A 57,671-nucleotide genomic window follows, 5' to 3' on the forward strand; every position below is an offset into this window, starting at 1 on the left:
GTTTTCTATTAGTTTTAGCGCTTTTGGCAGGTTTTGGCGGAGGTAAGCAGAAGCAGGAATCTTCTAGTTCGGCAAAAGAAAACGAAAAGAATAACGAAAGTACATCAGATTTTAAAGTCACTCTCCTTGGGACTGGCTCTCCAGTCATTTCGATGGAACGTTTCAGTAATTCAACTTTAGTGGAAGTAGGGGGAGAACGTTTCCTGTTTGATGCAGGAAGAGGCGCAGCTCAGCGTTTAAATCAATTGGATATTTCACCTGGGATGATTGATAAATTGTTTGTTACCCATCTACACCATGATCATGTCATGGACTTCGATGATATTTTAATCACTGCTGCAGTACCTGATCCTCGAGGAGGCAGGGAAAACAATATGCAGGTTTGGGGTCCTAAGGGTACAAAAGACTGGGTGAAAAACACACTTAAAGCTTATAAGGTTGATATCCAAGTGAGAAAAACGGTAGAAGGTGCGAGTGGCTTAGATGCCGATGTACATGAGTTTAAAGAAGGCGTTGTCTATAATGAAAACGGCATTGAAATCATCGCCTTTGAAGTGGACCATGGGCCAATGAAACCAGCAGTAGGGTATCGAATCAATTATGATGGACGTTCAGTTGTCATCTCAGGGGACACTACTTATAGTGAGAATTTAATAAAACACGCGAAAGGAACGGACTTGCTTATTCACGAAGTTGTTTCAGTGAAACACCCTGAGGAAGAATACAAATCAGAAGCTCTTAAAAATATTGAAGCCTATCACACAACACCAGAACAAGCCGGAGAGGTATTTAAACAAGTAAATCCAAAACTGGCTGCTTATACACATATTGCTCTACTCATTCCGGAAGAAGAAGCAAAGCTAGTAGAAAGAGCTCAAAAGACTTATGATGGTGAAGTAGTAGTTGGAGTAGACTTAATGGCATTTGAAATTGGAGAGGAAGTAAAGGTAATCGAGCCATAGGGTAGCGAGCTCCGGTCTCAGAAGGTATGCAATGCTAGCTATAAAACAGTTTGGGAAGATTGGAATTAGAATCGTAGATTAAAAATCTCTCCCAGCTTGTTTGAGGAATTGATTTTTAAATCTACGGAATGTTTTACTATAACCCTGTAATACTAACTAAATAATCTAATGAAGACAGAGTAGCCCAAGCAGAGGGCTACTCTGTTTTTTTATGGCACATCTGTGACTCAAGTTTATTGAGGCTAGCACTGTCCTGTCTACCAGATCGCCTAAAATAAACTCATGAAACAACTGCCCTTTAAATGAATACCTCCGGTGCATCAATTGCCAGCTGCATTGCTTCCAATCACAATGCTTCATGAAAATTGCACATTTCTTCCTTTGTATACAAAACCAAAGAAGAGGCTTAATAGCCTTTGAAAAATAGGTCTAATATTTATAAAAAACCGATGATTCACTATAATTTTTAGAAAATTTTAATTTTATAGATAATTAAGTTGTTCCTCTTGTATACAGTGTGCTAATATTCTAAATAAACAAACTATTTATCTAAAAGGAGGATTTCATGGAAACAGAACAGTTTAGTGGGTTTGGAGAATCCATTGGTGCAAGTGGAAAACCTGCGATCATCGTCGTGGATTTCATCAAAGGATTTACAGATACGAACTGCCCGCTTGGGTCAGATTTAGATAAAGAGATTGACTCGACTAGACAATTGCTAGCTGCTGCTAGGCAAAAGGATGTACCTATCATCTTTACAACGGTTATTTATGAACCCCATTTTAAGGATGGGGCCTACTTTGTTGAGAAAATCCCTGCTTTAAGATGTTTGACCGAAGAGAGTGAGTGGGTGGAGGTCGATCCTCGTCTTGAACGAAGAGAACAAGAGGAACCTCTCATCGTTAAGAAATTTGCAAGCAGTTTCTTTGGGACAAGTCTTCAATCCATTCTAACGTATGAAAAGGTCGAAACGGCCATTGTTGTTGGCTGTACAACGTCTGGCTGTGTACGAGCAACGGTTGTTGATGCGATGCAACACGGCTATAAAGTGTTGGTTCCCGAAGACTGTGTGGGAGATCGTTCTAAGAAAGCCCATGAGGCCAACCTGTACGACATGAAAACCAAATATGCAGATGTTGTGCGTTTAGAAAGTGTTTTGGACTATATGAATCAATTGGAAGGGGATACAAGCCATGTATAGAGTTGCCGTTGATGTGGGCGGAACGTTTACAGATATTGTTCTGCAAAATGAAGAATCAGGTGAAATTTATGTCACAAAGACACCATCGACAACGAAGGATCAATCGATTGGTTTGATGAAGGGAATCAAAAAGGTTTGTGAAGAGTGCAATGTGGATATTTCTGAAATTCGCTCGATCCTTCATGGGACAACTGTGGCAACGAATGCGGTATTAGAAGAAAAAGGAGCAAAGGTTGGCTTGATTACAACGGAAGGGTTTGAGCAAATCCTCCATGTAGCACGTTCCTGGACACCTGCCCCAATCAGCGCCTGGATGGGATTCCATAAACCAAATCCACTTGCAGACCTGATTTACACACGGGGAGCAAAAGAAAGAATGACCGCAAAGGGAGATGTATATCTCGAGCTGGATGAAACGGATATTCGTCATAAAATCATCGAACTATATGAAGCGGGTGTCGAAAGCTTAACCATCAGTCTATTAAACTCTTATGCGAATTCAAGTCATGAAGAACGGATCAAAGAGATCGCTGAATCCATCAATCCGGACATTCCTGTCACGATTTCAAACGACATCCTTCCTGAATTCAGAGAGTACGAGCGCACATTGACAACGGTCATGAATGCCTATGTACGGCCTCCAATGCAACGTTATTTAACGAACATCGAGAAGAAATTACTAGATGAAAAGATTGATAGTCGGATTAGTATTGTCCGTTCCGACGGGGGGTTAATGAGTATTCCTGCGGCTTCATCTCGACCTGTACATACGATGCTTTCCGGTCCATCCGGTGGAGTGACCGCTTCTGCGATGATCGGAATTCAAACAGGCTTTCGCAACGTGATTTCCTTTGACATGGGCGGGACTTCTACGGATGTATCCTTAACATATGATGGAAGTCCTCGTGTTTCAAGGGAAACAAAAGTTGGGGTCTTCCCGGTAAAATCTCCTTCCTTGGAAGTGGTAAGTATTGGAGCAGGTGGCGGTTCGATTGCACACGTGCCACTCACAGGGGCTTTACGCGTAGGTCCACAAAGTGCCGGCTCTGAGCCGGGTCCAGCTAGTTATGACCGAGGCGGCGAAGAACCAGCTGTTACGGATGCCAATGTTGTTTTAGGCTATTTACCTCCTAGTCTCGTAGGCGGTGAAATGAAGCTCAATGTCGATAAAGCCAAAGACGCGGTTCGGAAGGTAGCCGATAAGCTTGAGATTGACATCTACAAGGCAGCAAAAGGAATTTACGATATCGTCAATGAAAATATGTATGGAGCGACCAGAGTCGTCTCAGTTGAAAAAGGGTATGACCCTCGTGAATTTTCGTTGTTAGCTTTAGGGGGAGCAGGACCACTACATGCCAATGCGCTTGGAAAATTATCAGGAAGCTTCCCGGTGATTATTCCGCCAACGGCTGGCGTTCTCTCGGCTCTTGGATTTTTACAATCTGTAATTCGAAATGAATATTCAAAGACCTTTATTTATACATTAAGTCAGTTAGACGTTTCAACTGTCGTTTCTGAGCTTAAGGGCCTTGGCGAGGAATGCGATCACTGGCTCAACCAGGAAGCTGTTCCTGAAGAGCAGCGCACAGTTAAATATGAAGTGGATGTGCGTTACTATCGTCAAGGTCACGAAATCCCAATTGAAGTTCAGCTTTCTAAAATTGAAGAAAATGGCTTAGAGCTGATTAGCAATCAGTTTGGCGATATTCATGAACAAACTTATGGTTTTAAAATGGATGCGGAAGTCGAGATTGTCAATATTCGCGCGGTTGCGGTCGGAAAAGTGAATTCTCCAGAAATTCCAGTGAACGAAGCAGGAACAGAGGATGCCTCACATGCCATTATGGATCCAGACCATCAAGCTTATTTTGAAGAGCGGTTCGTGAAAACCCCAATCTATGATCGAGCATTATTACAGCCTGCCAACAAAGTAATAGGGCCTGCTATCATTAGTCAAAAAGATAGTACAACACTTGTGTTACCGGGGTATTTTGCTGAAGTCGATCAGCATATGAATCTGTTAATTCAAGAGGAGGTATAAGCTTATGGTGAAAATTGATTCAATCACAGTCGATATTATTGAAAACGCACTCAAGAATATAAAAGAAGAAATGGATGTGACTTTATTCCGTTCCGCCATGTCTCCGGTCATTCGGGAACAACATGACTGTTTTCCGATGATCACCGACCCAGAAGGCAAAATGGTGGTTGGAAACTTTGGCTCCCATGTACCAGAAGTTGTCAATCAATTTGAGGAAGGAATCCATGAGGGCGATGTGATTTTCGTCAGTGACCCTTATAGTACAGGTGGTTCGATTTCTCATATCAATGACTGGATGATCATTCTGCCGATTTTTCATCAGAATGAAATTGTTGGCTATTCCTCGATGTTTGGTCATGTGATGGATGTCGGCGGACCGGTGCCTTCCAGTATGCCGGTTACGGCCACAACAATCTTTGGAGAAGGAGTCCGCTTTCCACCAGTAAAGCTATACGATAAAGGGGTTTTGAATGAATCCATCATTAAAATCATGAAAGCAAACACAAGAACTCCATTAGAAAACTATAGTGATTTAATGGCTCTCGTCGCTTCCTGCCGAACAGCTGAAAAGCGTGTGAAAGAATTATGTGAACGCTTTGGAACCGAGAAATATTTGAGTGCTTTAAATGCATTACTAGAACGGACCAATGTCATGATGCGTCAGTTAATCCAGAACTTCTTGCCAACGGAACCTGTATCCTTTGAGGACTATATTGATGATGACGGTTTAGGAAATGGTCCATTTAAAATGAAGCTGACGGTTTGGCGCGAAGGAGATAATGCGTATTTTGACTGGGGTGGAACCGATAAGCAAGCGCCAGGACCCATCAACTACTATTTGAGTGAGCCGATGTTTAAGATGTTCATTGGATCGTTCTTGATTTCCGTTTTTGACCCAGCGATTAACTTTAATGATGGTTTCTATGAAGTGCTTCATATTAAAACACCAGAAGGCTCGCTAATGCGACCGAAAGCACCGGCCGCATTAGGTTGCCGTACGCATGCCTTGAGTCGACTATTTGATGTATTGAGCGGGGCGCTCTCGATCAATACACCGGAAAATAGTCCAGCAGCAGGGTATGGAACGAGCCCGTATTTTATCTATTCTGGGTATGACGATGAAGGGCGTTATTTTAACTTAATGGAAGTCATGTACGGAGGATTGCCTGGTCGACCGATTGGCGACGGGATTGACGGACATTCCTGGTGGCCAGCGTTTGTCAATATCCCGACAGAGTACTTAGAAACGTATTATCCATTATTAGTAAATTCGTATAAAACAGGGACCGATTCTGGTGGAGCTGGCTTGAATCGTGGCGGGAATTGCAATGAGAAATTATATACCATTCTGGCAGAAGGAACCGTTTCCATTCACGATGACCGCTCGATTATCCAACCATGGGGCATTAACGGTGGAGAACCAGGTTCTTCCTCATCTAAAATGTTGATTAAAAAGGATGGAACACGTATTCCGCTTCCATCAAAAGTTGATAACGTAGAGGTAGAAAAAGGAGACCAAATTCTCTTTATCACAGGAGGAAGTGGGGGATGGGGCGATCCACTTGAAAGAGAGGTAGAAAGAGTACGCTTAGATGTGGCTCGTGGACTTGTGAGCGTCGAGAAAGCCGCACAATCTTATGGCGTTCTTTTTACCGATCATCTTGAAGTAGATCAAGCCAAGACCGAAGAAACTCGAGCAAAAATGAAGCTTGAGCGAGGAAAGCTAGAGTCCTTTAACTTTGGAAACCGTGAAAAAGTAGTTCAGTAAATAAAAAGAAAAATAGGCACTCATGGTTATATGAACCATGGGTGTCTATTTTTCTGTTGATTGATTTCATACGCTGATTTGTACATTTAGCTTTTTATGTTTAGGCAGTATAGAACCAACCTCCTTCCCGCATGATGTAAAGTACAGTTTTTACTTTAAGCAATTTGCACGAGGAACACGAAGAAATAAAGTCTGCATGACGTTTTGGGTTTTTGATTTCGGCAAATAAATGATGATCCAGTAATTCGCGAAAACGAAAACGTCCATGATTACGTGTAACAAGCTGTGGAACAAGAATAAGGGGGGCGCACCGTTTCCAATTGGGGTAGCCCTGTGGACTTTTAGGTATGATGGATATTCAAATCCAATTGTCATAGATAATATAGTTGTGGTCAAAATACTACTAGTGAATTTAACCGTGAAGAAAGAATGTGGATGAGCGTTTTGCGACTATAAAGGTGTTAGAACAGGTGTACATAAGAAGGGGAATGAGCGGAAATATAGAGGGGATTTTTTGAGTAGAGATGATTGGGATGATTCCTGATGATGAGTTTGTGGACTTGCTAAATATCTGGATGAACCGGTAATAAGATTTCGCCAGATTACCAAAGATCATATCCAAACTGTCGGGTCGATTGTGACTGCAGTAGCCATCTTTCACATAGGGATGGCTTAAGGATTATGGTTTGCCAAAGCACAAACGGTACAAAAATAAATAGAAGTAAGATAGAGAATACGTTCAACGTTGAACCAAATACCGCTGCCAAACATGATTTATAAAATCGAAGCGCAATGACATGACTGTTAGAGAAATTAGTGAAGGAGTAAACAAAAGATACGTTGATTAAATAGTTTATATATTTGATTAAACTACCAGATTGGATTGGAGAAAGGAAACGACCATGCATAAGGGTGACAAAGTATTAATTACAAAAGCCGGAAAATATTATCATTACATGGATGATGATTGTCCAACAACATCAAGGATTTTATCAGGGAGAACTGCTGCAACGAAGATTCTAGAAACAGAAGCCAAAAGAAGAGGGTACACACTTTGTCGGCACTGTGCAAAAGAATATGCAGAAGATTTGGCTGAAAGGAAAGGGTGCGGTACAGCTGCAATATTATTCCTAACTGCAGGAATCAGCGCGTTTAGCGCATGGGTTTTTTATTAGGGTTGATTGGAAATGCAAATCGTATATGAAAGATCATTAGTTTATTTGGCATAATCAATTTTGTCTCTGGTTAAGCCAGCTTTCTAAATTATAAATATGATCATTTTAGTAAGAGATTAAAATAGACCTGATTGGGAATAGTGACTGTCTGTCCAACATTGGATTATTAGGTTCCTGTTCTCATTACTTAGTATAGAGTTTACAAAAAAATAATTGATAAATTTGGTCATAAGAAGTTAGGTGACACGAGAACAACAACCATGAAGTACAAGGTTCGTCCCTATGCTTCCACAGCTGATCTTGATACACCCATTTATCGTTCCAAATTATGGTATAATTGTATGGTGAAATATCGTACACATAATGAAATGGTAAAAGAAGTTTCACGCAAAAAAATAGAGTGGATTTCTTCTGGTGCTGTCATTAAACGATTAACGAATATTGAAATTGATAGGGAGTTATAAAGATGAACATATATGTGGATGCCGATGCCTGTCCTGTTAAAGATATTATTATTTCAGAAGCTGCAAATGTAGGAATTCCAGTCATTCTTGTGACCAGTTTCTCTCACTATTCCAATGCGGAACAACCATCAGGAGTAGAAACAATCTATGTGGATTCCGGAGCAGAAGCAGCTGACTATCGGATTATGGGCTTAGCAAAAACAGGCGATTTACTTGTGACGCAAGATTATGGCCTTGCTTCACTAGCGTTAGCGAGAGGTTGCATCGTACTCCATCATAAAGGCTATCGCTACACGAATGAGAACATAGATGAATTGTTACAGTCACGATATTTAAGTGCGATGGCTCGCAAAAGTGGAAAACGGACAAAAGGACCCAAGCCCTTTACAGAAGAGGATCGAGAAAAGTTTAGAGAACTCTTTAGAATGACGATTTCACATTGATACATAAGGAGTGAAAATCAAATGAAATTAGTTCTTAGTAGAAAAGGATTTGATTCTGGCAGTGGTGGATGTTTTTCTCCATATGATCACGATTCAGGGAAATACATATGGATTCCAATACCGGAAAAGGTAAGAAGTTATTCCAATCATATCAGGTATTCGGACATCAAACTTAGAAACGAATACATTAGTGGTCTAAAAGGATCCAACCTAAGTGAGGTCTATAAAAATGTAAAAGGGTCCCATTACGTAAATTTACGGAAAAAGGAGTACGCTGCCATCGATGATCATGAATTATTTGCTCACTTTGATCCAATGTTAGGGATTCCACCTTGGATGGTAGAAAGTCAAAACTGTAAAGTAGGCAAAGGTTTTGGTCAGTATAATGCTTCACCTATACTCGGAAACCACAATGTACATGAAGGATCTATCTTTTTATTTTTTGGAGGATTTCAGTCAACATCGAATAAAAAAATATCTGGGCATTATATTTACGGTTGGTTAAAAGTTAAGAAGAGAATAGAAACGTATAAGGAATGTACAGAAATACTTGAACAATATGACCTACATCATCATCCCCACATCACCGAAGCCGCATTTAATAGAAACCAGAAGAATTATATTTTCTTACCTGACGAATGGTTATTTGAGGATTTAGGGGTCCCAGGCTGTGGTTATTTTACTACATTAAATAACAATTTATTACTCTCAAATAATAAAACATCTAATAAAGCCACTTGGAAACTGCCAATCTTTTTTTATCAAAATCTTTCACAAGTTCACCAAAAGACATGGAATAACACACACGATGGCTACTGTACAGTAAAAACAGGGATTGGGCAGGAGTTCGTTACAGAGCTGTCGGAAAAAGTAGAAGAATGGTTACGGGAGCTATTCTTGAAAAACGAAAAGAATATTTACCGTCATGTAACGCCTGATAAAGATAGGCGGGTGAAAGGTTTGGACTTTCGAGAATATTTAACACAGAAGCATATTCTGAGAAAGGGGGAAAAGGAATTACAGCCTGTTTCCGTTCAGCAATATGTCAATAGACTAAAAAGCATGCGTCGCCGCGGCATATATAAAGAAGAAAATCGGATTGATCCATCATTGATGGGGAAAATCCAAGCACAGTATAAGGATTGGAAAACATATGTGAAGACCATTGAGCACTACTTAAATTATCAACGATACATCAATCGTTGAATCATACAATAAGGGAGCGTGGGGATGTACGTTGTGCTTCTTTTTATGTTAATTGTCATTTCATTTTCCGTGGTGTGAATTGCTAGGGGTTTTTCATGATTAGAGAGACAATAGAAAGTCGAGCGAATCACGAAAGGACGTTATGGCTTAAGTGCATGCCTGGTGTTTCTTTAAATTCCATGATTACCTACTGTAAAGGGACGGTGAGTACAATAATGAAATTTAAACGGAAGAAGATGGTAAGTCCCTAGACTTCGGGAAGAAGCAACATTTTTTGGAGTTAAGATGACAAAAGATACGTTTGCTAAAGGAGTCTCCAAAGTAATTCCTATTGCGAGCAGTTGTATCTGCTAGTTAAACATTTCGTCAATGAGGAGAATGGGAAACCATTTTAGAAATACATTGTATGAGGGTATTTTCTTTTAAAATTTACAACTTGTGGAATATAGAAATGTATAGACTCTCTTATCTATGATTATCGAATGTATTCAATTAAGAAATAATAGAGGTCTGTCACTCAGTCAGTCAGGTATCTTTCCTGCACCGAGGACAGGCTCTTTTTGGGCAGGTGGAACACAAATCTTAAGCCAAAAGGGCTCTAGAATCATAATCTCAATCCAAATTCCCTAATCTCTTTTTTCAAATGTTAATGACAACGCTACAAACGCCTTTATTCAACAGATTCGAAGAAGGCTATCTATTTTGGAAAGACCATTGACCACCGCCTGTGGCGATGGAAAAAGTTATATCTATTCAAAATTCAATCCAAAGTATGCTCAGATGGCGATCACTATCCTTCGAACGTATTACAATTTATGTTTCCCTTTTAAATCAAACGGAACAAGGGAGACTCCGGCGCAACGATTGGGGATAACAGATAAAATTTTTGATTTGAAAGAAATAATCTATCTAAGGTAGATCGCTAATAATTAGCGATGTTTTTTTTGAATGAATACCTTGCATTATTATGTATTACATTTTATAGTATGGTTAGGAGGCGGTTTATTTGGAAATAAACAAAGAGGTTTTAAAAGGTCATATTGATACCATCATTCTCTCCATGTTAAGGGATGAGGATATGTACGGATATGAAATTGCCAAGTTTGTTCGAGAAAAGAGCGAAGAACAATTCGAATTGAAAGAAGGAACACTTTATTTATCATTAAAGCGCCTAGAGAAAAATATGTGGATAGAGTCCTATTGGGGAGATGAGCAAGGACCAGGAGGAAGGCGGAAATATTATCGATTAACTCCATCGGGTGAAGAGGGATTTGAACAAAAGCGCAAAGAATGGGAATTTGTAAAAAATATGATTGATTCGTTTCTTGAAAGGGGAGAAAATAATTGAGACAAGTGGAAGAGTACGTAAACAAGGTTTATCGGAGTGCGAAAGGCAACAAAGATGAAATCCAAGATTTAAAAAGTGAAATGAAAAGTCATTTACTCGAATCTGTTCACGAATTAGTATCCGAGGGAAAAACTGAAGAGGAAGCTATTGAAATCGCTATTGAAAGATTTGGTAAAGAGAATGAACTCCGATCACTGATAAATCAGGTATTTCACACACAAAAAACATTTGGAAAAAGACTATTAAATGCTGGATTAGGTATTTTTGTTCTTTCTTTAATCATCTTTATTATTACAATAATCCCAATCAATGATATTCACAAAGAACAAACGGCTATTGTTAACGATATTTTTGAAATTATTCCGACAGATGGACAGTTGTCTGAAGCAAATAAAATTGAGATAGAAGGAATTTTGGAGGATGCGAAATTTTCTGTTGGGACTGTAGTAGTTAAAAACTATTCAAATGGAGATGAGATCATATATGAATACACAACGTACGATAACCCTCTTATGAGTAAATTATACAGTTCTTATTTCACAGGTTCAGGACTGCATGGTGTATTTATTGAATCTAAGGATTATTCATTTTTAGGATTATTGGTGTTGTTAGTCGGTGGAACAACCTTTGCGCTGTTTGCTATGTTATGGGCAATAATTAAAGCATACAATAGACAAAAAACTAAGCTACTTAACTAAACACGTTAAATATGGATTTAAATATTTCATCAAAAACGCTCAGATTTTTCTCTGAGCATTTTTGCTTGCTATTTAATATGCTGATTCATTGCTGAATTCCATGCTAATAAGTTTGCGAATTCTATGTTATTAGCATTTATCTCCTCACCAACCGAACCCGTTAGTATATTACCCATGTCTCTTTTTGTTTTTTCTAAATCTCATCTGGTGAAATGATTCTAAATTTTAATTCTGAATTCGAATCTAAAACACCGATTACAACTTGATTATCTTCGGTCAATGTTATGTATCTAAAATACTCACCACCAGAAAGCAAAACATCAGAGTCATTTGCCGCTTTTTCCAATTTCGCAAAGACATCTTCTGTGTACTCAAGGCGAAAACCATAGTCCAATCCTTCGAATGAACTTCCTATCCAGGATAATAATAATTTTTTCAGTGAGAGTTTTTCAATTTCTGTTAAATGTTTCTTAAAGCGTAACTTATCTACTGTAACGGTTTTCATCTTCCATCACTCCTCCATGAGTATCAATTGTATACATTGTAGTCTGGACCATCAATATTATTCCCGTGTCAATTTATTTACATTTTAGTTACTTTACTTGAGATTTGATTTTAAAAATTGGCAATTTACAAACGGGTGCGATGCTTCAATAAAGAAGGATCACTTTTCTTATTAGAGTAACTGGCAGTTTAATTTAATTCGTGTTTATCTACTTATATGATTAGTACTAAGTTATAGAAGTAAGTGACACCAGGTCGAGTTTTGAAAATAAGTGTTGCATTAGATATTATCGAACGTGAAAGTGAAGGAGCTACTTATGAAGATCTTCAGGATATGATAAGTGGTCAATCAAATTGCAGATCTATCTATGATGGAAAACTTTTGAAGCAGGTATTGCATGGGGAGGACAAGTAATGGGTCTTATCAATGATATTCCAACGGTTCAGGAGTTAATTGATAAAATGATTCATTCAGTTGAAAAAGGATTGAGTCGTGTCGATAATTTTATTGGAGAACGAATACATAGATAATTGTAAACAATAATGATTCATATTATCTAAAAGGCGAACAGTGACAGGCACTGTTCGCTATGTTGTCACTGTAAATCATACTAATAAAAAAAGTATTTTACACTGGATTATATCGTATGGTTTAATTATGTTATTCCGAATATTAAAATAAATAGGAGAGTCTCTTTATTAACATCGGAATAAATATTGAATCCTTGTTAGATGAAATCCTTAAAGTAGGATAAAAAGTGGTTGAATATAAAGAGAATCGATTTAAGAAAAAAATGCATCTTCTTTTGATTCTATATTTGAGAAGTGATATTAAATTATCACATAAGGAAAGTTACTAGATTTAGAAAAAAGTTTAAAGAATACTATCAAATTTACAATACGATGATAAAGATCCTGTTGGTTCCAGTGAATGTATTGGAGAGAACCATTTTAATTGGATGGGAGGATAAATAATGAATAAGGTAGTAAACCCTCAAAAAGTAGCACAGGGAATTTATCAGATAGAGATACCGACTCCATTTCCTGTTGGACCAGTAAACGTCTATCTTCTTGAAGGAGATTGCCTAACACTTGTTGATGTGGGACCGCTCACAGAGGAGGCATGGCAAACATTGTCTCAGGGACTTAAGGAAATCGGATATGAGATCACCGATATACAGCAAATTGTGTTGACTCATCATCACGTCGATCATTTCGGGTTGTTGGAACGTGTTCGAAAGGTTTCCGGAGCTCGAACGTATGCTCATCCGATGGCGGTTCCTTATGTAGAATTAAACGGGAAATTCTTGTCTTATCATTCTCGTTTTTTCTTTGAGCTTTATACCGAATGTGGTGTTCCAGAGGAGTCTCTAACAGTGATTGATAAATTCCATAATAGGACGATGACGAAATTTTGTGAGAAAAGCCAAATAGATGAATGCTTAAAGCATGAACAAACCCTTCCGAATATGCCTGAATGGCAAATACTCTATACACCTGGGCACGCACAAAGCCAAATTTCTTTATACAGAGAGAGTGATCGTGTGATGATTGCGGGGGACCATATCATCGAGCATATCTCATCAAATGCGTTTATTGAACCTCCTCAGAACCAGTCCGGAAGTCGTCCGCTTACCCTTATTCAGTATCGTACCGCTTTGGAAATGTGCGCGGACAAAGAGATTGAGATCATTTTTTCAGGTCACGGTGTCCCTGTAACCAACCATCGTGAGAAGATTTTGGAGAGACTCCAGAAAAATTGGCTTAGGACAGACAAGCTGCGAAGCTTTTTGAAAGATGGGGAAAAGACAGCTTACGAACTGACGACATTACTATTTCCCAACGCCTATAAAAAAGAGCTTGCGCTTACTTTGTCAGAGACATTGGGGCACATTGATTTGCTGCGAATTCTTCATCAAATTGAAGTTAAGAGAAGGAATGGAGTTTTGTATTATTCCTTGTAATTTTTAATCTAGATTGCTCGAAACGAATGAATCTCAATCGTCTGATATTAGAATAAAAATTTTCCCAAAAAGATAGCCAAACATCGCATATGGATGATTGGCTTTTTTTGTGTGGACCCAGGGAGCTAGTTAAGTAAAGGTATAGCGGAATATGTTCCAACCGTTGTAGTATTCCTTCATTCCAAATTTATGGTACTTCATTGCTATTCTTTAGTTATTTGGAACAGATAATAAAAATGGGTGAAACAATAGTGTTTCATCCTTTTTTAATGAAAAAAAAACTAAGTTAAGAGTTTTAAAACAAAAATAGTTTGAATATTCATAAAATGATGAATAAAAAACGTACAACCTCATAGTCTAAGTAAAAAGCATATCACATAATATCTCAATTTAAAGATTAATTTATGGATTGGAGAGAGTTCATTTGAATCAATTCGAAGAGAAATCAATGAATCATTATATTGATGAGCTAGTCAATCGAAAGGAAAAGGCAAAGCTAGGAGGAGGAGAAGATAAAATTTCGCGTCAGCACGAAAGCGGATATTTAACAGGTAGGGAACGGATCAATAAACTTGTTGACGCAGATTCGTTTATTGAGTTTGGTTTGCTCGCCCATTCAGATCAGCCTGGAGCTGAGGAAAAAAGTGCGGGTGATGGAATCATTACTGGTTTAGCAAAGGTCGATGGGAGACCTGTAGTTGTACAAGCTGCAGATAAGACTGTTTTTGCTGGGACGGAAGGGATGGTCTATTTTCGTAAAACTAGAGCCCTTCATGATTATGCGTTAAAACGTGGATTGCCTATGCTCAACTTAAAAGAAGGTGGAGGTCTGCGAATGCCAGATGGGATGGGTGCAGATAAATTCAGCCAAATGCTGTTTTGGGACGAGCTTCTTTTACATAATCGGCGAGTGCCTATGATCACGTCCATTCTAGGGGATAGTTTTGGAGGTCCAACATGGGTAGCGGCAACCTCGGATTTTGTGAACCAATTAAAAGGGACAACCATGGCTGTTGCCGGACCAAGGATGTTAGAAGTTGCAACCGGAGAAAGAGTGAGCAATGAAGAACTTGGTGGTTGGAAAATACATGCTAATTATACTGGGCAAGTAGACAGTTTCACAGAAAGTGAAGATGAAAGTATTAAGGAGTTAAAACAGTTCTTAGGATATATGCCTTCAAATGCAAATGAGCTCCCTCCTTATAAGGAAACGGATGACAACCCATATCGAAGATTAGATAGAATCGTAGATATTGTACCGACTAGAAGAACTCGTGCCTATAATATGAAAAAAGTCATTCAGGAAATCGTTGATGATGGTCTATTTATGGAACTAAAAGCCCTATATGGGGAAGCACTTATTACTGCATTAGCTAGGATAAATGGAAGAGTAGTGGGGATTATCGCAAATCAGCCAATGAAATTTGCTGGGGCTGCGGGAGCAAAGGAATGTGAGAAGGCAACAGATTTTATTTGTTTATGTGACTCCTACAATATCCCATTAATCTTTTTACATGATATACCAGGATTCAGAGTTTCTTCAGAAGCTGAAAAAGTAAAAATGCCCACTAAAATTATGATGTGGAATCAGGCCTTAGCCCAGTCAACTGTACCGAAAATCTCCGTTGTTATTCGAAAAAGTATTGGTGCAGCATATGCGAATATGGGAGGCCCTACAATGGGGGCAGATTTTGTTGTTGCTTGGCCAACAGCTGAAATAAACTTTACAGGGCCAGAGGTTGGAGTCAATGTGGTTTACGGTCGGCAATTACAACATTCGAAGAATCCAAAAGAGGATCGCAGAAAACTATTGGAGTTATGGGGCTTTGATAGTTCACCTTATGTAGCAGCGGGTAAACATTTAATCGACGATGTGATTGACCCACGAGATACCAGAAAGTTTCTTTCACAAACTTTAGAATTCTCTTGTGGAAACGGAGTCATTGGTGAACACAGACTTTCTAATTGGCCGACAGGGTTTTAATACCTATTTTAAAATACTAGGACTTAGCCAAAGGAGGTGATAGAATGCTATCTTTCGAGAAAAATAAATGGGAAGCCTATGTGGGCTTTTCCCAAAACGAAGCACTGAAGGTATTGGAAAAAGCCTTGGATGAAAATGGCGTTGAATATAACCTTACAAAAGGGAAACCAAATGTAATGTACGACTCAAAAAATGACCAATTCATCATAAAAACAGATGATATGTGTATTGCGCTAATTTACGTTTCCGCCGACCCGATTACGAGATTGTTTGCAAATTTAATCGGGACAGGGGATAGGTTAGGTGGTATCACATTAATCTCTATTAAATATGCAAATAAAACCCAATTAATACCAATATTGAATTCGTTTGTTAAACATTCAACCAACCATCCATGGAAAATAAATGCTCACCCGCGGTTCCAATTTGCAGTCTTATTGCAATTAATAAATAAATTCAAATGGAAAAAAGTTACTATGGATTGAGAAAAAATGATATAAGCTACTAATTATTAATGGGAGGTAAAAATGCAAGAGAATAATTGGTTTCCATTACCACGGCGGGATGGTCTATTTATCTTAGGGTTGCTTTTGTATACAGTCATTTTCTTTTCTCCTTGGACCTATAATGTCATGATTTTGAATATCTCGTTGCTAGCCTGGGGTGCTTATTTGCTTTGTATACTCGCCCCATTAACCGGAATCATGCTCGCTTTAAAAGATAAGGAAGCAAATCTAGAGACGAATATAGAGGGAGGAGAGTCTTAAATATGCGAATAACTGAAACAGTTATTATGATTATATATTTGTTGTTCTGTATCCTCCTTGGTGTTTTGTCTCAGAGACGAATTTCGTCATCAAATCAAGGAATAGATGAATATTACGCTGCCGGTAGGAATATCGGGACAGGAATGAACTCTTTAGCTATGTTGGCTGCACTAGGTAGTGGCGGGTCTTTTATGGCTATTGTTGGAACTGCATGGAATTTAGGCATTCCTTTCATTGGCTGGATGGTAGTAGGATCATGTGTTGGCTTCCCTCTAGCTAGTATTCTAGTAGCAAGGCAATTAAGAAACTCTAAAAAAATAACTGTCTCAGAATTTATTGAGGATCGTTACAAAGGTAGCAATTTCCTCAAGATTGCTGTACCCATTATTATCATTATAGGTTCCGGAATGTATCTGATGTCCCAAATGAAGGCAGGAGGTTTAATGACCTCTTATGTAACGGGGCTGAATTACGAGTGGGGTTTAGTCATTATTAGTATCGTTTTCTTCCTGTATGTTTCAATGGGTGGGATGTTAGCGGTTACATGGACAAATATTCTCCAAGGTCTATTACTATCGCTTCTTACAATTTTACTTGTAGTTGCAGGGATCATTAACTTGCCGATTGGCTGGGGTGAATTCTTAAAGAGCGCAACCGAGCAAAATGCTGCATTAGGTATTGCAGGTGGAACGGTTCCTATCGCAGGCTATATTGGTGCATTTTTAACTTGGGCAACAGCGGTATGTGTAACACCACATTTAATTATGCGAGTATTTACTGCCTCCACAATTAAATCAGCTAAATTGTCTCTTAATATTAGTATGTTGATTTTTGGGCTTCTAATGGCATCAACAATCTTTGTTATCGTTCCTTATGTACCTACTTTAGGTGAGACGGTACTTCAAAGTAATCCTTCTGATATGTGGATGTTATTGATTGCCGAAAACTTTTTCGGTCCATTACTAATGGGAATCATTGCAGCTGGCGTGCTAGCAGCAGTTATGTCCTCAACAGATGCTTTGCTTTTAGCGATAAGCAGTTCTGTGGCCTATGATTTATACAAAGGAGTTGTAAAACCAGATGCAACTCGCACCCAAATTCTGAAAGTTTCTGGAATAGCTACATGGATTATAGGTATTTTTGTCATGATCCTTACCCTTAATCCTCCTCCGTTTCTAATTGTTCTATATACAGCAGCTGTTGGCTTTATGGTTTCCTCATTCTTTAGCCCAATCGTGTTAGGGATTTGGTGGAAACGGACAAATAATATTGGGGCAATCGCTGGTTTAATCTCAGGCTCCGTTTCTTTCATGATCGCCTTTTTGTTTTTCGACTTACCATATAACTCCGAAATCCTTATCGGACTTCCAATCTCTTTACTTGTTACGATTGTTGTTTCGTCGTTGACAGAAAAGCCTTCTAAGGAAGTTATTTCTAGAATGGAATCTTATCATCGGTAAGGAATCCATCAATACAACAATGTATTATTTTGGAGAAGTTATTATCACGTTCTAATAGAAGGGAGTAGGATTATGAAAGAAAAAGATTATCTAAATCAGCTTAATAGCTTATGGAATAAAAATTGGCCAGCTAATCTACCTAAAGAAGCTAATTATCCCTTTGGAGAAAAATTGATTACCGAGTATTTAAGTGAATGGGCAGAAATTCATCCAAATAAAACCTGTTTAATATGGTATGGACATGAAATAACGTACAAACAATTAGATGATTTAAGTAGTAAATTTGCTTCGTATTTAGCTGAAAAAGGACTACAAAAGGGAGATCGAGTCGCTGTATTTCTTCCGACTAGTCCTCAATTTCATATAGTATTTTGTGGAATTTTAAAATTAGGATGTATACATGTCCCTGTAAACCCGATGTTTAAAGAGCAGGAATTATTATATGAACTAAATGATACGAGTGCCAAATTGATTGTTACAACGGTGGATTTATATCCGTTGGTTGAAAAGGTGAGGAAGAAAACTAGTTTACAAGAAGTCATTTCAACTAGGATTGAAGACTTTCTTCCAGACAATCCTACAATACCGGTTCATCCATCACTACTCACTAAAAATGAAAAAATTTTAGAAGTACCGGATTTAATGAAGATTTTGGATCAACAAAGTACAATTTATCCTAAATATGAAATAAGCCTAGATGATGTTGCTGCCTTAAATTATACAGGCGGTACCACTGGAGTACCTAAGGGGTGTGAACATACACAACGTCATATGGTTTATACCTGTGCAACAGTGTCTACTTTTACAAACCAATATCAATCAGAGGATATCGTTTTAGCCTATCTACCATCCTTTTGGATTGCTGGCCAAGGTGTATGTGTGCTAATGCCAATATTCACTGGAGTAACTCATATCATCCTTGGACGTTGGGATGCAGAGGCGGTATTACAGGCAATCGAAAAATATAAAGTCACACATACTGGCGGAATACTAGATAACTTTGTAGAGTTAATGAACCGAGAAGATATTGAAGAGTATGATTTAAGTTCAATTAGAGACATTTCTGTAGCTTCCTTTGTAAAGAAAATGAACATAGATTATCGAAAAAAATGGAAAGAACTATCAGGAAGCACAATGAGAGAAATGGCCTACGGAATGACAGAAACGTGTACATTTGATACTTTTACGACTGGTTTACAAGAAAATGATCTTGATTTAAAGGGTCAGCCAGTCTTTGTTGGAATACCAATGCCAGGGACAGAAATGAAGATTGTTGATTTTGAATCTGGGAAACTGGTTCCATTAGGTAGTGAGGGAGAGATTGTCATTCGAACCCCATCTTTGCTCACCTCCTATTGGAATAAACCAGAAGAAACAGAGAAGGCTCTCCGAAATGGTTGGCTTCACACTGGAGATGTTGGTTTAATTGATGAAGATGGATTTGTTCACTTTTTAGGACGCAGAAAAGAAATGCTCAAAGTAAAAGGAATGAGTGTATCACCACCAGAAATTGAATCGATATTAAGTCGGCACCCGGCAGTAATCGGTTGTGGAGTGATTGGGAAAGAACATGAGGAAAAAGGTGAAATTCCAGTTGCCTTTGTGCAACTGAACCCAGATTACCAAAGTGCTCCAAGTAAAGATGACCTACAAAATTGGTGTAAAGAGCAAATGGCCGTGTATAAGGTTCCAGTAGTAATCATCATTGAAGAACTTCCTTTAACGGCAACTGGGAAGGTTAAAAAAGAGGAATTGAAGAAACTGTTATATAAAATGATTTAATATTAGTACCTCAAAAAAATTTGAACGCAAAGTATGAACGGGACAGGGGTATCTTTGTCCCGTTTTCTCTGTTTATTCTTATTACACTTGAATTTATGCTTAATGAAAAAAAGGGCATGTTATATATTGAATAGTTTTTAGAATCAATTACAAAAAGGGATAATCATGGGGGACAAAATGGAAGAAGAATTGCAGGTTCTAGAGGATTTTTTAATCGATATTGAATTGCTGGATCAATTAGAATCACGTATATCTGAGTTTAATGTTTTTGAAACACTTGGAATCTTTCAGACTGAGATCCGTCATAGTAACGTACTCTCTTGGTTAATTAAACCCTTGGAAAACCACGGTTTGAGCGAAACTTTTCTTAGAAAATTGATGCAACAGATTTTTATAGGCAACCGAAATTATATGAAGCAAATTGGGGTCTCTATGTTAGAGGTAACGACTATGGATCTAACTGATGTACAGGTTATGCGTGAATGGAAAAACATAGATATAACTATCGTTTCTGAAGAGAATAACATGGTTTTGGTAATTGAAAATAAGGTTCTTAGTAAGGAGTCCAAACATCAACTTAAAAAGTATTTAAATATTATAACAACGGAATATCCAAATTACCGCAAAATATTTGTCTACCTAACACCGGAAGGGGATATCCCTTCCGATCAGGAAAACTGGTTGATTTTCAGCTACCATCAAGTACTCGATATTCTTATTAAAGCAAAGGACTTGAGAAAAGACTTTATTAATGAAAGAGTCGAACAATTTCTAGACCAGTATATCGAAATCTTGAGGAGGTATTTTATGGGGGATAACGAGTTAGAAAAAATATGTCGTGAAATCTATTTTAAACATCAGAAGGCATTGGATTTAATTTTTGAATATAAACCTGATTTAGATTTAGAAATAAGTAAGTATATCGAAGATTTGATTGAGTCGAATAGAAAATTCAGCCTGGATACTAGTTCGAAAACATATGTAAGATTTATCTCGAAAAATATAGATGAACTGATTCCAAGGCAGGGTCAAGGATGGACTAAAACAAAGAGGATATTGCTTTGGGAGTTTCAAAATCGTAATGATAAATTGTCTCTTAAGTTAATCATTGGTCCTGGTGAACAAGAAATAAGAGAGAAACTCTATAAAATAAGCGAAAAACATCCATCGTTGTTTAAATCTAGAATGTCTACCCTTTCCGGTTTATATACACAGATATATTCAACGGAAATACTCCCCAAAAATTTCCTTAATGACCAGGATGACCTTGAGGTAATTAAAAATAAAATAAATCAAAAGTTGGAAAAACTCTTCGTTGGAGATCTTAAACAAATAGAAGATGTATTAGTGCAGGAATATAATAACTGATTTAAAGTTGCTTTTGATATAAATTTGTTCAATGCCTAACTTAGTACATGTTTATTTTTGCCCTCACGTGAAGCGTTCAGAAAACCTCTGAACGTTTTTTTGGGATTTAAGTATTAAGTTGTCCCTTGAGTTAATATTGCATTTCCAGTAATTAATAGTCCGTATTTGTTGTACTGACAACTTATATATATTAATATAATGTAATAGATTGGTAATTTTATAGGGATGTTAGCATAGGAGTAAGTAGCTAACATATGACAATGATCTCCAGCTGCAACGAGGGATGAACAACTTCATTCCTTATGTGCACTAATAGGGGGATCTTCTTGAAAGCGTATTATTTATCTTATAAGAGCACGCAAACAGCAGTGTACGAATGTTGCTGTACCATAAAAAATAAAACAGAGGGTGATATCTCGGATCCAAGATATCGAAGAAGAATCTTTGGGGTTAGTCCCAACCCACTCCAAAAAGCAGTAAAAACCAAAAGTAATTTTACATTTTAGAGGAATAGATGAGGTGTATAGAATGACGGCAGTTACCACCAAAACAAGTCCATGGAAATTCTCTCCGATACCGAATATCGAAGAATCCAATTTTAATAAAATCTTAGAGCGTTTCTATGGATTAGGCGTGCAAGGTTTAACAAAGGAAAACATTCAGAACTCATTGGATGGTCGGTTACCTAATAGCACGGCACCTGTGATTGTGAAAATAGAAACCGGTACGATCAATCGTAAGGACATTCCTGGCATTGATCATGTCATTGACCGAATTAAGTGTCTCGAAGGTAGGAATAGTTACACAAAGGAAACCATTGGGCATATGCTTAAAAGGGTCAATCAAGATGAAGTACGGTATATCTCGTTTGAAGATATTAATACAAAGGGATTGACCGGTGCAAAAAATGGTCAAAGTCATTCCAAAAAGGATACATGGGGAATTTATGCCTATAACAAAGGTGTCCACTTTGAAGAAAGTGACTCAAAGATCGAAACATCGCGTGGAGGCTCGCATGGTGTTGGGAAGATCGCATCAAACGCTGCATCCGATCTTCATCTGATGTATTTTGCAAACTGTGATGAGCAGGGAGATCAGCATTTAGGTGGGACGGTTCAATTAATTGAACATTTATATGAAGATCAATGCTACCGCTCAACAGGTTATTTTGCAGATTTAAAAGAAGAAAACAATACATCCAAGTTCTATCCATATGAAAATGATTTCCACTCTGTTTTTGAAAAGAAAACTAGAGGATTGAAAATCATTATTCCTTATTTGCGTTCTGAGTTTGATAGCGAAGAAGAAATCATTAAAACAGTTTGTGATAGTTTCTTCATCTCTATTTTAGATGGTCGATTAGAAGTTCAAATCAATGATCATGTCATTAATGCAGATACGATTGAAAGCTATCTTACAAACAGCCAATACTATAATCAAGAAATTTCCGAAATGAAAAAGGTGTTTACACCACTTTATGTTAAAACGTATAAAAACCAAAAGCCACGAGAAATCATCGTGTCAAATGGTGAAAGAGATTACCAATTTAAGCTTTATTTTAAATATGATGAAGCGATCGTAAAAGGTCGTGTGGCCATTGTTCGGACGATCGGGATGAAAATTGAAGATTTTGCGGTGAAATCCAATGCGACGAAACCATTTAATGCCGTTTTAATTGGCGGGTTAGAGGAAGATGGTTATTTAAAATCATTAGAGAATGAGTCACATACGAAGATTTCTGCTGAAGATATTAAAGATCCGATCTTAAAACGCCAAGCTACTCGGTTCATCAATAACCTTTCAAAGGAAATTGCTAAAATCATTGATGAAGAAATGAAGAAAAATAACCCAACAGATGGGGTAATGGATACAAAAGATCTTCTCTATATTATCGAAACAGAATTCAAGCAAGATTTATCGAATGCTTATGGCGCAGTGAAGATTAATCAAGGCAAGAAAGTAGTAAAAACAACGGACGTGACTACTAAAAAGAATACAAAGAAAAAAGGAGACAAAAAGGGCAGTGTCGAGCCAAAAAGTACAGGAATTAAACGGACACGTCGAAATAACCCAACTGGAACGGCAGATGAGTTGCAGGAATCAGGGACGGAAATCTACAGCGTCAGCCCAAATTTAGTTAAGCGTTTAATCTTAAACAATCATGAATTAATTCAATTCAACTTTAAGGATATTCCTGAAATGAAAAAGAAGACTTCTTGTCATCTTTCCTTCAACTTAATTGATGGTATGGGTGAAGAATATAAGGATGAGTTTAAATTAAAGGAAAACTATGCACATGCCTTTGATCAGCATTCCGGTTCTAGCTGCCTCATCGACGATGAAAAAATTAAAGATGTCTCGATTCGAGATGGCATTGTTAAATTAAAACTCGACTTAAAACCGAACTATAATCGTGCTTTAAAATTTGTTTACTATGTAGAGGTGTAACATGATCTATAAAAAAGATGCCAATTTTCCTTATCCTGTGTTAACCAATACATCCACTAGCTATGAAGATCCTTCATTTTTGCTGGATGTCTCTTTAGAGGAAAATACAAATGATTATCGTTTTCTCATAAATTACGAAGTGAGCTCTCCTTTTATAAATAAACTTATTGCAACTGGAGATGCGCAAGCCATTCTTATTATCCAGTCAAAGGATAATAAGTTTTATAAGCTGGATCCGAATCAAACTGCGATTGAAGTGCCGAAGAAAAGAGTTTCTTTAAATAAACGTACGTCCATTCAATTGCATATTCAGTCAAACACAGAAATCCATTTTGGTGAAAATCAAGATTTAACGAGCTTCTATGATGAATTTAAAAACGAAATTACCGTCCCAAATCATGCATTACTAGGCTACTCAAACATTGTTGTATTTGAGGGAAGCATTCAAAATCCATTGGTATTGTTTGAAAAGAAATTAGATGAACAATTAACTTCTGATATTCGAATCGAACTTGGTGTCGAAACGATTATTATTCATTATCGTAAAGAAGATTATCAATTTACTGGGGTACGTTCTAGTCAGGCCTTCAATAATCCGTATATATATGCTGGCCTTCGTACAGCCTTGCAACGCTTTATCCACGAGTATAGTGAGCAGGGGGAGGATTATGTGGATTTAACCCAAATCACACAACCTGAAAACTTACTTGACTTTAAATTATATCAATTGATGACGAAGAAAATGGTGCAAGAAGTTTCGGTTGATAACATTGATGAGGTCATCTCTTTAATCTCGGATAAGATTATTGAAAAATATGCTGGGGCAGTTAAGGAGCTTATTAATAATGGAAATTAGATTATTAAAAAAGGGCTATAAAAACAATGAACAATTTTATCAGGATTTCTTAGAAGATAAGATTAATAGCAACGAAGAGTATTTTACGAATGATATCGTCACCATTCCAGAGGCACCGGATTTCCCGATTTATATGGGACGTGGTTCTGAAGAAGAGAAGAAGCAAGCTTTTCAACAAGCATTTGAAGTGATCGCTTCTTCTTATATCCAAACAGATCGGGATCTTCATCTAGAAGAGATCTTTTGGCACTCTTTACTGGTAACGAAAAAGCGGGAATATATCCTTGAAAATTACCCAGTCGTGAAAACAGACATGAAACAATTCGAAAACATTGTGATTAAGAAGTTTGACTGGGAAAATTATATTTATAAATGTGTTCTTGCAGCTGAATACATCGAGGATTTAATAGAAGACCCTAAAGAAAAAAAGCACTATTACCAACTTGTATTGGAAAACCTAGATATCTATAACTATATTATTAAATACGCGATTTTCCGTAACGCTGAGTTTTTGGTTAAGATATTAACAATTATTGATGAGTTAAATATATCCAGTATAATGAAGGAAAAAATCAAGGATCGACCGGATTTAGGGAAAGATGAACGTTACGGCAGACGAGTTATTTTTGAACTGAACAAAAAATATCCAGTTGTCATGTCCCCCTTGTTAGATAAAGAATCATTAAAACAGGAAGTAATACAGGCATTAGGTTATTATTATGATGTTTCAACTATAATGGAGGGGGTTACCGTTTAATTTGTTATTTATTATCATTGTAAACAAAGTCAGCTCTTTCTAAACTGTTCCCTTGTAAAGGTCAATTTTTAACAAGCTAGCAGCTAGATGATTTCTGGCATTGATAGGGGGTATCTTTGTTATACGGCAGTTGCAATTAAGCAAAAAACAACTAAATCATCTGAAGTCTTAATAACAGGTTTAATTAGGATTAACAGATTCCCAAGTAAAGGAAGGAATTTATAATGATTTATACAATTGATAGAGTACAATATTCAAGGCTACAGAATAAATACTATGTATTTGAATTTTTAGAAATCCAGGAAATAAACAATCTTCTTAATCATAATGGAAGAACTGTTAAATTCCAAGATTCAATGTGGTTTAGAGGATTTTGGATTGAATTATATAAAATGGTAAAGGAACCCGTAAAGGAAAAATTAGAATTCCTACAAAATTGGGATACGAATGCAACCAGAATTTTTGTGCTTTATCAAAAAGGTATTAATACTTTTATCAAAATTGAAATTGAGCCTGGTCGATATAATTGTGACGTTGGAACTTTTAATGACTTGCAACAATGGTTTAGAGCTTTGAATAATATCGACGGTGATAGTTATTCAAAGGGATTAGGTGTTTCTAGGGATTTGAATGTAGATAAATACGTCAATGGTTTACTTTGTCAATTATACAATGATGCCCAATTTGCTGATGATAACGGTTTGGAGCTTACAAAAGCTCTTCTAAATGGGGATTCAACAAAGGCTATAGACTTTGATTTATTTCAATACATACCATCAACAAAAGAGGTTATAATTTATGAATTTTTAAAGAGAGAAAGTCCTTATATAGATAATATAAGTGCTCATCCAATGAGGTATAGTTGGACAGGGAAAATCAAAGATAATAAGCAAAAGTATATTTCTTTTTGGAAGGCCAAACAGTATCTTAACGCAAGATTGTTTTTAATAAGTTATAGTGATAATTACAATGAGAAGGTTTCCATTATGGAAGTGATGTCACTTGATGAAAATAGTGGATTCGTTGAGGAAAATAAATATGTTATGAGTCAGAATGTTTTTTTAGGATGGTTAAAAGATATGAACAATTATCAAAAAGGTCATAATGATTATTTTTCCGACTTTAAATATATAAAATATGACAATGCATTTTTTGAAAAGTATCACTCAAATAAGTTTGATTACAATAAGCAATATGGCAAGGAGTTTAGACGTTAGGGGGAATAGGATACATGCCTGGTACATGGAGTATTAGCACAACTATTAGAAATCCTGAAAGAAATGTTCCATTTTTAAAGGCTCTTTCTAAATTTGAAGGTCAAGTGTTTGATGAAAGAGTACAAAGGAATTTCTTTAAAGAACTAATTAAATTGAAAGCATATAAACCCACTGGAATTTCAAAGTATTTCAAGGACAAATATGAAGAACCAGAAGAGTTTACTTATGAGGAAGTAGAAGAAATTTTCAGCCAAGTTCATTACTCCAACGAGCAATATGACGATGATCAAGAAGAGATTTATGCAATGAGAGGAAGAACAGCAGTTGGAAATTTAAACAAAATGGGCCTCGTAATTGCAAGGAAATCAATGGGGTCTGTTGCAATATCAAATTTAGGAAAGGAAGTAATGTCTGGTAACGCGGACCTTTCAAATGTTTTCCTACGTTATTGCCTAAAGTGGCAATTACCTAATTTGGCAGAAAAAGGTTACAAGGGATTCAATATAATCCCTTTTATTGCTACATTACACGTTATTCATAAAATAAATAGAGAGTGGAAGCGGTTGGGGAAAAAGCCAGTAGGTATTTCAAAGGTGGAATTTGCCCTTTTCTTAATTACTTTGATTGATTATCGTAATATAAATAAAAAGGTTAAAGAAATTATTAAATTTCGTCTGGTTTGCCAAGCTTTAGATAAAAATGAAAGACATAAATATGTTGATATGTGTTTTGTTGAAACTGCAATAGAGGTTTTTAATTTAAGCCCTTCTAATGAGAAGGTAATTACCAAGAAGGTAAATAATCTTTTTGATTATGCGGATTCTGCCATTAGGTATTATCGCCAAACAAAAATGCTCATTTATAGAGGAAATGGCAGGTACGTTGATTTAGCTCCTACTCGTATTGTGGAAATAAGAAGTATCTTACAAAATTTTGATGGTGGGGCTATTGAATTTGATGGTATTGAAGACTATTTAGATTATGTTGCGGATATTAACCAACCTGTATTGCCTTGGGAGAATGTGGAAGATTTGCAATCTGTCTATGAAAATCTGCTTGATCAGGCTAATAACTTACAAAAGGAAATTGAAAGTCAATTTAGAGGTCAAGAATTACATCATTTTGTTTTGATTCAACAAGAATTAAATTCCATCACCGAATACAATGTTGAAATCTCTCGTCTTAGAGAAGTAATAAGAACACTTCAAAATGACCTTTCAATACTAAAAGAAAGAAGTCTTCAAAATATAGACTCCTATATCGAAAAATTAATGGAGCTTGCTAACCGAAGAAGAAGCGTTTCTGGTCAAGATCCATTGAACTTAGAATGGTATGTAGCCATGTCATTAATGGCTTTAGACGATGCTAAAGAAATAGCACCCAATTATGCGGTAGGGGATGATAATATACCACTATTTACTGCCCCTGGTGGTACAGCAGATATAGAGTGCTACTATAATGCGTTTAATATGATCTGTGAGGTTACTTTACTAAAGGGTAGAGATCAATGGTATAATGAAGGTCAACCCGTAATGCGTCATTTAAGGGATTTTGAGGAGAAAGTTCTAGACCGTTCAAATGAAAATTATTGTTTGTTCATAGCACCAAATATCCATAGGGATACGTTAAATACATTTTGGATGAGTGTTAAATTAGGTTATGAGGGGCAAATCCAGAAAATAATTCCTCTTACCATAGAACAGTACGTAAAGGTTCTCGAAGTGGTAAAAGTGCTTAATTATCAAGGGAAAAGGGTAAATCATGTTGAAATAAAACAACTATTCGATTTAATCTTTGAGAGTCACAAACAAGCAGGTAACGTTTCAACAGTTTGGCTTGAAAATATTGATGTATTGATTCAACAATGGGGCAATTCTCTGTCAGCATAAGAATTCCTATAAATAAATGTGATAAAAAGGACTGATGGTATATGTTTTATTTACCGATTCAGTCCTTTTGTTATGGAAACGCTTAGCAATATTTAAAACGGCATTATCACAAAATGCACATATTTTTTCGTGATATAAGGGTTAATCAAGTACATTCCTAATTAAAGTGATAAGTTGATTTAAAGAAAGTAAGTAAAAGAGCCTTCTTCAATAAGAGGCTCTTGTTTATTAACCGTAGTTATTTATAAATCAAGAAATGCATCTTCAATTATATCTTGAATATGCAAATGAGGGTACTTATGACTACAAAGGTTGTTGAATCTTTAATAAATGTCATCGTTAATTTTAAAGTCTTTGTTACATAGATAGATATATATATATACTTTCAACAAGTATCAAAGTAGTAGAGTATTGCGTTTAAATAATTCTTCTTATCGATTAATGTTATTAATAATAAAACGTGATTCCCCTGATTCTACAACATCCTCACCTCATATGACTAAAGGTAAATCTGAAAATACTAAGAATAGCTTAACATCAACAACAAGAAGAAAAATAACAAGATTACTAGAAACTATAAGTCCCCAATAACACAAAATGACTGAGCAATTGATAAGCCTATTAAGACCAAAGAGAAAAACTAATGGTGCTCACCACAAGATGCTCCTTTCTTTAATTACAGTTAAATGACGGGTTATTTTTGGTGAAAGCAAGAAAGTCAAACTTTCCATAAGGATGGAATATTCAATAGATGTAAATAAATGTATGGTAAAATATTACTATATTATATCTGATAAGTGGAAATTAGTTAAGGAGGATCTCTACCTATGAATTTAATTACAAATAACCAAGAACTATTAACGAATATTCAAACCTTAGAAGAGTATAAAAATTCTAATAGATATAAAGAATACTTTACAAAGTTAATAAAAAGAGGGACTTGTTTCATAACTGGAAAAACATGAGAATAATACCAGGAAAGATGGAAGAATTACAAATGAAGTATTAAATGAAATATTAGGATTTAAACCTGAATCAAATAAAAAACTTGAAGAATCTTATAAAAATACTGTATTGATTTAGGTTTTGTTCCAAATGAAAAAGGAGCCTTTGGTGTGGAGAGAAAGTTTTGGTTAATTAAGAATTAGTTCTAGCTTGTTCAAAGTCCTTGGTGAATTTTGGTACTTAATTAATAAAGGTGGAAAAAATAAAGTCGTTTGTGTGGTGTTAATTATGCATTTAACTGTAAGAATGGCTTGGCATGATAACAATTGGAATGGAAGAATATGTAAAAATACCGAAAAAATACGTATTGTGTTGGTACTCATTCTCTTTTGGCCGACCGTATCGCCACTAACCGTGATACAGAGCTTGAGCAGCAGTATCAAAATGAGCAAGTAGCTGATTTGCCACAGGGGTATTCAGTTCCGTGTTACTGGTCAATTAACGCTTTATCAAAAAGTTCATTTGATATCGCCATGCTTTTTCATCTATAAAGCACACGATAAAGGAAAAGGTGAAACCTTACTCTGTATTTACATGGCCTTTTAAACTATCATTCGTTCATAGCTGGGATAATAAACAAAGATATGGTAATTACCCACCTGATTTAGAGCAAAGAGTAGATCATTTTCTTGATAAGTTTACACCTAAACAGTCAATTCTCTTTTTCTATCCCAATTATGATAATCCTATATCTGGTGATGATATGCAATATTTGTTGTTGGGGTGTTCTGTCATTGCAGAAAGGCCAGAAAAAACATATTTCCCATTATCAGAGGACGAATTAAATGATTGGTGGTCAAAAGGATATAACATGATAGTTTGTTTGGTTAAAACAAGAGTTATTTACCTTAATTTGGTGACTGCCTCCAGTACAATTTGGGAGGCAGACACCGTTTTTCAATATTATTTCAGGGGGAAGTAACAATGATTGTTCAGGAGAATATACGTTTTGACCAACTATCTAAACATAAAGCGCCTATAAAATTTTGACAAATAACCCAGCAATACCAAGGGGAAACTACGCTAGCTAATGGATTGTATGGGTGAATTCATTTTTAGGGAGGAATTAATAGTATTCTCTACCCTCTAGAAGTAACCCCATCCAAAGTTTTTTGAATTCATAAAAAAAACACTTAATAAACACACATGAACTCTTTGTAGAGTAAATGAATCAGGCAAGAAACCCCCTGTGGCAAAACTTTGAAATTTCCTCTCGCCATTTTTTAATTTCACATTTCAGCAATATTTAAGAGAATTTGACCTTAATTAAGCCCGAAAATACTTTGTTAGGTAAAAAGTCCCCTTTAATATAGATTTCCTGGTACGCGTAAACGTACCACATTTCGACATTTTCCGACTGTTTTTGGCAAAAATTTAAAATCCTAATATTATACAAATAAAATAAAATTTGTCAATATTTAAAGGTTTGTTTTTTCATCGGAGCACCTCTTGTACCAGCCTTCATCCCCCTTCGTTCTATAGGCAGCGGCTAAGCAAGAAGATATAATGACGAAGGAGGTAGATGAAATGCTAAAAGAAAAACAAACAGGGATTTTTGAAAAGGAATACAAATTATTCGGAAATAAGGTTTTGGTCACACAGTCGGACTTTGCCTCGCTTAAATCCGTTTTTGAAATTGATTTTAACCTTCATAGAAACATTGATTCCGAACGAATCCTCATTATTCGAGATTGGATTTTAACTTCCGTAGAACAAGGTCAACCATTACAAATTCCACCTTTCTTATTTTCAGCAAGGGGAAACTGTAGAGTGGAAAATGAAAAGTGGGAGCTCAAACCTGATAGGAAACTATTCATCCTCGACGGAGAACATACCATATTAGCCATAGCTGCAGCAATCCAGTATTTCGATCGCAGGAAACTTCAAGCTGAGAAGAAATTCAAATGGAGAGAAGCGAAAAAAGTGGAGCATATGGCCCAAGCTCTAAAGACGGTTCCAATTGGGATTCAAATTTATTTAGACCTTTCTGATGAGGAAGAAAAGAAATTGATGGTGGATATTAAAACAGATAGAAGGCAGTTACAGTCAGGGGTTGTAATGCTCAATGATCAACGCAATGAATACATCATTCTAACAAGAAAGATGGCTAAAACTCTAGGACAGCACATGGAAATTGAAAGCAAACGATCCCGGTTAACAGATGACAGTTCCTCATTGACAACGCTTTCCATTATGTATAAGTGCTCTGTAGCGATGTGGGAGGGAGATTTAAATGCGACCGAAAATGTTTCTCGAAAACTAGTAAAGGCGCCTTACGTGATGGAAGGACCAACAATTGCCTTCTATCAGACTTGGCTTCAGCTTTTTCCTTCTCATGCCTATAACCGTGAGAAGTTTGTCTCTGGGTTAGCGGTGATTCAAATCGCTTTAGCTTATACGGTTTATTTATTGAACAAAGACTACCATCTTTCCCATCAAGATGCCATCAATAAGCTAAAACTTTTAAAACCAGTATGCACCTGGGAACACAATGACGATCTTTTTGGCCACCTGTATGATCACTCAACCGGTCGGATAAAAAATATTAGTAAAAAAACCACCATAAAACAAACCGCAAATCAATTTATTAAAAGGATTGTAGAGAAAGGATAGAAAAGGATGAATACACACAATAAAAACAACATGCATTCGATGACATTCATTCCAGTTCCGGAATTAACGCATTTATTTTCAGAAGGGAAAATCAAGCTAAGAGAAGTTTGTCCAGCTCATGTAAAATCGCTGAAGCATTACATTCTCAACAATCTTGAGCAACAACAAGTCTTTCTATCACCGCTAATTGCTCATGTGGATGAAGGGAACGTTCATGAATGGAAGAAGGAAAATCTATCAATGATTGATGGCTCTCACCGGATAAAGGCGATTGTTCAGCTGAATGAAATTCTAAAATTGAAATCTCAAGGTGAGGATCTCTATCAAAAAAGAGAAAGGGAAGCATTGCTAAACATTCTAGAAGACTCTGCCATACCGATTCAACTATATAGTGGATTGCCTCTTAAGAACCAGAATCAACTTTACTTGGACATCAATGCACTAGAACAACAGATTTCTTCCATAAAGAAGTCGCTTAGCGGCAAGAAGAAAAAGGGGCAAACAGATCGTTCAAACCCCTGGACCATTAGTCTGGCGAGACAGGAACCAGGAGCTTGAACAGAAGCTGGTATACCAACTTGACGTTAGTATACTCTTTTTCTCAAAGAATACAATGTCAATGAAATGGAAAAAGGAGTGGAGCACGTGAATACAGTGGACCATTATATTATCAATCAAAAGACCATTATGCTGACTGGGGAATATGACAACTTTGGAAACTTGTTTACAAAAGTGATCGAGGGAAATCATTGCCTCCTCGTAAAGCAGTCCCCATTAAAATTGATTAGTGATACGATGCATTATTACGGACATAACTTGAAAGGCGCCATTGAAGGGGCACAGTCGATTCTTGGGAAGATTCAAATGTGCCCAATTATGGTTTCAAGTGAACAGGACATATGCTTGTTTCCACATAAATCTCCCATGCATGCGGATTGTATTTGGTTCAGCTATAAACACGTGATACAAGCTCGTACGGAAGAAGGGTATACCGTTGTCGAATTAAGCAATGGCCATTTTCTGAAAATAAAAGTAAGACTCTATTCTTTTAATCATAAAAAACAAAACGCAGGGGATTTGCGAAGGATTTTACAAGATCGTTCAAAAAGTACAGTAGCTTTATACTTTAAACCGAGAAAAGAGTACCGCTTAAGCAAAGATTCGGTCATGGCTAAGTTGGGAAGCAAATAAAAAGACTGTTAGGACCTTAAATATAAATAAACAGAACAGTCGGTAGTAGAATCACTGATTGTTCTGACCCATCTAAAACTAGTTACTTCATTAAAAGGAGCAAATCATAATGGGAATTGTCAAACGAACAAAAGTAACAGAATTTACAATCCTTAATAACAAAGCATTACAGGAGTTTAAGAATTTCCGGCCAGTAGCCGTTCTAGCACAATTGATGTCCATGCCATCTGATTGGGTGATTAGTAAAACACAGCTTTATAAAATGTATGGCAGAGGACCCGTATCGAATGGAATCGCAGAATTAGAGGAGAGAGGCTACTGGGTGGAGATAATGTACCGAAATGGAAGCCAGAATCTTTCTGAATACTATGTTTCGGATATTCCTTTTACCGATGCCGAAGTAAGTGAGATGATAAGTGGAATTGTTGAAAAGGGCTATAAAATCTTTAAAATAAGTGCCCCATTCGCTCATTTAAATATTGAATCTTCTGTTAATGAGGGCAATTTTATTGAATCCTCAACAGTGGATTGCCAACAATTAGATTCTAGTAAATCTGCTAGGTTGGCACAGTTTGATCACAATACAAAAGAATGCCCAAATAAAGACCAACAATTGGATTTGGTGTGTTCAAAATCAATTGTTGAGAAGGACCAGTTGGATATGCTCAGCAGAGAATCAACAGACGAAAATCAGCAACTATTAAAGAAAAAAGAACTAAGAAAAGATAAACAAAGTAAACAAAAACAAAGTAAACAGGAACAAAGAAAATATAACAAAGGGGTAGATCATCATCAAAATAACACAGCTAATGCTCTAGAGGATCACCACGGCCAGGTGAGGATTGATGATGAGCCCACGGTTAATAATTTCCCTACCTACACTTTACCCAAAGAAGCTAAGGCGGACACAGATATCAGGTTAGACAAAGTAAGGGAGAAGTTTCTCGAACTACGAAAGCGAGGAAATCTTCTCACTCCTAAGGATCAGCAGGCGCTTGAAAATGTTGTGGAGTTTCCTGTCTCAACCGATCAGCTGCTTTCCTGGATGGACCAAATCTTTCGGGAATACGGACCAGCTTCACCACAAAAAACGATTAGCAGTATGAGTTACTATGAAGCGGCGATTCGCACGTTGATGGACAAGCAGCAAGGCAGAGGAAGGGTTCCTAAACAGGAGACACTATCTGAACGATTGGCACGTCTTGATCGCTTAGGCTTATTGGATTAAGGAGAAGCACCAATGGAAAAGCATGAATTCCTAATCTTATTACGTAAAATTGAAGCCGCCTATCCTCACAATAAAATAGGCGATGAAACAGCATTGATGTGGCGTAGAGCCTGTTTGGATATGGATTTTCATCACGTTATGGAGAAGCTGATGACTCACATTGAGAAAAATCCATATCCTCCATCAATCGCTGAAATTGCAGTATTTACTAGATCAGAAAGTCTTTTTCTACACCAAGCAAAACGTTGGGAACAAGAAGGGAAGGAGCGAATTGAACGTGATCAACAACTTGGTAGAAGAAAACCAGTACCTTCCTGGCTATCAGAACGGGCCGCAAGATGAAACCCTTTATGCGGAGAATATGATTCTTGGAGCCATTTTATTAGAGCCAAAAATTATTTTTGAACTCATTCTTGAACCGGATCATTTTTCCATGATTCGAAATCGGTTGATTTTTGGAGCGATGGTAGAGCTACGCCAGGAGTCACGGCCGATTGATCCGATTACGATTTTGGACAAGCTCGGTAGTGAAATTGAAAATGTTGGGGGCGTTAGTTATATTACGAATCTTGCTGTTAGTTGCCCTACAACCGCCAATATTGAGGAACATCAGCGGATCGTGATGGAGAATTATAAAATTCGAGAATTGAAAAAGGGAGCAGCTGTCTTTTTAAACAATGCAAGCATGGAAGAAGCGGAAAGGTTTTATCAAACCTATATCCAAATACAGGAGTTAGGACTTATTCAAAAAGAAAAAAAACAAGATTTAATCATGGAAATTTACGATGACTTGTACGAGGATAAAGGAGAATTTCAAGGCATCGATACAGGGTATCTCTCTCTTAATAAAATGACAAGTGGCTGGAATAAAGGGGATTTAATTATTCTCGCGGCTCGGCCATCTATGGGGAAAACCGCATTTGCGTTAAGCTTAGCGAGTAAGGTATGCGAAAAAGGTGGGGTAGTGGACATCTTCTCACTTGAAATGCCTAAAAAGCAGCTTGCTCTTCGAATGCTTAGTAGCATAACGAGAATTGATGGCGCAAAATGGAAAAACCCATATCGATACTTTAACGAGCAAGATCAAGGAAACGCCAATCAAGCATTGGAAATCTTCTACAAATGGAACCTTCAAATTCAGGATCAATCGAGGCAAACCTTATCGGATCTTCGTGCACAGATTCAAAAGACAAAAAGAGAATATCCAAATGAAGATTACTTGGTCGTCATTGATTATCTTCAATTAATTACAATAACCGGAAAACATGATCGCCATGATTTGGCGGTCGGTAGTATTACATCGGGGCTAAAGCAAATCGCAAGGCAATACGAAGTTCCGATTATTTTACTATCCCAATTATCCAGAGGCGTTGAACAGAGAATGGACAAGCGCCCCCGTTTGTCTGACCTAAGGGACTCTGGGAATATCGAACAGGATGCAGATGTTGTTATGATGCTTTATAGGGACGAGTACTACAATAAAGAAAATGAAGGGAACAATCTCCTAGAAGTGGACATTGTGAAACAGCGAAATGGACCGGTTGGGGTGGTTAAGTTTTTGTTTGAGAAGGAGGTTGGGAGGTTTGTAGGGATATAGAAAATTAATTTAGTCAACAAAATAAAAAATTGCTATAGGACAATCACGATTTGAACAATATCTAAGATTAACAATATAGACACAAATATATAAAAGAAACGGGTCTTCTATGTAGAAATTATTATTGTGAAAGTGAGGAGTTACTATGATATTTTTACATATGATAAAGGAATGGATTGTCATATTTTGGGATTGGTTCTGGTATTTCAGACGGGGGAAAGTTAAATATCGTGTCTTTGATTTAGGTGGAACGTTTAATGCTACAGCATCAAATGGGAAGGTTGCAGTGTGGAATTGCTATGGAAGTAGTCCAGAGGCTGCGAAAGCAATGGCGCAATATCAATTACGAATAGCTTATAAAACTGAAAAAATATAAATTTAATTTAAAGTAACTTTATATTATATGATAGTAATTAATCTGACTTAAATATGGTAACTGCCATAATAAATAGATTATATCCTTATTAAATAGGGTGATCACTGATATCCAATATAAAATATATAATCAACAGAGTATTAGGCGTTATATACTAATATTCTGCTCATAACAACCTGAAGAGGGTGAAACAATGAAATATTATAATAAAACGTTTAAATTATGTGGATAGTGGTAGGTAGTATGGTTAATTTGAAAAGAACATACTTGTATAGTATATAAAATTCAGTATTAAAGGAGAGGATCTACCTAATTGCCCATTGCCTGAGTTATAATTGTTTAATTTTTCACGTTGAAAGGTAAGGGAAAGCTGTTATTATTGTATTTCCAAATAAGTTCATATATTAATATTGAATTAAGGCAAATTAAGAATAACTCCAAAGAGAACCCTAATCCTAAATCTATTTCTTACTCAATTTCAGGTGCTCTAAAAATACTAGAATTAAAAAAGGGAAGCTGAGAAAACTAATTGAAATAAATATTTAAGATTAAGTAGAAACAATTATAATTACTTAAATTAATTTCTCAAAATGTTTAATTGTAATTTTTGGTAGAGCCAAATAAACATACCTTATTATTAATTTAAGATTAAATTAATAGATTCAACGGTTTTTATAATGTATTTCTTTTTCACAAAAATTAGCTTTTTAAATTGACATGTATAAATAAGGTGTATATCTTCTAAATATTACTATAATATCAATGTCATTACTCAATAAAAATATTTGTAATTGTAACACCTTCTATGAGGAAAGAGTTCAGTTTATAACTGAACTCTATTCTAATTTGACCAATATGAGGGAGTTTACCTGTAAAATCTAAGGTTTACTTCACTCTAATTTATAATTCTAAATTTGACCGATTTCACGCTATTCACCATATATATTTCCAACTCTACTTCCATAAAGCTCACTGTAAATTTTATCTGCGTAATTATCTGTCATTCCGGAAATATAATCTACAATAAATCTTTCCCAATTCCATGTTTCATCTTCATCGTAGCGTTCCAACCAGCCTTTGGGTAATATTTTTTTACCGCTTTCTTGATCTTTAAAGACTTCCCATAAACCTTTTATTATAATTTCACCGCGCATTTGCAACCTTTGCACACGTATATCCTTTACTAATGTAACCCATACAAGTCTCTTTAGAACTATCATTAATCTCATTAGTGAGATATCTTCTTTACCATCTTTTGTAAACGTAACTTTATACCAGTCGTTTCCGTCCACATTTACCTTTATTATTCCTACGCTATTTGCAAATTCATTTACGTAATGAGCTTTCAATTCTTGTCTTCCAATTACTTCGTTTGAACAATTAACTTTGTCTTCCCATACATTTAAATATTCGGTTAAAAGACTTATTATATCTTCTTTCATTTCATCTTTATCTAAACCATCCCATAATTCTATGTCTTTGCTATCACATATTTCCATTATTAATTCATCTATAATATGATTATAAAAGATTGAATCCCTTCTAATTTTACCAGCCTTTATCCCATCTTCAATATCATGTGTAGAATAGGCAATATCATCTGCTAAATCCATAATTTGAGCTTCGAGCGTACGACATTTATTCGGAATATTCCATTCTTCCCTAAGAGCTGATATTTGTTCCCATTCTGAATCATACAACCCCTTCTTGCCATTATCCTTCAATCTATACGGATATTTATTAATTCCAAGTAGAACAGCAGCTGTAAGATTCAAGCCAAAATGATCAGGGTAGATATTCTCTAAGTACATAAGAATTCTAAAGTTTTGAGCATTTCCCTCATAAAATTCTCCATATTGCTGTAATAATTTGTTTAAATCATGTTCCCCTTTGTGACCAAAAGGTGGATGTCCTATATCATGAGCCAATGAGGCACTTTCAACAACTAACGGATCAATAACTAGTCCCGGGTTTTTTGGTAAATTTTCCGTCTGATTTAATAAAAATGTAGAAATAACTCTTGCAATTTGTGCTACTTCTAAAGTATGAGTTAACCTGTTTCTATAATAATCACCTGAACCTGCACCAAATACTTGAGATTTACCATGTAATCTTCTAAAAGAGGGAGAGTGGATTAATCGTCCATAATCCCTTTGAAACTCATTTCTCTTTTCATTTTTTCTGGTAGAATCAACATCATGAATACGGAAATCACGCAACTTTTGTATTTTTTCAGTACTAAATTCCTGGATCTTCATACATATTTCCCCTTTTTTATCTTTCTATAATATTCCAATGAATATAATTATACAATAATATGAAAGTTCACGAAATAAATAAAACCTCTTAATTTTGTATATTCAGATTCCTCAGAGTTTACGTTTGTTTATTTATTATTTATGTCTTGATATCATAAAATTACGTTTGTATATTGACGTAATTACGTTAGTATTGTATTATATTCACATATCAATTGCGAAGGGACTAGATATAATGGAAAACTTAAAACCAATAAGAACTATTCAAGCGGGTGCAATGGTAAATGGAATACAAATGCCGGCATTGAAGTATAGAAGTGGTGGTAGGGATTGGTTGGCAATTACTGTGCAGTACAAAGCACTTGGTAAATTTATTACTACTTCCTCAGTCAAAAAGAAGAATCAAGAAATAATCAAATCCAAACTACTCAATAGGTTCTTAGATCCCAAACATAAGAATGAAATAAAAGATTATATTAAAACAGAACAAGAATTCACTTTACCCCCAATCACGTTAGTTTCATTTGAAGAACTTATTTTTCAACCTGTTATACTAAATGACATAGATAAAGAATTAAGTGTTGATCAATTAATGGAAAAATACGGGTCTATTACTGGGATGGTTTATATGCCGTTAGATTATGAATTTTTTTGTTTGGACGGTAATCACAGAACGGTAGCAATTAGTGAATTGGCTAATGAGAATCCTGAATTCATTGAGGGATCAAGTATGCTTCTTAATATAGTATATGAAAGTAGAAGCCGTAAGATAAGGCAAGATTTTGTTGATGTAAACAAAAATGCTAAGAACACAACTCCAAGTATCAACACTTTGTTTAATACAAGGGATCCGTTATCTGGTGTAGTTGCTGACTTAATGGATGAGATTAGTTATCTTGATAAGACAACAGAATTATTAGCTACAAGTATATCGAAGAATAGTAAGAATATTTATACCATTAATAACTTAAAGAATGCTGTAGTGGAACTTTCAGGTACTAAGGCCAATTCTACAGCAGCCATAAATAAAGTTAGCAAAAAAATGGATAATGATAAAGAATTTAAAGAGTTAGTAAAATATAGATCTTTATTGTTCTTTAGAATGTTAAAGGAAAATATTCATATTAAAGAGTGTCTTCTTAATGAGGCAAAAGTACCTGAAATTAGAGCTAATTCAATATTAACAAGTGGAGCGGGGTTAACTGTAATTAGTAGGGTTGCAGGAGCAGTATTCGAGTATTATCAGGATCAAGAGGAAGTTGTTAGTAAATTAAATAACCTAATTAATTGGGATTGGTCTAGAAAAAATGAATTCTTTTTAGGAGTTCTAGTTAATATTGATGGAAACATTACTCCGGGTCAAAATGTTTTTACAGCAGCCACTAATAAATTATTGCCATATTTCGTTCCAAATAATAATTTGGTTAAAAATGACGAGGAGTAAGTAATATCCTAGGGGAGCGGGATTTAAGATTACGTTAGATTTGGAAAAAATATGCAATTGACACTATTTAATCTGATAAGGACTACCACATATGTGGTAGTCTTTATACATCTATTTTTGAGGAGAGAGATTAAATAAGAATTTAAATGTTAAAGTTTTATCCATGTATGGTTGGAAGACAGTAGTTCGGTTGGAACAATTATCATATCGCTTTGTATGGCTGACCATAGTCTAATGTGGCTGTGGATTATATTTCTATACAAAAATAGGGTATAATTCAGTTTAGAAAAGACGAGTTAAGTGGAGATATTTTGTGCTCTTGAAATCACTTAGATTATGACCTTAATAGAATATGTTTATTTACATAGGTATTACTAAATTGTAGCAGTTTTATTGTTGTTGTGGAATTTTAGTGGAAGCTATATTTGAGGTTTAAACGATTTTTAGGACAGTAATCAATGATGGTTAATTTCACAAGCTAAGATTATAATAGAATAATTATTTTGAGTTACAGTATATAAGTTGCCTATTTCTTTTTTTATGTTATACTTACCTTACCTGTAAAACGGTTAAGATGCATAGTTGCGAGGTGTTTGGAGTTGAAATCTACTAAAGAGATTGAAAAAGAATATAAAGTTACCCGACAAACACTACATAATTGGATAAATGAGGGTCTTATTTCTACACCACGTAAAGACTGGCGTGGTTGGTTTGAATGGGATAATAGGAATGAATTGGAGATTAAGGATTTGATGAAAGTAAAAGAAGACCTATATAATCCTTCTGTACAGGAAATACCTGCAGAAAAACTAAAAATATTTAACAGACGTTATTTAGGTTCTAAACAAAAAATGTTAGATTTCATCTACAATACTGTAGTTAATAACACTACTGGCATTTATACTGTTGCTGATATTTTTGGCGGTACCGGGTCAGTAGCTGAGATTTTTCGATCTAAAGGAAAAAGAATTATCATAAATGATATACTTCATTCGAATTTTATATCCTACCTAACTTGGTTTGGTAGTGATGAAGTAGACTATAGTAAAATAAAAAAATATATAAACGAACTTAATTCATTAGAATCCAAAGAAGATAATTATGTATCTCTTAATTTTGGAGATAAATATTTTTCTATGGAAAATGCGCGTAAGATTGGAGTGATACGTGAACGTATAGAAGAATACACTGATTTAAATGAGCGAGAAAAAGCATTTTTAATAACTTCTTTGATTTATGCAATGGATAAAGTTGCTAATACAGTAGGGCATTATGACGCATATCGTCATAAAATGGATAGTTTGAAACCTATACAGTTGCGTGTTCCAGAATTATATCATAATTTAGATAATGAAATTTATTGCGATGATGCCAATGAGTTGGTGAGGAGAATTAAGGCAGATCTAGTTTACATTGACACCCCTTATAATTCACGTCAATATGGTGACGCTTATCACTTATTGGAAAACATTGTTGACTGGAATAAACCTGACCTAACAGGGATTGCAATGAAAATGGTTAATCGTCAGCATATTAAAAGTGACTATAGTACAAAGAAAGCTCCAACTGTGTTTGATGATTTAATTCAGCATATTGACGCCAAATATATCCTCGTTTCATATAATAATATGGCAAAAAAAGGAGATGGTAGATCTAACGCTAAAATTTCAAATGAAGAAATAATAACTTCGTTAGAAAAACGTGGGGAAGTAACAATTTTCGAAACTCCATTTCAAACATTTACTACAGGTAAAACTAATATTGAAGATCATAAGGAATTACTTTATTTGTGCAAAATTCATTCTATAAAGAGAAAAACTGGAAATATAAAAAAAACAGTATTAAAGAACAATTATATTAAATCGGCTATTAATTATACTGGTGGGAAACATAAGTTGTTACCACAACTACATCCATTATTTCCAAAGGACTATGAAAATTTCATTGATATTTTTTCTGGTGGTGCAAACGTTGGTATAAATGCAAATCCAAAAGAAAAGATTTATTTAAATGATACTGAATCTCATATTATAGAATTATATAAATTGTTGTCAACAACAGCTTACGATGAAGTTATATATAAGGTTAATGACCTAATATATAGATATAAGCTTTCAAATACAAAGAAATTTGGGTATGAATTTTATGGCCTTAACTCGGCCGACGGATTAGGGAAATATAATAAAGAAGGATTTTTAAAACTTAGAAATGATTATAATAAAGGAGTCTATGATAATGACAAATTAAAGCCTATAGTTTTCTATGTATTAATAGTATATGCATTCAATAATCAGGTCCGATTTAATAGTAAAGGAGAATATAATTTACCAGTTGGTAAACGAGATTTTAATGTGAATATGGAGAAGAAATTACATGACTTTCATAAGGCATTACAAGAAAAGGACTTTGTATTTTCTTCTAAAGATTTCAGAGAGTTTACTCAAATTGGAGAAAATGACTTTGTTTATCTGGATCCCCCATACTTAATCTCAACAGCAAGCTATAACGAAAATGGAGGGTGGACTGAAAAAGATGAACTGGAATTGTTGGGATTTTTAGATGAATTGAATAAAAAAGGAATACGTTGGGCACTATCCAATGTTTCTCTTCACAAAGGTAAAGAGAATACTTTACTATTAAACTGGTCTGAAAAATATGATACACATACATTAGATTACCATTACAATAATTCAAATTATCAATCAACTGCCAAGAACAATATTACTCAGGAAGTTTTAATAACAAATTATAAAATTGACTAATTAACAAAACAGCTACCTGTAAGGTAGCTGTTTTGTTATACTATACCTATCAAATAATGGAAATATTAGGGTGAGGAAATGATTTATACTGTAGATAGGGTACAATTCGATGTTAATGAAGAACTACTTTTTTTTGAGTTCTATAACCGCTCCAAAGATAATAATGATTTTGTAAGACGGAAATATAATGCTCTTTCCAAAATTCCAAATACTAGAACAATAGGTGTCAATTATGATGATAATGGACATGAAATTATAGTTTGGGAAGAAGGCAAAAGTACAGCTTTTTATTGGGGAGAATATACGGAATGGTTTGTTCTAAAAAATAAAGAAGCTAAGATGAATTCTCCATTTAAATCCAAAAAGCTTGGGGCTGCTACTGAGAATGTTGGTGATCCATTTGTACATGAGATATTAAATTACATACATAATGTAAACTTTTCTAGTGATGATAATGGGTTGGGAATTACAAAGAAAGCGTTAGATAATGAAGCAACCTATGGTTTTGATTTTGATTTGTTTGATGATAAAAATAAAACAATCATAGAGTTTTTAAACAATGAAACTAAGGAGAAAGGGAAAAATCCGATTGATAATATTCATGCTCACCCAATGAGATATGCATGGATATCTAATGAAGAACAGAAGAAATTTGCAGAGAAGCAAAAAATAGAGAATCCAAATTGGGAGAACCCTCGAAAGAAAGATAACAGACAAAAATATATATCATTGTGGAGTGCAAGTCAAAAGTTAAACGGAGAATTATATCTTGTAAACTATAATAAGCTCGATAAAAAAGAGGATTTATCAGTTATTGAAGTAATAGAGCTAGATGAAGAAATGGGTATAATGTATGACATTTCATATAAGATTACTTTTAAACAATTAGTTACTTGGCTAATAAAGATGAATAGTGACCCTCTTGCGGCAAAAGCTTATTTAGCAGGATTTGAAAAAGAGGTTCGTGATACTGTTTTTTGGGAAAATTATTATCAGAATCAAGCGACGTATCCTTCACCTAAAAGAAGTCATATTGGTAAGAATTACAAATAGTTTAGGAGAAAAAAATGAAAGTCAACAATAAGGAACAGGTTTTTAATTTATTTGATACAAATGGACGTAGAAAAGACATTATCAATGCTTATAATATTTATACAAATATCTTAGAGCAAGTATATGAAGAAAGTGAATCTGGAACATGGGGACGCTATCCAAATGAATCAACTCAATTGAGATTTTATGAATTAGCAATACAAAATTCACCAGAAGTTTTTAAGCTGCATCCTAAATATGATAACTTTATCAAAGCAATGGAAGATCCAAGAATAAAATTAGCGTTTGATAAAGGTGATATCAGTTATTTGAAAAAAGATAAAACGTTGAAGCAATTATATGCTGATTTGGATAGTGCAATTGAAGGAAGAGCACGCCATTACACTAGTAATTTAGTTAAAATCGGTTTGACTGACGAGCAGAGACAAATTTCCCCCGTCGGAAAGGCATGGATACATGGTAAAAAACTTAGGAGAAGTAGATTCGAAAGACTATTGCCAATTGATGATACCAATTTGATGTTCTTACGCCAATTATTGAAGCTAAGGGTATACACAAAAGAAGAGGAAAAGTTTTATTCTCCCATGATTATGGCAGTATATATTTTACTAAAATATCCAAGAGTTAGTGAAGATTTGTTTATTACAATGATACAAATGTTAAATCCGTATTTACCTAAAGAAGAGCCCTCTGATTTTATTAATGAATTTTTAGGTGGACAAGTCCAAAAATTAGAGAGAGAGTACGTTCCCTTTATAGTAAATGAGGCATTTGATGAAATAGTTAGTGAACCAACCCCTATGTCTAATGATGTTTTTGCTCGCAACTTTTCTAGTGGGAAAAGTGAGAAAACTATTAAAGTTTACCGTGAATTTTATCATTGTTTAGTTAAGTTTAATTCGGAACAAACAGAAGATAACCTTTTGAAGATAGTCGAGTTATTTTCGAATAATCAGAAAAAGTCAATGATTAATAAGGCGTTTGGTTTTGGCCGTAATGTTTTCAGCTTCGATAAAAGTGACAAAACAAATGTCAAAAAATTTTTAGAGTTAAATGAGGATCTAGATATTCTTACAAACGAAAACTTAAATGAAAAATTGTTTTTACAGTTTCTAGCATCGAAACGTCATGATCAAATACAGGAATATGGTGATGTGACTAGACGTGTAATAAAGGTAACAGGTATTATAAGTTTTAAAAATGGTGTTGTTGAGTTAGCTCAACGAGATTTATGGACGAAATTTTTCTCGGGTATTGATCTAGAAAGTTTAATATTTGGGAATACCTCTCCTGAAGCATATACTTATTATGAAAAAAGAATGGATTCGCCTTTTTTAAATCACCTTACGTTGGAGGAAATCTTTGAGCATAATGAAGAAAGTATTAACCAGCTAATTATTGATATTCAAAACGAATTGAATTTATCTAGTGATGAAGAAGTGCGTAAGACATTATTCAACAAAACAAGTAAAGCATTTATTGAACATATTGAGACAAATTATTCAAAAGAGAAAATACTAGAAATATTGCCACTTTTCTCAGATCGTAGTAATGACTCTAAAATTCAAAAAATGGTTGCTGAGAATACAGATGTTCCTACTATTTTTGAATATATTGTTGGCATTGCATGGTATCATATGAGTTCTAAAAAGTTTGATTTATTCTCTAGTTTTAATTTATCAATGAGTGCAGATTTTGAACCTGAAACTCATGCTGGTGGAGGGACAGGAGATATAGTAATTGATTACGGTGATCAAATATTTATGCTTGAAGTTACATTAATGAATAAGAATGCACAAAAGCGTGGGGAATGGGAACCTGTATTGCGTCATGCGACTAATTTAACAATTGAATCTGCTCCTAAAAAGGTGACTACCTTGTTTATTGCGGACGAACTTGATAAAAATACCATTAATATTTGGAGAGCTGTTGCAACTGTGCCGTTACAATCATCTAAAGAAATGGATAGGTTTGCAAAAACAGTAACAATAATGCCTCTTAAAAATGAGGAATTAGCTAAAATGTTAGAGAATGAAAAAAATGAAACTGAACTATATGAACGTATAGAAAAATCTTTTAACCAGCTTTCAAAGGAATTTAATATGGAATGGCGTAATGAGATAATAGAATTTATTTAAGATATGGTTGATCTATTCAAAAATTAACTTTTCACAACATAAGAAAAGGAGCCTTAAGTCAGTTTAAAACCTGGTTTTTGTGCCCCTTTTTTTTATTTATCCATATTTGAATTAAAGTTTCACAACATTAGCAGCTTGAGGTCCACGATTTCCTTCTACTATTTCAAAAGAAACTTCTTGGCCTTCTTCTAAGGATTTGTAACCTTCTGATTGGATAGCAGTAAAATGAACAAATACATCGTCTGCTCCTTCGACTTCAATAAAACCGAATCCTTTTTCGTTATTAAACCACTTTACCTTACCATTTTGCATATTTACAAAATCCTCCTTTAATAGTAAGACATATTGTATAATATATCTGTAATTAATAATATTTTGAATATACTAAATTAAAATGATTATTTCAATAGAAATTTTCTTATTAATTTTTAATTTCTACACTTTATAGTTTCTAAGATGATATAAATACTAATAACCGTTTATACAGCCTTATAGATTATCTATTCTTCTTAAATGCAGATAAGCTTCTTTATTTACATGAATATTACCATTATTATAATAAAGGTAATTTAACTGGACTAATAGCGTGTATATTCTACTAAACTGCACCTTATTCGTACTTAGAGACCTGCTTCCATATAATTTGTTATAACATCTTTCCCATTCGAAAAAAACCTCATTAATTTTTTGGGGCTTAATGTCATTAACTAAATAAAGCATTTCTAAAAATCCAAAATAATTAATAATAAAACCCTTTGAAATAAAGCGTATGTCTTTGGTTTTAATATAGTTTATTGCCCTGTTAGTTAAATGTAATTTATTATTACTCTTTATAACTAGCTCTACTTTTTCAAGTGTTGGGATTATAAGTCTTGCTGTATTATAAGATATGTTTACTAACTCAATTAGTCTTCCACATAACTCCTTAATAGATAAATTTTTATTTTGATTAATACAAATAAGGATTTCAGTTATACATCTTATTTTAGAGTTATCCAAATTGGGAAGGGATGGTATTGACCTATGTCTATTATGTGAATATTCTAGGTCAGTTTTAATTTGTTCTTTTATATCCTCCATTAAGACCCACACCTATAATCAAAATATTTATATATATTCCTAATATTAGAATAACATATTAATGGAGTCACTGGTAGAATGTAGAATCTGATTAATAATAGCATATGGTAATTGTTTCCTATAACGTTAGATTGATTTTAAACCAATTATTTATATAGGTTTGTTTAATATTTAACATCACTTAGCTAACAATATTTTCAACTCCATAACCATTTATTAAAAAAATCAAAATGATTAAACTTTAGTTTTTCTGGGGAAAATATATTAGAGGTGAGAAAATGAATAAGATTGTATGCTTTAGTGCAGGTGGTGGGCAGGCCATTAAGAATTTTAATAATACTGTACTAAATAATATAGATATTAGTAAAATTAAGGACTTTTTAGAATTTGACAATAAAGATTATAATCAGTTTTCTATATGGGGAATGAAAGATACAAATCGAAGTAAGTGCTTATGGGAAAAATTAAATGAAGGTGATATTGTTTTGTTTTATTATAGAACTAAATTTATTTCATATGGGAGAATTATTAAAACAGATATCAATTCCTACCTAGCCCAGGATATATGGGGAAATGTTATATATAAATATCTTATAATAATGGAACCTCATAAAGAAATAAATTCACATAGGGGCAAGTTTTGGGAGGCCTTTAATTATTCAAATTATGCAACAGTAAACGGGACATTGATACCCAGAATGGATTTACAAGAACGAATCATCAAGAAGTATGATGGTTTAGAAAACTTCTTGAATTATGCATTATCTTAATAAGATTGACATAGAGGTTCTATAAAATCCATAGCTTAATGATAAATTTATTTAAAATAGGGCGATTCGGATTGCTTAAACTTAGCGTGAGGTTATCATAATCCAATTAGGAATAAAGTGCGTAAATAAAATACAAGATCATTCGATAATACTTTTAAAATCAATTAAATATCTAAACATTAGGAGGCTAATTGTATTTTGCAAGTAAAAAGTGCATAGTTGCGCAAGAAATTTTGCAGAGTTTTGCCACCCAATTGAATTAACCTATCTTGCTCGTGATAAAGCGTTCGATAATCTGTAACTTCCACCATTAAATGTTAATACGTGGGCATGATGAATCAAACGATCCACTAATGCAGCTGTTAGTCTAGAATCAATAAAAATCCTATTCCATTGGCTAAATTCAAGGTTAGAAGTGATTATTAGGCTTTTCTGTTCATACCAGTCGGCAATTAGCTGAAATAGTAGTTCGGAGCCTTCCTTGCTAAAAGGTAGATAACCCATTTCATCAAGAATGATTAATTCTACCTTTTCAAATTTCTTCCTAAAGGAAGGCAGTTTATCTTGTTTAAGCGCTTGTTCCAATTGCTCGATAAGTGTGGATACACGATAAAATCTAACTTCATAACCCATTTCACATGCTTTTCTTCCTAATCCGGTTGCTAAATGAGATTTACCTGTCCCGGGAGCGCCAATCAAAACTACGTTTTGCTTATGCTTGATAAAATCAAGGCCCATTATGCCATCTTTATCAATCTGTGTCGGAAATCTAATCCTTTCGGTCCATTCATAGTTACTTAAACTCTTCGAGTCTAGGAATTTAGCGTTTTTAATTAAGCGCTGTACCTTTGCTTGATCACGTAATCTAAACTCTTCCTTAAACAATGCCTCTAAAAATTGGGTAGGGGATTCAAAAGGAATCGACTCATAAATTTCAGAAACATAAGCGAGTCTTAAAGACTTGCACATAGAACGGATTTGCTCGCTCATGATTGCTCACCCCCAGTTGGTGCCAACGAATCATACTCGTCCCAATCTAGCCCGAAGGGATTTTCGTTATTTCCAGAAATTAAATCATAAAATTCCTCGTTTATTCTTTTTATATCATGTGTTACTAGTAAGTTTACTATTTCCACTAATCTTTCTTTCCTAACCACTAGATCTTCAACCATCAAGTAGTCATTAATGCGGCCAGGTAAGTATTTTTGATATCTTGAATAAGAAACTGCTCTTGGTTTTCTAATCCAATCCTTGAAAATAGATAACCATGGAATAGCTCTCTTTTTGTTCATGTAGGGTCTAAAGTCTTCAAAGAGAACTTCTCCATCAGGTGATACAGCTTTATATTTATCCCAAGTCACTACAAAGTATATAAAAGGGTAATTCGATGCTTTCGGGATATGTATTAATGTATTATCTAACTTTGCTTCATTATATTTATTAACTTTTGCCTCTATCTCTTTAAAGACTGGATAGTCCTTCTCAGGTAACTCAAGCAAATAGTTCTTCTCATCATTCCAAAGATCTTCGATCAAAACTTCTTTCTCATAGTGAAGTCTTTGGCGGTCTTTCTCCAATTGAACACGAAGTGTTTCTGTAAAATCCTCATAACTATTCATAACTGGTGATGTTGTAAAGAAGTTGTATCGTATATAACCAACTTTATTTTCAACACTGCCTTTTTCATTACCTTTACGTGGATTACATACTTGCACCTCAAACCCATAATGATTTTGAAATTGGATAAAGGCATCCGTTAGCTGCGCCTCTTCAGTTTTTGATCTGACTTTCTTAACGGCTGGAGTTAAATTATCAATCGGATTTTTCTTGGAACTCCCCCAGATTGTTTAAATAAAAGTTTCAATCCCTCAAGAAAGCATTCCTGATTTTCGGATGGCAATGGTATCGCAAACCCTGCATTACTATATGGATACGACATTACTAATGCATGAGTATCCACAAACTCACCATCTTTAACTACTTCCATAACCCCAAAATCTACTTGTGCTTCACTTGGCGGATGTTCTAATCGTTCATGACCCTTATCCAGCTCCTCATTATGGCTATTCTCCCAATCTGTTATGAAGTAACAAACTGTTCTATAGGAACCTTTAAATCCAAGATCTTGAAGATCTTTAAATATCTGCTTTTTTGTTCTTCGTAATTTTTTCTTTAATTTACTATCTTCAAAAAGCCAATCTGAAACTATTTCTCCCCATTTTTCAGAATGCATCATACCTTTAGATTTCTTAATCTTTGATTTAGGTAATTGATCTTCGTCGGCATACTTCTTAGCTGTCCTCCAATTAATCCCTAAAGTTTCCTTAATTTTTGTTATTGATAATCCTTTTTTGTTACGTAAGTGTTTGATACAATTAATATCAGACATTGCTAGCATCCTTTCTACCTCCACTACCAAATTGCTCGACACAATTAATGTAGTGGGACTTGGGGTGACTGGCAAGTCTTTTTTTATGCACTCATTTAATTAAGTGCAGGACTCTGCATTTTTCCGTTGCAAAGCTCTGCACTTTTATTTTGCAATAAACAAGGCTAATGGAATATAAAAATTAATAAAGCTGAAGACGGAGTATCTGAAGCTAAATGGGTAAGTGAGTCAATAATTAGAAATATTGAGAATAAATTATTCCTATCAGACTTAATTGTAAACAGTTTGGACGGTATACAAGAAATTATTTTAATAACAAATAGGCTCATTTGGAAACGAAGGGATGTTTGTAAATAAATGAAACCTTTTCCTACACCACAAAACCTGGAGAACACTTAGATTACAATATCTTGATTAATGATAATGGTTTATTTTTTCAGTTTGGTTATGAAGAGATAGAAACAAAATTATTTGATATTAGAGACGCCTACTATGAAACACCCTGAACTCGTGTTATTTATGAAGAGTTTCTAGAAGGCCTAGGAACTAACTTATATGAATGTGGTTCAAGTTTATTTGAGTAATATTTACATTTTTCGAGTGAGTCGAGTTAAGTAGTTTTGTCACCAACATTAGTTATGATTTTAGTACTATTCAAAGGACAGAGTTAATCCACCCAGAATCTCATATTCATATTGATCATCAAAATTAATTAAGAAAAAGTTATCAGATTTCTCATTAGACCTTCAAATTAGACCTATTTTTCCAGGTTAATGGAATTGTAATAATGTTATCCATTAACTTGAAATTGCAAAAAGTAAAACAACGTACAATTAGTTGGATTAATATTATCTAATGTGTAGGAAATCTTATTTTTCGGGCACATTAAGTTTTAACAGAACTAATAAAATATTGTACTTATGGTGGCCATACAAATGGTTGCCTTTTATTTTAGTAGAATCCAGCAACACTACCTAAAATTTTTATTATCAAATTTCAGCACTATTGCGTGACGTTACCAGTACAATAAAAATAAGGGGTGGCTATCTATCAAAAGTGTCACTCAATAGCAAGGCTGTAATAATAGTCCCCGATATAATGGGGATATGGAAGATCCTAGAGGTGGAGTCAGAGGGGTTATTCCGGAGAAACAACAATATTAATTTAGGGAACGCTCAAAAACACAAGGGACAGTTATTATAGGGGGTTTTTGGGGTAAGTGGAGATCATACTAGCGATAGATGGAATTTCACTACAAGTCATGATAATTAAAGGTATCTGATAAAATATGAAAGAGGATGAGTAGGGATAAGTTTATTGAAGGAAGTCTCTATTTCCATTGGAATCTACTAAATCAAATAGTTGAAATATTCAATCTATTAGTTCATCATAAAGAAAAAGTCCTTTATTCAATTTTTATAAACTTAACTATTGGTTTCATTTATACCAATAAGTATTCACATCATTTAAAAAAGGGGGAATCTCTATTGTTTGATAGGTTATTAGAAACTAATTTTCAATGGTTCCCAGATTTAAATGCCTTTAATGATTTTACTGAAAAAAAATTAAAATCTTCTACTACCTTGCCGGAAGTTTGTTTTATTGGATCGCCATCGATGGAACAAATCGATTATATCTCGCTTCATCAAAATGATTCTATGCCGTATAAGCTAAATAAAGGTTCCGTTGTTGATATGAATTTAATACCCGAATGGATTTCCACGGCTACATTTACAGACATTACGATTTTAACGAAAAATGACAGAATTGTGGGATGGACGAAGACAACCACGTTATTGGCGGAATTCTTTTTACAAGAGAGAAAGAAAAATATACAGTTGCAAAATGAAGTTCATAACATCGAATTAGACCTTAAGTCCATATTGGAAACAACATTTGATGTGATTTTTGTAGCAGATGGTCAAGGGGTTACTTTAAAGGCTAGTTCTGCATGCGAACAACTTTGGGGATACAAGCCAAAGGATATCATCGGGAAAAGTATTTATGAGTTAGAAAAGGAAAAAGTATTTAACCCTTCCGTAACCAGATTAGTTCTTGAGCGTAAGGAAAAGGTTTCGGTTGTCCAAAAAACGAAAACAGGTAGAATACTTCTGGCAACAGGAACACCTATAAAGGATGAAAATGGAAATATTATCCGAGTAGTAAATGGGTCAAGGGATATAACGGAAACAGAAGAGTTACATAAGAAACTCAATGAAACCCGCTCCCTTATGGAATGGTATAAAAACCAACTTGACGAAATAACGCCAAATATTAGGGGAGAAATCATTTATCAAAGCCCTCAAATGGAAAAAATAATGAATCAGGCAAAGAAGGTTTCAGAAGTGGATACTACTGTACTTATTACGGGAGAGTCCGGTGTCGGAAAAGAGGGGATAGCCGGATTTATACACCATAGCAGCGTGAGAGCGAAAAAACCATTTGTGAAAATTAATTGTGGTAGTATATCTGAAACCCTTATTGAGTCAGAGCTATTTGGATATGAGAGGGGTGCTTTTACAGGAGCCTCAAAAGAAGGAAAAGTCGGTCTTATTGAACTTGCCCATCAAGGTACACTCTTTCTGGATGAAATAGGTGAACTTCCTTTGAATCTTCAAGTGAAGTTACTTCGTGTTCTCCAGGAGCGAGAGTTGACAAGAGTGGGGGCAACCGTTCCAATTAAAGTGGATATTCGAATTATTGCTGCCACAAACAGGGACCTTCTAGAAGCGGTGGAACAGGGTACATTTAGAGAGGATCTTTATTATCGATTAAATATCATTCCAATCCATATTCCACCTTTAAGAGAACGGAAAGAGGATATTATTCCATTAATCAATCACTTCCAAAATATATTTAATAACCGTTATCACCGAAATAAGCAATTCTCGAATGAAGTAATACAGATGTTTCTAACCTACCCTTGGAAGGGCAATATAAGAGAGTTAAAGAATACAATAGAAAGATTAATTGTATTAACAGAAAATGAGGTAATTGTAAGCAATGATCTACCAGCCATTTTCAATAATAAAAAGGATCTTAAAATGCAGGATAGTATTGTAGTCCATGAAATAATTCCACTTAAAACAGCAAAGGCACTTTTGGAATGTAAGTTAATGGGGTTAGCCTCTCAAAGATATGGAACAATGAGTGAGATTGCAAAAGCACTAGAAGTTAATCAGTCTACTGTTAGCAGAATATCGAGAAAGGTTACATGCAAAAATGCATAAAGCTATGCAAAAAAGCAAGGGTGCTTTTTAAAGGTATAGTTAATTGAAAATTCTAAATATTAGTAGAGGGTTATGCTTTTTTGCATAACTATTTTTTTATTAAAAGCAAGGATGCTTATCTTCCTTGCTTTTTAATTTTGGCATGATACTTGCATTTATTAATCTAACGGAAATAAAAAAAGGAGTTGATTCTAATCATTGATCACAAAGTATAAAGTTGCGGCTGTGCAAATGACATGTGTACTTGGAGATAAAGTTTCTAATATGGAAAAGGCCATTGTTTTTATTAAACAAGCCATACAGCAGGGGGCTAAACTCATTGTTCTTCCTGAGCTATTTTCTACGGGGTATAGTGTCGAAGAACTGGACGAACAACTGGCCGAAAGTCTAGAGGATGAGACAGTTACGAATCTTATTAGACTAGCAAAAGAACATGATGTATACATCTCGGGAGCAATTATAGAAAAGGGAGACGGAGAAGGGGAACTTTTCGATACTGCATTTCTTATTGGACCAAAAGGACTTGTAGGAAAACATAGAAAGATTCAACTTTGGAATGGCGAGAAAACAAGATTTTCCAGAGGGGACACATTCTCTGTTTTCAACACGGAAATAGGAAAAATCGGAATGCAAATCTGTTATGAAATTGGGTTCCCTGAAGGAGCTAGAATCCAAGCTTTAAAAGGAGCTGATTTGGTCCTTTACCCTTCAGCATTTGGTTTGCCCCGTCTATATGCTTGGGATATTGCTACTCGTTCACGAGCTTTGGAAAACGGGATATATGTTGTTGCTGCTAATAGAATGGGAGAGGATCGGAACGTTAAGTTTGCTGCCAACTCCAAAATTATTTCACCTAAAGGTTCAGTACTCGTAACAGCAGAGGAGGAGGAAAAGGTAATCCTTGCCGAAATCGATTTAGACCAAGTGAAAGAACAAAAAGCAACAATCCCATATCTATATGATTTAGATCCGATAAAGGTGATAAATAACTTTAGTGAATGTTTAATGTCAGAGAAAAATGTTTGAAATTCCATGAAAACTGATGAAATTCTGAGGATTTATTATTAAATTCATTGAATTGGGGGGATTACAGTGACTTTTTGGATTATTGCTAGTGCACTCTTGTTCTTAATTACAATGCTTTCAGCTTTTGGGAACTATTTTGGCCTTTATGGAAAAGAAGAGGGTTTCTCACAATCTGATGAAAAATATTTAGTAGTAGAGGGGGAAAAACCTAATGAACATACCATGGGCTAATGTCCTTATCATTTTATTATTGGGTGCATTATTCATTATTTCCAGTTGGTTTATTTCCCGTAAGGTCTCTTCTGCAGACGAGTATATTGGCGGACGCGGGAAATTAGGTGTTGCCTTCGGAACTACGTCTTTATTAGCATTTTGGATAACAGGCAACACAATAATGGCCGGTCCAGAAGCGGCTTATAATAATGGTATTTTAGGAGCGCTTGGATACGCTGCGTTAGGAGGATTTGCTGTTGTAGCATTTGCTCCGCTAGCTCGCCGGATTCACCAAATCATCCCACATGGAAGAACGGTAGGAGATTTTTTCAAGAATCGCTTTGACAGAAAAAGTTATTATTTGTTTTTGGCTATGGCCTTTGTATGGGTCTTTGGGTTTTTAATGACTCAAGGGATTGGTGGTGGATTATTACTAGAACAAATCTTTGAAGTCCCTTACGCCTTGGCTGTTATTTTGACCTTTATAATTGTTATTCTCTACTCCACAATGGGTGGTTTCGCCTCCGTAACTGGGATTGCCTTTTTTCAAGTGATGCTGATATTAATCGTTGTCATTGTTGTCCCTCCATTAGTCTATCTTACAGCAGGAGTAACGCCTGTTTATGAGGGAATGAGTAGTGTAGCACCTGAATCTCTAGATTTACTAGTGCCGGCAGGTTTATTATTCCTCTTTGCCGCTCCAATTGTCGGGATTGGCGAAGTATTTATGGATAATACATTTTGGCAACGAGCCTACGCAATCCGCAAAGATAAGGTTGTAAAAATTTTCAGCCTTGCGGGTGTTGGTTGGTTTTTTGTTCCTATTGCTGTAGCAACATTGGCTTTTGTTGCAATTGGTTTTCAGCATGCACCGGATCAAGTCAATCAAGTAGCACCATTTATTGCAAAAGTATACGGTGGTCAATTCGCCAATTGGGCATTTTTAGTAGGCGTGTGGGCAGCCTTAGCATCAACAATAGCCGCTCTTATCAATGCCTTAGTTTCGTTAGTGCTAAATGATGTATACCTAAAAATAAAACCAAATACTAGTGAGAAACATCAATTGAAATTTGTACGTGTTGCTACGGTTGTTATTGGTATTGTTGCCATGCTATTTAGCTTACCGCAACTTACATCCATGCTTCAGATGCTAATGTTCTTAGGGGTCGTAAATGCTGCATTTATATTCCCGATTATGTATGGGTTGTTCTGGAAGAGGTTAAACACAAATATGAGTTTCGCTGCCGCTATCCTTGCGATTATTGTTGGTTACTCTGTGTACTACACAGTTGGTGATATGCAAGGCATTATTTCTAGTGGTTGGGTATCATTTCTCGTTTGTTGGGTCGGAAGTTTAATAAAACCTGCGAACTTTGATTGGGAAATTCTTCGTCGTGTAGGTCTAGAAGAGGGGGCAAAAACAAAATGATCCTTTCAATAGGGATATTTAAACTTTTGATATGGGGTAGTATCATCATTTCTGGGTTGTTAATGTGTTCAGTATTTGGCTATTTTGTTTATGAACTTAAACAGAAAAGCATTTGGTAAGGTTACCTGGTTAGATAGGTAACATAGGCTTTAATTTTATAGCTTTTAAAGGAGGAGAAGGTATTGGTAGAGGTAGCTTGTTGTCAATTTGAACCGATTGTAGGACAAAAAGAATTAAATATTGCTCGTTCAACGGAATTGATTTTAGAGGCTGTAAAAAAAGGCGCGCAGCTAATTGTATTACCCGAACTGTGTAACTCAGGGTATGTATTTAATAATCGTGAAGAAGCGTATGCTTTATCCGAAACTGTTCCAGAAGGTGAGTCCGTGAAGGAATGGGAAAGACTTGCAAGAGAAAAACAAGTTTATATTGTTGCTGGAATAAATGAACGTGAAGGGAGTAATCTGTACAATTCTGCAGTTTTAATTGGACCTGATGGGCATATTGGTACCTATCGGAAAGTTCACTTATGGGATAAGGAAAAATTATTCTTTGAACCTGGTAATAAAGGAATCTCTGTTTTTAATACCCCTATCGGACGTATAGGGATTTTGATTTGTTACGATGTTTGGTTCCCAGAAGCCCATAGACTATGTTCGATACAAGGTGCGGAGATCATTGCGGTACCTACCAATTGGGTACCGATGCCGGAGCAAAACGAAAATGATATCCCAATGGCCGTCTATCTTTGTATGGCTAATGCTCATTCAAATGGGGTATTTATTGCTGCAGCTAATCGAATTGGTGAAGAGCGAGGACAGCCGTTCCTTGGACACAGTGTTATTATCGGACCAAATGGTCGTCCTGTGGGAGATATTGCCCCAAAAAATAAAGAGGAAATAATCATACAGTCTTGTGATTTGACAAAGGCACCACACGCACGGTCATTAAGTCAATTGAATCATGTACTCAATGACCGTCGTGAAGACTTATACGGATCTTTAATTATTTGAGTTTAAGGGAAGGGTGTCATAGATTAGGAGAAGCCTAAACGAATTAGGCTTCTTTCTATTGCCATAAAACAGCAAACCATGTAAGGTTACTTACTATTTAAAAAGGAGGAATTAAAATGACTTTTTCTATAACAGCAAAATGCGAAAAGACAGGGCAATTCGGGGTAGCTGTAACTACAAAACTTCCAGCAGTTGGCACTCTTTGCCCGTTTGTAGAAGCAGGTATAGGTGGAGTTGCTACCCAATCGTTTGTAAATCCTTATATTGGATTCAATGGCTTAAAATATTTAAAAGAAGGTTTGTCTGCAGACGAAGTAAAACAGCGAATTTTGCGTGAAGATCCAGAACCGGATATTAGGCAATTTGTAATTGTTGATTGCAAGGGTAGAAGTGCAGCCTTTAGTGGAAAGAAATGTGATGGTTGGTACGGTCATATAGTCGGCGATCATTATGGTGTTGCAGGTAATATGTTGGTCGGTGAAGATACTATCCTACAGACAGCCCAAGCTTTTGAAAACAGTAGGGGATTACCGTTAGCGGAAAGGTTATTAAAA

Annotated in this window: 49 protein-coding genes and 1 pseudogene (2 of these 50 cut by a window edge); 43 read left to right on the plus strand and 7 right to left on the minus strand. The window is 35.3% G+C overall.

The window, feature by feature from the left end:
• From M3182_RS04370 to M3182_RS04420, 11 genes and pseudogenes are all read left to right on the plus strand, one after another.
• A protein-coding gene (locus tag M3182_RS04370) for an MBL fold metallo-hydrolase (protein ID WP_251556902.1) crosses the window boundary here: on the plus strand, positions 1-962 show its 3' portion. 31 nt of this gene lie to the left of the window's left edge; only the last 962 of its 993 coding nucleotides appear in the window; its start codon lies beyond the left edge, outside the window; it ends in the stop codon at positions 960-962.
• Between the two features lie 565 nt (positions 963-1,527).
• Positions 1,528-2,163, plus strand: coding sequence for an isochorismatase family protein (locus tag M3182_RS04375; protein WP_251556904.1), 636 nt, complete (start codon positions 1,528-1,530; stop codon positions 2,161-2,163).
• On the plus strand, positions 2,156-4,204 hold the full coding sequence (locus tag M3182_RS04380) for a hydantoinase/oxoprolinase family protein (RefSeq protein WP_251556906.1): 2,049 nt from the start codon (positions 2,156-2,158) through the stop codon (positions 4,202-4,204). Before M3182_RS04375 ends, M3182_RS04380 begins: the two co-directional genes overlap by 8 nt.
• Positions 4,205-4,208: 4 nt before the next feature.
• Positions 4,209-5,972 (plus strand): hydantoinase B/oxoprolinase family protein, encoded by a 1,764-nt coding sequence (locus M3182_RS04385; RefSeq protein WP_251556908.1) that lies wholly within the window; start codon positions 4,209-4,211, stop codon positions 5,970-5,972.
• A gap of 902 nt (positions 5,973-6,874) precedes the next feature.
• A complete protein-coding gene (locus M3182_RS04390; RefSeq protein ID WP_251556910.1) occupies positions 6,875-7,147 on the plus strand; it encodes a hypothetical protein in 273 nt (90 codons plus the stop codon).
• 260 nt (positions 7,148-7,407) lie between these two features.
• A complete protein-coding gene (locus M3182_RS04395; RefSeq protein ID WP_251556912.1) occupies positions 7,408-7,611 on the plus strand; it encodes a hypothetical protein in 204 nt (67 codons plus the stop codon).
• Positions 7,612-7,613: 2 nt separating this feature from the next.
• Entirely contained in the window at positions 7,614-8,054 is a 441-nt protein-coding gene (locus tag M3182_RS04400) for a YaiI/YqxD family protein (RefSeq protein ID WP_251556919.1), read from the plus strand.
• A gap of 21 nt (positions 8,055-8,075) precedes the next feature.
• A complete protein-coding gene (locus M3182_RS04405) occupies positions 8,076-9,260 on the plus strand; it encodes an Nmad3 family putative nucleotide modification protein (protein ID WP_251556922.1) in 1,185 nt (394 codons plus the stop codon).
• Between the two features lie 642 nt (positions 9,261-9,902).
• Positions 9,903-10,178, plus strand: a pseudogene (locus M3182_RS04410) (insertion element protein); the annotation flags it as partial.
• A gap of 88 nt (positions 10,179-10,266) precedes the next feature.
• Positions 10,267-10,608 carry a PadR family transcriptional regulator gene (locus M3182_RS04415; RefSeq protein ID WP_251556923.1) on the plus strand — a complete coding sequence of 114 codons (342 nt, stop codon included), beginning with the start codon at positions 10,267-10,269 and terminating at the stop codon, positions 10,606-10,608.
• Between the two features lie 5 nt (positions 10,609-10,613).
• The gene (locus M3182_RS04420; protein ID WP_251557106.1) at positions 10,614-11,306 is read left to right on the plus strand and encodes a permease prefix domain 1-containing protein; all 693 of its coding nucleotides are present in this window, start codon (positions 10,614-10,616) and stop codon (positions 11,304-11,306) included.
• A 193-nt stretch (positions 11,307-11,499) separates the two neighbouring features.
• On the opposite strand, the gene M3182_RS04425 is transcribed toward M3182_RS04420, so the two are convergent.
• The gene (locus M3182_RS04425) at positions 11,500-11,811 is read right to left on the minus strand and encodes a hypothetical protein (RefSeq protein ID WP_251556925.1); all 312 of its coding nucleotides are present in this window, start codon (positions 11,809-11,811) and stop codon (positions 11,500-11,502) included.
• A 973-nt stretch (positions 11,812-12,784) separates the two neighbouring features.
• Here M3182_RS04425 and M3182_RS04430 point away from each other — a divergent pair.
• The 21 genes from M3182_RS04430 to M3182_RS04530 all read left to right on the plus strand — a co-directional run bounded on the left by M3182_RS04430 (position 12,785) and on the right by M3182_RS04530 (position 36,312).
• Positions 12,785-13,774, plus strand: a complete 990-nt coding sequence (locus M3182_RS04430) for an MBL fold metallo-hydrolase (RefSeq protein WP_251556932.1) — start codon at positions 12,785-12,787, stop codon at positions 13,772-13,774.
• Between the two features lie 448 nt (positions 13,775-14,222).
• Positions 14,223-15,758: an acyl-CoA carboxylase subunit beta gene (locus tag M3182_RS04435; protein ID WP_251557109.1), complete on the plus strand. Its 1,536-nt coding sequence runs from the start codon at positions 14,223-14,225 to the stop codon at positions 15,756-15,758.
• Between the two features lie 44 nt (positions 15,759-15,802).
• On the plus strand, positions 15,803-16,243 hold the full coding sequence (locus M3182_RS04440; protein ID WP_251556940.1) for a hypothetical protein: 441 nt from the start codon (positions 15,803-15,805) through the stop codon (positions 16,241-16,243).
• Positions 16,244-16,285: 42 nt separating this feature from the next.
• On the plus strand, positions 16,286-16,525 hold the full coding sequence (locus M3182_RS04445) for a hypothetical protein (protein ID WP_251556942.1): 240 nt from the start codon (positions 16,286-16,288) through the stop codon (positions 16,523-16,525).
• A gap of 2 nt (positions 16,526-16,527) precedes the next feature.
• Positions 16,528-17,985: a sodium:solute symporter family protein gene (locus M3182_RS04450; RefSeq protein WP_251556944.1), complete on the plus strand. Its 1,458-nt coding sequence runs from the start codon at positions 16,528-16,530 to the stop codon at positions 17,983-17,985.
• Positions 17,986-18,057: 72 nt separating this feature from the next.
• Entirely contained in the window at positions 18,058-19,767 is a 1,710-nt protein-coding gene (locus M3182_RS04455; RefSeq protein ID WP_251556946.1) for an AMP-binding protein, read from the plus strand.
• A 177-nt stretch (positions 19,768-19,944) separates the two neighbouring features.
• Positions 19,945-21,135, plus strand: a complete 1,191-nt coding sequence (locus M3182_RS04460; RefSeq protein ID WP_251556948.1) for a PDDEXK-like family protein — start codon at positions 19,945-19,947, stop codon at positions 21,133-21,135.
• Positions 21,136-21,663: 528 nt separating this feature from the next.
• Positions 21,664-23,583 carry a hypothetical protein gene (locus tag M3182_RS04465; RefSeq protein ID WP_251556949.1) on the plus strand — a complete coding sequence of 640 codons (1,920 nt, stop codon included), beginning with the start codon at positions 21,664-21,666 and terminating at the stop codon, positions 23,581-23,583.
• A gap of 1 nt (position 23,584) precedes the next feature.
• The gene (locus M3182_RS04470) at positions 23,585-24,439 is read left to right on the plus strand and encodes a hypothetical protein (protein ID WP_251556951.1); all 855 of its coding nucleotides are present in this window, start codon (positions 23,585-23,587) and stop codon (positions 24,437-24,439) included.
• A complete protein-coding gene (locus M3182_RS04475) occupies positions 24,429-25,196 on the plus strand; it encodes a hypothetical protein (protein ID WP_251556953.1) in 768 nt (255 codons plus the stop codon). Before M3182_RS04470 ends, M3182_RS04475 begins: the two co-directional genes overlap by 11 nt.
• Before the next feature lie 224 nt (positions 25,197-25,420).
• Positions 25,421-26,413, plus strand: a complete 993-nt coding sequence (locus tag M3182_RS04480; RefSeq protein WP_251556955.1) for a hypothetical protein — start codon at positions 25,421-25,423, stop codon at positions 26,411-26,413.
• A gap of 14 nt (positions 26,414-26,427) precedes the next feature.
• Entirely contained in the window at positions 26,428-28,302 is a 1,875-nt protein-coding gene (locus M3182_RS04485; protein ID WP_251556957.1) for an AlwI family type II restriction endonuclease, read from the plus strand.
• An 827-nt stretch (positions 28,303-29,129) separates the two neighbouring features.
• Entirely contained in the window at positions 29,130-29,267 is a 138-nt protein-coding gene (locus M3182_RS04490; protein ID WP_251556965.1) for a hypothetical protein, read from the plus strand.
• A gap of 369 nt (positions 29,268-29,636) precedes the next feature.
• Positions 29,637-29,798: a hypothetical protein gene (locus M3182_RS04495; protein WP_251556972.1), complete on the plus strand. Its 162-nt coding sequence runs from the start codon at positions 29,637-29,639 to the stop codon at positions 29,796-29,798.
• Positions 29,799-30,834: 1,036 nt separating this feature from the next.
• Positions 30,835-31,920 (plus strand): DNA sulfur modification protein DndB, encoded by a 1,086-nt coding sequence (locus M3182_RS04500; protein WP_251556980.1) that lies wholly within the window; start codon positions 30,835-30,837, stop codon positions 31,918-31,920.
• Positions 31,921-31,926: 6 nt separating this feature from the next.
• A complete protein-coding gene (locus M3182_RS04505; protein WP_251556982.1) occupies positions 31,927-32,478 on the plus strand; it encodes a DNA sulfur modification protein DndB in 552 nt (183 codons plus the stop codon).
• A gap of 87 nt (positions 32,479-32,565) precedes the next feature.
• The gene (locus M3182_RS04510; protein ID WP_251556984.1) at positions 32,566-33,111 is read left to right on the plus strand and encodes a competence protein ComK; all 546 of its coding nucleotides are present in this window, start codon (positions 32,566-32,568) and stop codon (positions 33,109-33,111) included.
• Between the two features lie 109 nt (positions 33,112-33,220).
• A complete protein-coding gene (locus tag M3182_RS04515) occupies positions 33,221-34,339 on the plus strand; it encodes a hypothetical protein (RefSeq protein WP_251556986.1) in 1,119 nt (372 codons plus the stop codon).
• Between the two features lie 12 nt (positions 34,340-34,351).
• Positions 34,352-34,681, plus strand: a complete 330-nt coding sequence (locus M3182_RS04520; protein ID WP_251556988.1) for a replicative helicase loader/inhibitor — start codon at positions 34,352-34,354, stop codon at positions 34,679-34,681.
• Positions 34,617-35,936 carry a replicative DNA helicase gene (dnaB, locus tag M3182_RS04525; RefSeq protein WP_251556995.1) on the plus strand — a complete coding sequence of 440 codons (1,320 nt, stop codon included), beginning with the start codon at positions 34,617-34,619 and terminating at the stop codon, positions 35,934-35,936. The genes M3182_RS04520 and dnaB overlap by 65 nt, the downstream gene beginning before the upstream one ends.
• Before the next feature lie 145 nt (positions 35,937-36,081).
• A complete protein-coding gene (locus M3182_RS04530; protein WP_251556998.1) occupies positions 36,082-36,312 on the plus strand; it encodes a hypothetical protein in 231 nt (76 codons plus the stop codon).
• Between the two features lie 929 nt (positions 36,313-37,241).
• On the opposite strand, the gene M3182_RS04535 is transcribed toward M3182_RS04530, so the two are convergent.
• Positions 37,242-38,570 carry a deoxyguanosinetriphosphate triphosphohydrolase family protein gene (locus M3182_RS04535; RefSeq protein ID WP_251557006.1) on the minus strand — a complete coding sequence of 443 codons (1,329 nt, stop codon included), beginning with the start codon at positions 38,568-38,570 and terminating at the stop codon, positions 37,242-37,244.
• A 235-nt stretch (positions 38,571-38,805) separates the two neighbouring features.
• On the opposite strand from M3182_RS04535, the gene M3182_RS04540 reads away from it, so the two are divergent.
• The 4 genes from M3182_RS04540 to M3182_RS04555 all read left to right on the plus strand — a co-directional run bounded on the left by M3182_RS04540 (position 38,806) and on the right by M3182_RS04555 (position 45,967).
• Positions 38,806-40,014 (plus strand): DNA sulfur modification protein DndB, encoded by a 1,209-nt coding sequence (locus M3182_RS04540; protein ID WP_251557007.1) that lies wholly within the window; start codon positions 38,806-38,808, stop codon positions 40,012-40,014.
• 599 nt (positions 40,015-40,613) lie between these two features.
• On the plus strand, positions 40,614-42,776 hold the full coding sequence (locus tag M3182_RS04545) for a Dam family site-specific DNA-(adenine-N6)-methyltransferase (protein WP_251557009.1): 2,163 nt from the start codon (positions 40,614-40,616) through the stop codon (positions 42,774-42,776).
• Between the two features lie 78 nt (positions 42,777-42,854).
• Complete coding sequence (locus M3182_RS04550) at positions 42,855-43,829, plus strand: hypothetical protein (RefSeq protein ID WP_251557011.1); 975 nt, start codon at positions 42,855-42,857, stop codon at positions 43,827-43,829.
• 14 nt (positions 43,830-43,843) lie between these two features.
• Positions 43,844-45,967, plus strand: coding sequence for an AlwI family type II restriction endonuclease (locus tag M3182_RS04555; RefSeq protein WP_251557012.1), 2,124 nt, complete (start codon positions 43,844-43,846; stop codon positions 45,965-45,967).
• Between the two features lie 111 nt (positions 45,968-46,078).
• Here M3182_RS04555 and cspD read toward each other — a convergent pair whose 3' ends face one another.
• Positions 46,079-46,279 carry a cold-shock protein CspD gene (gene cspD, locus M3182_RS04560; RefSeq protein ID WP_251557020.1) on the minus strand — a complete coding sequence of 67 codons (201 nt, stop codon included), beginning with the start codon at positions 46,277-46,279 and terminating at the stop codon, positions 46,079-46,081.
• 177 nt (positions 46,280-46,456) lie between these two features.
• Entirely contained in the window at positions 46,457-47,047 is a 591-nt protein-coding gene (locus M3182_RS04565; protein WP_251557022.1) for a hypothetical protein, read from the minus strand.
• A 278-nt stretch (positions 47,048-47,325) separates the two neighbouring features.
• Here M3182_RS04565 and M3182_RS04570 point away from each other — a divergent pair, with 278 nt between their 5' ends.
• Positions 47,326-47,817, plus strand: coding sequence for a hypothetical protein (locus M3182_RS04570; RefSeq protein WP_251557024.1), 492 nt, complete (start codon positions 47,326-47,328; stop codon positions 47,815-47,817).
• A gap of 264 nt (positions 47,818-48,081) precedes the next feature.
• Here the strand turns inward: M3182_RS04570 and istB are convergent, their stop codons facing one another.
• The 3 genes from istB to M3182_RS26345 form a co-directional block, all read right to left on the minus strand.
• Complete coding sequence (gene istB / locus M3182_RS04575; RefSeq protein ID WP_251557031.1) at positions 48,082-48,807, minus strand: IS21-like element helper ATPase IstB; 726 nt, start codon at positions 48,805-48,807, stop codon at positions 48,082-48,084.
• On the minus strand, positions 48,804-49,532 hold the full coding sequence (locus M3182_RS26340; protein ID WP_349775414.1) for a hypothetical protein: 729 nt from the start codon (positions 49,530-49,532) through the stop codon (positions 48,804-48,806). The genes istB and M3182_RS26340 overlap by 4 nt, the downstream gene beginning before the upstream one ends.
• Positions 49,533-49,621: 89 nt before the next feature.
• A complete protein-coding gene (locus M3182_RS26345) occupies positions 49,622-50,215 on the minus strand; it encodes a hypothetical protein (protein WP_349775415.1) in 594 nt (197 codons plus the stop codon).
• Between the two features lie 1,478 nt (positions 50,216-51,693).
• Here M3182_RS26345 and M3182_RS04585 point away from each other — a divergent pair.
• From M3182_RS04585 to M3182_RS04610, 6 genes are all read left to right on the plus strand, one after another.
• Positions 51,694-53,436 (plus strand): sigma-54 interaction domain-containing protein, encoded by a 1,743-nt coding sequence (locus tag M3182_RS04585; RefSeq protein WP_251557038.1) that lies wholly within the window; start codon positions 51,694-51,696, stop codon positions 53,434-53,436.
• Between the two features lie 198 nt (positions 53,437-53,634).
• Positions 53,635-54,462 (plus strand): carbon-nitrogen hydrolase family protein, encoded by an 828-nt coding sequence (locus M3182_RS04590; protein WP_251557040.1) that lies wholly within the window; start codon positions 53,635-53,637, stop codon positions 54,460-54,462.
• Positions 54,463-54,528: 66 nt separating this feature from the next.
• Positions 54,529-54,693 (plus strand): hypothetical protein, encoded by a 165-nt coding sequence (locus tag M3182_RS04595; protein ID WP_251557043.1) that lies wholly within the window; start codon positions 54,529-54,531, stop codon positions 54,691-54,693.
• On the plus strand, positions 54,674-56,104 hold the full coding sequence (locus tag M3182_RS04600; protein ID WP_251557045.1) for a sodium:solute symporter family transporter: 1,431 nt from the start codon (positions 54,674-54,676) through the stop codon (positions 56,102-56,104). Before M3182_RS04595 ends, M3182_RS04600 begins: the two co-directional genes overlap by 20 nt.
• A gap of 182 nt (positions 56,105-56,286) precedes the next feature.
• The gene (locus tag M3182_RS04605) at positions 56,287-57,117 is read left to right on the plus strand and encodes a nitrilase family protein (RefSeq protein ID WP_251557048.1); all 831 of its coding nucleotides are present in this window, start codon (positions 56,287-56,289) and stop codon (positions 57,115-57,117) included.
• Between the two features lie 116 nt (positions 57,118-57,233).
• A protein-coding gene (locus tag M3182_RS04610) for a DUF1028 domain-containing protein (protein WP_251557051.1) crosses the window boundary here: on the plus strand, positions 57,234-57,671 show its 5' portion. It continues 261 nt past the right edge of the window; 438 of the gene's 699 nt are visible here — the first part of the coding sequence; its start codon is at positions 57,234-57,236; its stop codon lies beyond the right edge, outside the window.

Source organism: Mesobacillus maritimus, from assembly GCF_023715205.1.
Lineage (GTDB): Bacteria > Bacillota > Bacilli > Bacillales > Cytobacillaceae > Mesobacillus_B > Mesobacillus_B maritimus_C.

Coding starts and splice junctions, on each gene's coding strand:
- cspD (WP_251557020.1), bottom strand. CDS start 46,279: ATGCAAAATGGTAAGGTAAAGTGGTTTAATAACGAAAAAGGATTCGGT.
- M3182_RS04475 (WP_251556953.1), top strand. CDS start 24,429: ATGGAAATTAGATTATTAAAAAAGGGCTATAAAAACAATGAACAATTT.
- M3182_RS26345 (WP_349775415.1), bottom strand. CDS start 50,215: ATGCTAGCAATGTCTGATATTAATTGTATCAAACACTTACGTAACAAA.
- M3182_RS04490 (WP_251556965.1), top strand. CDS start 29,130: ATGAATTTAATTACAAATAACCAAGAACTATTAACGAATATTCAAACC.
- M3182_RS04460 (WP_251556948.1), top strand. CDS start 19,945: ATGGAAGAAGAATTGCAGGTTCTAGAGGATTTTTTAATCGATATTGAA.
- M3182_RS04440 (WP_251556940.1), top strand. CDS start 15,803: ATGCTATCTTTCGAGAAAAATAAATGGGAAGCCTATGTGGGCTTTTCC.
- M3182_RS04470 (WP_251556951.1), top strand. CDS start 23,585: ATGATCTATAAAAAAGATGCCAATTTTCCTTATCCTGTGTTAACCAAT.
- M3182_RS04465 (WP_251556949.1), top strand. CDS start 21,664: ATGACGGCAGTTACCACCAAAACAAGTCCATGGAAATTCTCTCCGATA.
- M3182_RS04445 (WP_251556942.1), top strand. CDS start 16,286: ATGCAAGAGAATAATTGGTTTCCATTACCACGGCGGGATGGTCTATTT.
- M3182_RS04485 (WP_251556957.1), top strand. CDS start 26,428: ATGCCTGGTACATGGAGTATTAGCACAACTATTAGAAATCCTGAAAGA.
- M3182_RS04425 (WP_251556925.1), bottom strand. CDS start 11,811: ATGAAAACCGTTACAGTAGATAAGTTACGCTTTAAGAAACATTTAACA.
- M3182_RS04405 (WP_251556922.1), top strand. CDS start 8,076: ATGAAATTAGTTCTTAGTAGAAAAGGATTTGATTCTGGCAGTGGTGGA.
- M3182_RS04530 (WP_251556998.1), top strand. CDS start 36,082: ATGATATTTTTACATATGATAAAGGAATGGATTGTCATATTTTGGGAT.
- M3182_RS04385 (WP_251556908.1), top strand. CDS start 4,209: ATGGTGAAAATTGATTCAATCACAGTCGATATTATTGAAAACGCACTC.
- M3182_RS04400 (WP_251556919.1), top strand. CDS start 7,614: ATGAACATATATGTGGATGCCGATGCCTGTCCTGTTAAAGATATTATT.
- M3182_RS04540 (WP_251557007.1), top strand. CDS start 38,806: ATGGAAAACTTAAAACCAATAAGAACTATTCAAGCGGGTGCAATGGTA.
- M3182_RS04430 (WP_251556932.1), top strand. CDS start 12,785: ATGAATAAGGTAGTAAACCCTCAAAAAGTAGCACAGGGAATTTATCAG.
- M3182_RS04480 (WP_251556955.1), top strand. CDS start 25,421: ATGATTTATACAATTGATAGAGTACAATATTCAAGGCTACAGAATAAA.
- M3182_RS04550 (WP_251557011.1), top strand. CDS start 42,855: ATGATTTATACTGTAGATAGGGTACAATTCGATGTTAATGAAGAACTA.
- M3182_RS04535 (WP_251557006.1), bottom strand. CDS start 38,570: ATGAAGATCCAGGAATTTAGTACTGAAAAAATACAAAAGTTGCGTGAT.
- M3182_RS04500 (WP_251556980.1), top strand. CDS start 30,835: ATGCTAAAAGAAAAACAAACAGGGATTTTTGAAAAGGAATACAAATTA.
- M3182_RS04395 (WP_251556912.1), top strand. CDS start 7,408: ATGAAGTACAAGGTTCGTCCCTATGCTTCCACAGCTGATCTTGATACA.
- istB (WP_251557031.1), bottom strand. CDS start 48,807: ATGAGCGAGCAAATCCGTTCTATGTGCAAGTCTTTAAGACTCGCTTAT.
- M3182_RS04435 (WP_251557109.1), top strand. CDS start 14,223: ATGAATCATTATATTGATGAGCTAGTCAATCGAAAGGAAAAGGCAAAG.
- M3182_RS04390 (WP_251556910.1), top strand. CDS start 6,875: ATGCATAAGGGTGACAAAGTATTAATTACAAAAGCCGGAAAATATTAT.
- M3182_RS04455 (WP_251556946.1), top strand. CDS start 18,058: ATGAAAGAAAAAGATTATCTAAATCAGCTTAATAGCTTATGGAATAAA.
- M3182_RS04375 (WP_251556904.1), top strand. CDS start 1,528: ATGGAAACAGAACAGTTTAGTGGGTTTGGAGAATCCATTGGTGCAAGT.
- M3182_RS04380 (WP_251556906.1), top strand. CDS start 2,156: ATGTATAGAGTTGCCGTTGATGTGGGCGGAACGTTTACAGATATTGTT.
- M3182_RS04565 (WP_251557022.1), bottom strand. CDS start 47,047: ATGGAGGATATAAAAGAACAAATTAAAACTGACCTAGAATATTCACAT.
- M3182_RS04555 (WP_251557012.1), top strand. CDS start 43,844: ATGAAAGTCAACAATAAGGAACAGGTTTTTAATTTATTTGATACAAAT.
- M3182_RS04600 (WP_251557045.1), top strand. CDS start 54,674: ATGAACATACCATGGGCTAATGTCCTTATCATTTTATTATTGGGTGCA.
- M3182_RS04520 (WP_251556988.1), top strand. CDS start 34,352: ATGGAAAAGCATGAATTCCTAATCTTATTACGTAAAATTGAAGCCGCC.
- M3182_RS04505 (WP_251556982.1), top strand. CDS start 31,927: ATGAATACACACAATAAAAACAACATGCATTCGATGACATTCATTCCA.
- M3182_RS04570 (WP_251557024.1), top strand. CDS start 47,326: ATGAATAAGATTGTATGCTTTAGTGCAGGTGGTGGGCAGGCCATTAAG.
- M3182_RS04450 (WP_251556944.1), top strand. CDS start 16,528: ATGCGAATAACTGAAACAGTTATTATGATTATATATTTGTTGTTCTGT.
- M3182_RS04515 (WP_251556986.1), top strand. CDS start 33,221: ATGGGAATTGTCAAACGAACAAAAGTAACAGAATTTACAATCCTTAAT.